Genomic DNA, 56749 nt, shown 5'->3' on the forward strand with positions numbered 1-56749 from the left:
AACGATCCGGCACGCGAAGCGATCCATACGGTATTCCTGTATCACGCGATCAAGGCCGGCATGACGATGGGTATCGTCAACGCAGGTATGGTCGGCGTCTACGACAATCTGCCGGCCGAGTTGAAGGAACGCGTCGAAGACGTGGTGCTGAATCGTCGCGAAGATGCAACCGAGCGCATGATTGAAATCGCATCGACGCTAAAGGCTGACGACAAGAAGGAAGAAGCCACGCTGGAATGGCGCAGCGGTACTGTGCAGCAGCGCCTGGCGCATGCGCTGGTGCAAGGCATCACGCAATGGATCGTTGAAGATACGGAAGAAGCACGTCAGGAATTGCTGAAAAATGGCGGCCGGCCTATCCATGTGATCGAAGGCCCGCTGATGGATGGCATGAACATCGTCGGTGATCTGTTCGGCCAGGGCAAAATGTTCTTGCCGCAAGTCGTGAAGTCGGCGCGTGTGATGAAGCAGGCAGTCGCGCATCTGATTCCATTCATCGAAGAAGAAAAACGTTTGCTGCAGGAGCAGACCGGCGTGGTCAGCAAGCCGAAAGGAAAGATCGTCATTGCTACGGTCAAGGGCGACGTGCATGACATCGGCAAGAACATCGTGTCGGTCGTGCTGCAATGTAATAACTTCGAAGTCGTCAACATGGGCGTGATGGTGCCATGCTCGGAAATCCTCGCGAAGGCGAAGGAAGAAAACGCCGACATCATCGGCTTGTCGGGTTTGATTACGCCGTCACTGGAAGAAATGGCTTACGTTGCGAAAGAAATGCAGCGCGACGAATACTTCCGTGGCTTGAAAACACCGCTGCTGATCGGCGGTGCGACCACCAGCCGTGCGCATACCGCAGTCAAGATCGCGCACAACTACGATGGCCCGGTCGTGTATGTGCCGGATGCCTCGCGTTCGGTATCAGTCGCACAATCCTTGCTGACGCCGGAAAGTCGCGATCAGTACATCGCTGACATTGCGACCGATTACGAACGTATACGCGTACAGCATGCAAACAAGAAGGCCGTGCCCATGCTGAGCCTGACGGAGGCGCGCGCCAACAAGATGCAAGTGGAATTCACCGGAAAATATGCGCCGGTCAAACCAAAGTTCATCGGCCGTCGCGTATTCAAGAATGTCGATCTGGCGACGATTGCGCAATACATTGATTGGGGTCCGTTCTTCCAGACCTGGGATCTGGCCGGCCCCTACCCGGCGATTCTGAAGGATGAAGTGGTTGGCGATGCCGCGACCAAGGTGTTTGCCGAAGGTCAGGCCTTGCTGAAGAAAATCATCGAAGGTCGCTGGCTGACCGCCAACGGCGTGATTGCATTGCTGCCGGCAAATACCGTCAATGATGACGACATCGAGGTCTACACCGATGAAACGCGCACCCAGGTTGCGTTCACCTATTACGGTGTGCGCCAGCAAACGGTTAAGCCGATCATCGATGGCGTGCAGCGGCCGAATCAATGTCTGGCTGATTTCATTGCACCGAAATCATCCGGCATTGCTGATTACATCGGCCTGTTTGCAGTGACGGCAGGACTCGGCATCGAAAAATACGAGAAGCGTTTTGAAGAGGCCTACGACGATTATTCTTCCATCATGCTGAAGTCGCTGGCGGATCGTCTGGCCGAAGCATTTGCCGAACACTTGCATGAGCGCGTGCGTACCGATTTGTGGGGTTATGTGCCGGATGAAGCCTTGAGCAATGAAGCGATGATCAAGGAAGAATATCGCGGCATACGCCCTGCTCCCGGCTATCCGGCGTGTCCGGAACATACGGTCAAGGCCGAGATGTTCAAGACCTTGCAGGCGGAAGAAATTGGCATGATGCTGACCGATTCGTTTGCGATGTTCCCGGGTGCGGCGGTATCGGGTTTTTACTTTGCCCATCCGGAAGCAAAATACTTCGTGGTCGGCAAGATCGGCGACGATCAGGTCAAGGATATGGCGGTGCGACGCGGCGTGTCGCAGGAAGATATTGAACGCTGGCTGGCGCCTAACCTGTCTTGATCCAGTAATGAGCGGCGATGCAATATCGCCGCATCAATAAAAAAGCTGCAGGGAATTTCCTGCAGCTTTTTTTATGTGCATCGAATGAACAGATTCAAGGCAAGGGCATGCCGTCGATGAATACTTTCAATTCACCGAGTTTGAATTGCGTCCACGTTTCATTCGTGGTCAGCGGTTCGGTGACGATGATCGCGACGCGATCGCTCGGCGTCGTCACTTCGGAAAAATCCACTTTCATGTCTTCGTCGCACAGCACTGCCTCGGCAAACGGATATTGCCGCACGATGTAATGCAGATTGGTTGAGCAATGCGCGAACAGTGCCGAGCCATCCGACAGCATCATGTTGAAAGTGCCATGCGTTGCGATCTCGGCGCACAGTTTTTCAATCGCCGCGCGTAGTTGCGGCAGCGCCGGCGGGGCATCGTCAAACTGGCGACGCAATTCCTGCAGGATGTAACAGAATGCGGTTTCGCTATCGGTATTGCCGACTGGCCGATATGAGCCGTTCAATTCCGGATTGAAATCTTTCAGATCGCCGTTATGCGCGAAGACGAAATAGCGGCCCCATAGTTCACGCACGAAGGGATGGCAGTTTTCCAGTGCGACGCGGCCTTGCGTGGCCTTGCGGATGTGGGCGATGACATTCTTGGACTTGATGGGGAAGCGCCGTATCAGTTCGGCAACGGGCGATTCGATTGCGGCCTGATAATCGACAAAATGGCGCACACCCGCACCTTCAAAAAATGCGATGCCCCAGCCGTCATTGTGGGCGTCAGTGCCGCGGCTGCGTGTTGCAAAGCCGGTAAAGCTGAACACGATATCGGTGGGAACATTGCAATTCATTCCGAGAAGCTGGCACATGTGTTTCCGTTGAGGCTGTGGTTATTCTGTTAAAGCAGGATTATCGTTACAGTAGCACGACTGCGCGCCTGTCTTTACCCAGGCTGTACGCATGTCATGACGTTTTTGTCGTGTTTTACGCATAAAGATGTGAAATATTGATGACATTCCCTGTGCAATTTGCAATGTCAAAGTCCGGTCATAATCGCCAACTAGCATGAACCCAATCAAATCAACTATCGGGCGATCTATGAGCATGCGCAATTTACTGATTCAGGGCGGCACCAGTCTTGTGCAGAATACAGCAGGCGCAACCAACTGGAGTACGCAGTCGATCACGACATCGGGGACCTGCATAGATAATATCGCTGCATTGCAAAACGATGCGCTGCGCCCGCACACCGTATTTGATGCGAGCGGCTTGCTGGTGTTGCCCGGTATGGTGGATATTCATGGCGATGCGTTCGAGCGCCAGGTGCAGCCGCGGCCGGATACCGTTTTTTCCTACGAAATTGCCCTGGCCGATACCGACCGGCAACTGGTTGCCAACGGCATCACGACGGCTTGTCATGGCTTGACCTACTCATGGGAAGGTGGTTTGCGCGGACGCGAATCGGCTATCGCCCTGCTGGAACAAGTCGCGCGACAGCGCAAGACGGCGCATGCCGATCACCGTATTCATCTGCGTTTTGAGAATCACCATGTTGATGGCCTGGCCGATGCCTTGCAATGGATACAGCAGGGGCGGATCGACATTCTCGCTTTCAATGAACATCTGCCGGCGATTGCAAAAAAGGTCGCGCTGCCGGAGAAGCTGGCGGCCTATAGTGAGCGGGCGCGTTGCGATGCCGGCGCCTATCTGCGCCGTTTGCAAAAAGCGCAAGCGCGTTCGGAGCAGGTGCCGCACGTTATCGCCACGCTGGCGCAAGCCTGCCGTACACATGGCGTGCCTATGGCTTCGCACGACGATGAAACCTTCCTGCAGCGCGAGCGTTATCAGGAACTTGGCGTGATGATCAGCGAATTTCCGCGTACTGAAGAAGCATTGCTGACAGCGATGGGCCTGGACAATCAGGTTGTGATGGGGGCGCCGAATGTCCTGCTTGGGGGCAGTCATTGCGGCGGACTGGCGACCGAATATGCAGTCAGAAGCGGCATGTGCGACATGCTGGCATCCGACTATTACTATCCATCCATGTTGCATGCGGCATTCAAACTGGCACATCTGGGTTTGTGCACGCTGGCGCAGGCGTGGTGCCTGGTGGCGCAAAATCCTGCCCGTGCATTGGGGCTGGAAGATCGCGGCCATATCCGCAATGGCGGGCGTGCCGACATGGTGCTGGTTGAAGTCTCGGCGGCCGGAACGGCGCGTCTGGTGGCGACCATTGCAGCCGGCAAGCTTGTGTACTGCGCCGACCCTGCGCGCATGCATATGCCGCAGGCATATCAACTGGCTGCATGACACGACGTATGGCGCGCTATGCACTTTATTTCACGCCATCTGCCGATTCGGCATGGGGGCAGGCAGGTAGCTGCTGGCTGGGACGCGATACACGGCGGCCCGATACTGCCGAGCAGGTATCGATTCCCGGCTTGCCGAAATTATTGCTGGCCAGTCTGACGTCGGAGGCGCGGCGTTATGGTTTTCATGCCACGCTGAAAGCGCCCTTCCGTTTGCTTGATGGTTTTGACGAAACGCATGTACTTGAGATGGCGCATGCATTTTGCGCAGAGCAGAATGCCATCGTGCTGGAGCAACCGTGCGTACGCCCGCTCGACGATTTTCTAACCTTGCAGGTCAGCGGCCCGCTGGATGAAATAGGCGGCCTGGCGATGCGTTGCGTGACTTATTTCGATTTGTTGCGGGCGCCGCTGAGCAGTGTCGAACTGGCGCGACGTCGCTGTACCGGCCTGACTGCACGGCAGGAAGCCTTGCTGCAACGCTGGGGTTACGCACAGACGGAAGAATTATTCCGCTTCCACATGACATTGAGCGATGCGCTCACACAGGTGGATGCCGATGTCGTCTACGCCCTACGCAAGGCTGCCGAGCAGCATTTTGCACAGACGGCCGCAATGGCGCCGCTGGTGCTCGACGGTTTGACGATTGCGCGTGAAGAATTTCCCGGTGCGCCCTTTATTGAATGGCAGCGCATTGCGTTTTCTGCGCAGGACAAGCGCGCAACATTGCCGTCCAGCGGGCGCGTGTTCTTTTGTGTCGGCCCTTCCGGCGTCGGCAAGGATGCCTTGCTGGAATGGGTGCAGCAACATTCTTCCGCAAGCGATCGGGCGGTATTTGCGCGACGCGTGATTACCCGCCCTGCGCATTCGAATGAAATGCATGAAGTCGTCGATGTGGCGACATTCTGGCAACTGGCCGCCGGTGGCCAGTTTGCAATGGTCTGGCAAGCCAATGATTTCTGTTACGGCATCCGGCGCGGTGTTGAGGCCGACCTGAAAGCGGGACGCGATGTAATCATCAATGGTTCGCGTGCGTATATTCCGCAGTTGCGGCAGGCATTTCCCGATGCAACCGTGATCTGGATAGAAGCGAATGAAAATCTGCTGCGCGAGCGGCTGGAAGCGCGGCGCCGTGAAACGGGGCCGGCTTTGCTGAAACGTCTGAAGCGCGGCAGTGAATTCATTGCGCCCGATGAGCCGCAAGTCATACGCGTGGATAACAGTGGCCCGCTGGAAGTGGCAGGACAGCATCTGCTGAAAATATTGCGCAGTTAACTTTCTGATAGCGCGATTTTTCCGGCGTCACGAGTCGATGCAAGCGCAATCTGGCAGCGCCATAGTGCATGTCCCGAAGCCTGATATTTTTGTTCAAACGGCGTGATGGTTTGCGCAGGCGCATAGCCTTCGCAGGCAACCGTTTGCTGCGTCAACTGCTGCAGGCCGGCAGCAAATTCTTCCACGTAAATACGCCAGTTGCTGCGACATTCCAGTACGCCACCCAGTGCAACGATGGTGGGAAATACCGGATGGCCATGCCAGCGGCGCGCCAGATGCCCGATCTTCGGCCACGGATTCGGATAGAGAATGTAATGCCGGGCCAGCGCTACCCCGCTTTGCAGAAGCAGTCGCCAGTAATCCACCAGATCGGCACGCAGGCGCAGAACATTCGACGGCATTGCATGCGGCCAGTGCGTGTTGCGTGCAATGCGATCTGCCGATTGATCGACGCCGATGACAAAGTGATCCGGAAATTGCGCAGCCAGATGCAGGGTGGACAATCCGACGCCGCACGCAGCATCGAGGATCAATGGTTTTGCACCGGCCTGTTGCCATACCGTCATGCTGTGCTGAAAGGCAGCGCGATTGTAGTCAGTGATCGGTTTTTGGAATGCGTGCGCCGCATGCTTTGCCACGCGTGCATTCAATTGCTGGTGGGCTTCGTGCTGGCGGCTGATGATGAGATGAGAATTCGCGTGCATCGCGATTGAGTGAGCCGAAATGAGTGGTGAATAAATGCAAAAATGCGCTTGCAATCATTGAGCATGATAATGCAAGCGCACAAGAATGCGATCTCTTCCGCAGAAGAGAGATATGTTTAGTGGAAGATGACCGGCTGGCTCATGAATGAGCCATAGTTGTCGAGAAAATCATCGATTTCCTCCACGCTGGGTTCGGTCACTATCAAATCCTTTACGTCCCGGCGGAATAACTCTGCCTGTGCACCGGCAATGAATATTTCGCGTTTTGCCGGCTTGTCCATGATTTCATAACCGCCGAAGCGCAGGGCATCGCAATCGTCATCGACGCCGAATTCCACTACGCTGTACTGCTCGCTGTTGTAGATCACGTTCATATACTCTCCTGTTGCCTATGCAATGAAAATCATCGCGCTGATAGAGACATGGCGCAGATCGGGATAATTTCAAGACCGGAACCGAATGATCGGCCCATAACTTGGTAACGGCTTGTTACGGAGAATATTGAGTTGCACTGACGAAGATTAACAATATGATCGAAATGTCATTGTTGTTTTGTTATGCAGTGCAGGCAATGTCGCCTGTGAGTGTCAGCAGCGTGTCGTACGGTGTTTGCGTGAGGAAGAGACGCAATTGTTCGAGGTGTTCGCTGTTGGCGACGCTGATATACAAGCGTGCAGGTTTGCTGCGCAGGATGCGATTCAGGTGTACGCGCATGATCATATTGCCGGTGCAGCACATGCAGCCGGGAGCAATACGCACGATGGTCAGGAGGGAGTTGTCTGTCAGAGCATCCAGTTCGCTGCTGCCGTCGGGCAGGCCTTCCAGGATGATCGCAGTTTGCTGGTTTGCAGTGAGGTGGCCAAATATGAGAGCTTCGCGCTTGCGGGCTCCGCCGCCCGTTACCAGCGACGTCAGAGTCATAAGCCTTTTTTTGCGATCTTGCCTGGTTCAACACCGAGTTGCTTGAGTTTGCGATACAGGTGCGTGCGTTCAAGGCCGGTTTTTTCCGCCACGCGCGTCATGCTGCCGCCTTCCTGTCCCAGATGATGCTCGAAGTAGGCGCGCTCGAAAGCATCGCGCGCTTCGCGCAACGGCAGTTCAAACGAAGTGGTAAAAAATTGCGTATCGGCAGACATCAGCGATACCGGTGCGCTGGTCGGGTAGCTGATGCCGGCCAGGGGCTGGTGACTCCTGTCTGCAGATGAATGCGTATCGTTGTGGGCGATAGGCGCGCGTACCGGAATGGATGCCACGCGGGTTACTTCCTGTCCACGCGAGATGCCTTGTTGCACGGCTTTCAGGAGTTTTTGCAGCGAGATCGGCTTTTCCAGGAAATTGAGCGCACCGATGCGGGTGGCTTCAACTGCGGTGTCTATCGTTGCGTGGCCGGACATCATGATGACAGGCATGGTCAGCAAGCCATCGCGTTGCCATTCCTTGAGCAGTGTTACGCCATCGGTGTCGGGCATCCAGATATCCAGCAATACCAGATCCGGTTTTGCCGCTGCGCGCAGTTCTCTTGCCTGCTGCGCATTTTCCGCTGTTGCCACGACATGTCCTTCATCTCCCAGGATTTCCGACAGCAACTCCCGTATTCCCATTTCGTCATCAACAACTAGAATATTGGCCATCTGTTCAACTCCCTCATCATGATCGTCATCCTCTTTTGCAAGTCCTGTAGTCCAGACTTTGTCAGGAGGATAACTTTAACAGCAAAATTGCCACTTTTGCACCATTTGTACTGGTCCGGTTTTTGATGTCGATGCGCCCACCGTGCTCTTCAATGATTTTTTTCACCATTGCAAGGCCCAGTCCGGTGCCGCGCGGTTTGGATGTGATGTAGGGTTCAAACGCATGCGCGAGGATTTTCGGCGAGAAGCCGGGGCCGTTATCGGTAATCGACAGTTGTACCGCATTGTTCACGGCACCATCCGAACTTCTATAATGGATTTCTTCCGTAATAATATCAATACGCGCAGTCGATTCCTGCTTGACGTGATCGGCTACTGCATCCTGCGCATTTTGCAATAGATTGTGTATGACCTGACGCAGTTGCGTTGCATCGCCCATGACCAGCGGCAATCCTTCCGCCAGACTGGCGTGAATGATGTCGCGTTCGTCGCCGGCCAGATAGAGATGCAGAATTTCTTCAATCAGGGCATTCAGATCCAGTGGCGACAATACGGCGGGCGGCGTCTTTGCGTAGTCGCGGAAATCGTCGACCATGCGCTTCATCGCCGATACCTGGTTGACAATGGTGGCGGTGCTGCGTTCCAGTATTTGCGCATCCTGCTCGTTCAGCTTGCCTTCCAGTTTCATATGCAGGCGTTCGGCCGATAGCTGGATAGGCGTCAGCGGATTCTTGATTTCATGCGCCAGACGCCGCGCGACCTCGCCCCAGGCGATCGAGCGCTGCGCTGAAATGACATCGGAAATATCATCGAACACCACTACATAGCCGCTATCCCTGGCAGCCGGCAGGCGCGAACCGCGCGCCAGCAATGAGATATCGTTTTCCGCTTCGGCGCCGCCCATGCGGCGTGGCACATCGATCTGATGCTGCCAATGCAAGTTGTCGGGATCGGCGCCGCCGGCGGCAGATTGCGCACTTTGTTCCGAGAAGGATTGCGTGATTACTTGCGCAAATGCACTCAGGCCATCGATCTCCTGCAAGGGCTTGCCGATATGCTGGGCAAAGTCGTGCTGCAGAATACGTTCGACCGATTCATTGCAGGTCACCAGCCTGAAATGGCGATCCAGCACCATCACACCTGCCGACATATTGGCCAGCACCGATTCCAGATAGCCTTTGGCGTTTTCCAGTTCGGCGCGATTTTTTTCTACCGAGGCGCGCGCATCGGACAGTTGGCGCGTCATCGTATTGAAGGATTGCGTCAGGGTGCCGAGCTCGTCCGAGGTGGCGACGATAGGACGCGGAGAGAGATTGCCTTCTGCCACTGCCTTGGTTCCCTCGGCCAGCAGCAACAGCGGTTTGGCGAGGTCGCTGGCAATCAGGAAGGCGCCGGCAATGGCGCCGAAAATTGCCAGCAGCAATGTCAGCGTCAGCGTCACGATATAGATTTTGCGCAAGCCGGTGCGTGCGAGATAACGTTCCTGGTATTCGCTATAAGCCACGCGCAATGCTTCTGCATTGGCGGCGAGTTGCTCCGGCACCGGCTGCAGCAATTGCAGATAACGCGATTCGGATTGCAGCGACAATTCCTTGCTGGAATTCGGAATCGCAATGACTACGCGCAGCAGCAGGCTGTTCGCCGGATTGGCGGCGGAGGCGGTAATCGTATTGGTTTTGGCGTTGCTGGCGGAAGGACTGTTGTCCTGAAAATCGGTATTGCCTTCGATGACGGCGTAGGCGCGCGTCATGCGTGCCTGACGCAACATTGCAGCGGTTGGAAGATCGGGCAGCAGCGCACTGAGTCGCGACCCCGAACTGGCAATCATCTGGCCGTTGCCGCTGACAATGACTGCTTCCAGCGTCGAATTCTGGTCGCGCAGACGCGATAGCTGCGTGATCTGGGTCGCTTCCGATACGTCGGATAATTCCAGCGCCATGCTGCGTGCCTTGATCCGTAACTCATCGAGCGATGAATCGAGTGCGGAGCGGCCGAGGTTGAGACCGGATTCCAGTGCAGATTCGACACGTACGTCAAACCACGATTCGATCGAGCGCGAAACGAATTGCACGGATACCGTATAAATTACTGCACCCGGCAGGATGCCTATCATGGCGAATAACAGCACCAGCCGCGCCATCAGTTTGGAGCCGAACTTGCCGCGCTTGTAGCGTTTGTACAGGCGTATCAGCAACAGGGTAACCAGGCCCAGCAATGCGGCGGCGACGACTGCATTGAGAATCAGCAGCCACGGATAATTCCGTTCAAACAGATTGGAGTTTTCAGATGCGGAAGCGAGCAGGAACAACAGGATACTGATGACGGCACCGCCAACAACCAGTAAATAGCGAAGCAGCCGTGTCACTATCGTTCCGCCGTATAGATGAAGTGTTTCCAGTTCGAGGACAGGCGCCAATCACTGCTATTGAGCGCGTGTACCTGGAACGGCTTCGGCAACTGGGCGACGTCGAGTTGCATGCGTACTGCAACGGCATAGGACTGCCCTGCCTTTAATGCATCTTTGTCGGCCACTACCCAGCGATTGGGGCGGCGCACCAGCGATAGCGCATCGTCCAGCGTTTGAAAGCTTTGCTGCAGGCGGCCGGTAATGGCTGCGTGATACTGGCGCGTCAATACGTTGTACGAAATGCGGATGGTTTGCGAGCCGACAATTTCCTTTGCGTCAAACCAGTACCAGCGCGGCCTGGTGATTTCGATTTCCGTCGTGAAGTACAGCGGAATGCCGCGCGTCAGTGCATCTTCCAGCCCGCGGTTCAAGTCGAAGGCGAAGGTGGCGGATAAGCGGTAACCTTCGGCGCTGTCTTCCAGATGTGCCTGTTCGATTTCAATGCCATCGGCTGCACGTGCATAGCCCAGCTGCAGCGAGAACGCCAGCAGCAAGATAGTGCACAACCAGTAGAAGGGAGGAAAAAGTTTTTGTTTCACGCGTGAGAGCAGAACAATCGCCTGGCAGGTTGAAAAAGTTAAGTGAAAAGGTCAAGCTCCGGATTTTTGAAACAGGGCGTAAAACAGGCCGTCATGATCGTTTTCCGCATTTGCCGTCGGCAGCAACTGACCGGGCGCCGGCAAGCGGGTGGCACGATTACGTACCGCGAACGCTGCTGCCTGTGCTTCCGATTCCTGCGGCCATAGCGAACAAGTCACAAACAGCAATTTACCATCGGCTTGCAGCATCTGCCAAAGGTTGTCGAGAATTTGTGCTGAAATCGCTGCCAGTTGTACTGCATCGCTTTTGCGTCGCAGCCAGCGAATATCCGGATGCCGCCGCACGATGCCGGATGCGGTACATGGTACGTCGGCCAGAATGCGCTCGAAGGGTTTGCCATCCCACCAGCTGCTACTGCTGGCATCGCCGGCCAGTAAAGAGGCGTTCAATTGCAGGCGCTGCAAATTTTCGGTGATGCGCGGCAGACGGCGCTCATCGCTATCGAGTGCGGTAAGTTCAACTGCGGCAGTTTCCAGGATGTGACCGCTTTTGCCGCCCGGCGCGGCACATGCATCCAGCACGCGCATGCCGTCGCGCAGATCGAGCAGGGGCGCGGCAAGTTGAGCCGCCGCATCCTGTACCGATACCAGGCCGTCGTTGAAACCGGGAATTTGATTCACCGGCGTGGGCTGCGCCAGCCGCACGGCGACCGGGCCGATAAGGGAGGCGGCAATGCCTTGCTGTGCCAGCAGGGCGAGATAATCATTCACGCTTATCTTGCGTTGATTGACGCGCAGGGTCAGCGGCGGCGCGGCATTGCCGGCTTCGAGTATTGCCTGCCAATCACGCGGATATGCAGAACGCATGCGATCTATCCACCAGTCCGGATAATTCCAGCGCGCGAATTGCGTGCCGGCAGCACTTTTCATCAGCGCATCCCGTTCGCGCAAAAAGCGGCGCAGGATCGCGTTGACCATGCCTTTGGCATGCGCCATGTCGGTATCGGCGGCAGCTGCCGTGACGGCTTGATCGACGACTGTAAATGCGTTGTAGCGTGCGCCCGAGACTGCTTCTTCAGGATCGGAAATCAGGGCCAGCGCACAACATAGCAAACCATGCAGGATAGGCGGTTCGGTTTGCTTGGTCGTCATCGCGTTGAGCAGGGCTTCGGCACGGCCGATGTGACGCATGCAGTGATAGGAAATATCCTGAATTGCGCCGCGCGCCTGCGGCGTTGCATTGGTTTGCGCAAAAATCCTGGCCAGGGCTTGCGGCAGTGCGATGCCGCGACCGACATCGGCTACTGCCTGGGCTGCACCGTGCAAGGTAAAGGAAAGCGAATCCGGTTTTAAATGTATGGTTGTCACGTTGGATGTTGGTTGGAGCCGGTGTGTACCATGCAAGACTGCAGCCACGTTGCCGCAGCGCATGGTTTCTGGATTTTCAATGATGTGATTGTAACGGGGCCAGCCGGTGCGCGCGCATCGCGCGCGGGATAAATTGCAGAAGTTTCTTGTTTTATGTGTGAAGAGTGAATGCCGGCGCTATTCGGTCTCGGCGGAAGCGGGTTTTTTGCTGAGGGAGTGAGCGGAGTCAGTTCTGAAATGGCAACTGCTCCGCTCGTTTCATACGGGCCTTATCTCAGGACGCGCGTGGCGCCATTTAAACGCCCCACATTACATCCCGGTTTTCCGCCCGTGCGGCACGCAGCATTTCCAGCAACGGATAGGCGCGCGTTGAAAAGTGCACCGGTTCCGGTTGTTCGTGCTCGTTATCGTCACCGTCTTCGCCATGATGGGCGACGACATCACGCTTCACCGCTTCGGACGCAAAATGCGCCTTGCTTTCGATTATTTCGCCTTCCAGCAATTTGATGGCATTGTCCGTTTCTGCTGCGGTGATGACGCCGCGTTTATGATCTTTATGCAGAAGATCGAGAATGCGCTTGGCATGTTCTTCGTACATCATGACCTCGGCGGCAGCTTTGGATTTGAACGTGATCAACATGGGCAGTCTCCTTCAAGTGGACTATGACAAAACGATAGCACGATTTCAGTATGTGCTCTAGCCTTGTTATGCATGCGCTGTTTTAAATTGATGACGCAAATCGGAGCAGCGATAAATCGCTGCTAGTTCAATTTGAATGACTGGAAAAATGTGTCGACAATATCGCGTCCGACGGCTTTTTCCGGGCCGGTCACGACGAGTTGATAGACGCGTTTTTCCTTGGCAATGAAACGTGCAAACAGAATGCGCGTTTGACCGTTCGCAGTGGGCCCGGTTGCTTCTATTTCAGTGACTGCCACGGTGCCTGGCACCAGCATGGATTGCGGCATCGTCAATACTTTTTCCAGTCTGATCTTGCCGCTGATGTTGTTGACCAGTGCGGTTTTCATCGCGGTAGCGGAAACCTGTGCCTGCATGGCATCGTTCAACTCAGCAGTGCCGACGGCAAATGTCACGCCATCGACTTCCGATGCGACCATCGTCATCGAGGCGGGGATGCCGTTCAAATCGATCTTGCGTGAAAAGGTGGTCGGCTTGGTCGGCAGCGCGACGACATAGCTTGCGTTGTCGCTGTGCACTTCGCGCCAGTCGTATTTCGGCGAGCAGGCAGACAGGAAAAGAACCGTTGCAACAAGGACGGTATGACGGAACAGTGCGATGGGAAGTTTCATGTGGATGTAAGTCAAATGCAATGTGAATATGGTACCGCGCCTGCCGCTATTTTTTGCATCGATTTAAAATTGCAGGCGCGTGGAATGCTTGCTGCGTTGCCAAGCGCGTAGAATCCTTCCGGATTCTGAAGACGAACAATTCATTTTGCAACGTGTCATAAGGCGCACATCAATGGGAAAATTGCTGGCGATCGACGGTTTGAATATCGTACGGCGCGTGTACGAAGCCAATGTGGAGCCGGATACGGCGGCCAAGGCGGACGCTGCCTTGCGCCATTCGCTGGCCTCGTTCAGGAAATTGCTGGCGACGCATCAGCCCACGCATGTACTGCCGGCCTTCGATTTTGGCGGCCATACATGGCGTCATGATCTGTATCCGCAATATCGCGAAAAGCGCGAGCCGATGCCGGAAGTTTTAAAGGAACGCCTGCCGGATTTTTATATGCAACTGTCCGCGCTCGGACTCAAGGTGGTCTCCGTGCCGGAAGTGGAAGCCGACGATGTGATTGCAACAGGCGTCATGCGCTGGCTGGGCGAAGGCCGTGGCGAAACTGTCATTGCCTCCACCGACAAGGATTTGCATGTACTGATTGCGCACGGTGCGGTGATCTGGGATCACTTTAAAAGCGAATGGCACGACAGCAAATGGGTAGAGCAAAAATTCGGCGTGCCGCCGGAAATGCTGGCCGATTTGCTGGCCTTGATGGGTGATGTATCGGACAGTATTCCCGGTGTTTCCAAAGTGGGCGTCAAGACCGCTGCCAAACTGCTGCAAAGTTACGGCAATATCGAACGCATCATGACGGGTGCGGGCATACTCAAGGATAGTCTGGGCGAGAGACTGCGCAGGGATAGTGTGCAACTCGATCTTTCGCGCAAACTGGTCGAATTGAAAACCGATGTGCGCATGGGCGTGAGCTGGAATATGCTGGCATACGATGCTGCGCAGGCAGACTGAGCGCGCAAACCTTTCCCTGTTTTTAAGGCCGAATTTCTATGACTGATGTTGAGCAACTTTATATTATCCAGCAACGCAAAATGAACGCCGGCGAGAAAGATCTGCCGGTCTACGCGAAGGCGATGAGAAGCAAGGAAGGCGTCTTTGAGGGCGTCTCTTTCATACGCAATCGGGACAAGGCGACACTGATGACGCTGGCCGAGGCACAGCAAGCGGTTGCCTGGGCCAGGAAGAAAAAACCGTTGGCCGGCCTGTACGAGACCAGCATTCTTCCGGCAGCATCCTGATGCAATGTTCGGCCGGAGACGCGAGCGGCTCTGAAGGGAGAAATATGCGCAGTATTTTTTTATTGAGTCTTTTTTCTGCGACGGCGTGCATGCCAGCGACATCCGCTTTGGCTTCTTCTCCCGATGCATGGCAAGCTCTGTACAAGCAAACTGCCGATGCCTGCCTGAAAAAAAGCGCCTTGAAAAAACCGAAAATCGTGGAAGGGCCGGTGCTGTTTTCCAGTGCCATCCTGTACCGGATCAAAGGTACCTGGCCGCAGCCGCACATGAAGGGCCAGACCGGCAAAGTCTATTGCCTGCATCCGTATCCGAATGGCGCAGCTGAAATCGTTGATGCGCCTTAGTTTTGCCGGACATGTTCGTGATGTAATCATAGAACATCCTGCACTATTGTTCGCGCAAGGCCCGTCTGTATTGAATCGCTTCTGCTACATGCGCCTGCTTGATGACAGGCGAGTCAGCGAGATCGGCGATCGTGCGTGCGACTTTCAGTACGCGATGATAGGCGCGTGCCGACCAGTTCAGACGGGTCATTGCGGTGCGCAGCATCTGTTCGCCTGCTTCGTCGGGCTTGCAATGATTTTCCATCTCGCTGCCGGACAATAAATTATTGTGTTTACCCTGTCGTGCCAACTGCCGAGCGGAGGCGTGTGCCACGCGAGCGGCGACATGCGCCGACGGTTCGCCGTCGGACCGCTGGAGCAAATCATCATGCGCCACTGCACCGACTTGAATTTGCATATCGATGCGATCCAGCAAGGGACCGGAAATTTTTCCCTGGTAGCGTGTGATTACATCCGGCGTGCAACGGCATTTGTTCGACGGATGTCCGAGGTAACCACACGGACAAGGATTCATGGCGGCGATCAATTGAAATTTTGCGGGGAAATCTGCCTGTCGCGCGGCGCGTGAAATGGTGATCTGTCCCGACTCCAGCGGTTCGCGCAATACTTCCAGCACGGCGCGGCTGAATTCCGGCAATTCGTCTAAAAACAAAACGCCGCGATGTGCGAGCGAGATTTCTCCAGGTCGCGGCGTGCCCCCACCGCCAACCAGCGCCACTCCGGACGCTGTGTGATGCGGGGCCCTGTATGGGCGGATTTTCCAGCGCGCAGTGGTAAAGCCGCTGGTCAGCGAGAGGACGGCGGCCGATTCCAGTGCTTCCTCATCCGTCATTGGTGGCAGGATGCCTGCAAAGCGTGCCGCCAGCATTGACTTGCCGGTGCCTGGCGGCCCGACCATCAACATGCTGTGTCCGCCGGCCGCCGCAACTTCCAGTGCGCGTTTTGCCTGCGCCTGCCCTTTTACATCGGCCAGGTCCGGGTAACTTGGACGTGCGCTGATCGTTGTGGCAATGTGGCGTGTCAGACGCGCATCTGCATCCAATGCGGCAAAGTGGGCGCAAACCTGCAGCAGGGAATCTGCGGGCAGTATCGTAACGTCGCGCACCAGCGCGGCTTCGTCGGCATTCATGCGCGGCAAAATGAATGCGCGTGGCGGGCCGTTTTTATCGCTGTTGCGATGGATTGCAAAGGTCATCGCCAGCGCTCCGCGTATCGGACGCAGTTCGCCTGACAGCGACAACTCGCCGGCAAATTCATATTGCGCCAGTGCCTCGCCTGGTATCTGACCCGATGCGGCAAGTATGCCGAGTGCGATCGGCAGATCGAAGCGGCCGGACTCCTTGGGCAGGTCGGCTGGGGCCAGGTTGACGGTGATTCTGCGGGCGGGAAACTCAAAGCCGGCGTTCTGCAAGGCGGCGCGCACGCGATCCTTGGATTCCTTGACTTCGGTTTCCGGTAAACCAACGATGGTGAATTGCGGCAATCCATTTGCCAGGTGGACTTCTACCGTCACTTCCGGCGCGAGCATGCCCGCCAGTGCACGACTCTTCAGGACAGCCAGGCTCATGAAATTCCTTTTTAGGATTCAGTGCAATCGTTGCTGCAATCAGTGTTTGTCGTGCCTGTGGTGTTCAAGAAGGGTAATGGCCGCTTTCACGATCGCGAACATCAGTGCCCGCTCCTTGCTTGGATGATCCGAAATATGCACCACTGTTGTGCCGATATGGATAGCTTTGCCATGCGGATCGTCAGGCAGGTGCTGGTAGGCAATGTTCAGTTCGTATTCTGCAATCAGGGGGCCGCAGGCTTGCCAGTCGCGCGTCCATTTGGGTAAAACGGTGGTGTTTTCCCACAGGGAGCCTGCGCTTTCACAAAATTCTTCGACATTATGATGACCCAGCAACTGCGCCAGATGACGCTCCCTGGATACGCAACTGCGGAAATATTCTTCATCGCTCATACGCATGGCGTCACCTGTCCCCGAAATATCTCTGCTGAGCAGTCTTGTTGGCTGTAGCCGTATGCTTATTTTTTCAGTTGCGCTTCCAGTGCCGCGACCTGTGCTTCCAGTGCTTCCAGTTTGGCGCGGGTAGTGGCGAGCACTTGTGCCTGGGTATCAAACTCTTCACGCGTGACCAGATCCAGTTTGGAAAAACCCTGACTCATCATCGCCTTCACATTTTTTTCGATGTCCTTGACAGGTGAGTTTTCCAAAACCTGATTGACCTTCTCTTGCATATCGTTAAAAAAATTGAACTTGTCCATACAAAAACCTCTTTAAAAAACGGATTATTTCGGATTATTGGGCACCAATAAAGTGCAATTCATGCGAATGCGCGCTAGGAAAGTGCATATTCAAAGGTGGGAATGCGCCCAAATAGTATTGGACAACGATTAATAGTAAAAATGATAATACATCCTGTCTAAAAAAGCTGGCATGAGTCCTGCTAAATGTAGATCGAGGACAACCAATTTCGGGTTCTACATTTAACTTTAAAGGGAATATCATGAAAAAACTAATTCTTGCCGCAGCGGTAATGAGTGCGTTTGCTGGTAGTCTGGCTCACGCAGAAGAAGCCATTCCGGAACATACTTTTACCGGCAATGTTACCTTGGCGACCGATTATCGTTTTCGCGGCCTTTCCCAAACATTTAAAGAGCCTACCATCCAGGGCGGTTTCGATTACGCACATTCGAGCGGCTTCTATGTCGGCAACTGGAACTCGAATGTAGATACCAGCGCGATCAATAACGGCAACATTGAAATGGATCTGTACGGCGGCTACAAATTCGCCATCGCGCCTGACCTGACCGGTGATGTCGGTGTACTGCATTATTACTACCCGGGCGCAGAAACTGCCGCCGGCAAAAGCATCAACACCACCGAAGTCTATGTCGGTGCAACGTACAAATGGTTCTCGGCAAAATACAGTCATGCCGTTTCCGATTTCTTCGGCGTAGATAACAGCAAGGGTTCGGGCTACCTCGATCTTGGCGCTGCTTTCGAAGTTGCTGAAAAAACGACTTTGAGCTTCCACGTCGGTCGTCAAAAAGTGCGTCATAACAGCGCTTCTGATTACACCGATTACAAAGTTGGCATCGCACGCGACTTTGGTTTTGCAACGATCAGCCTGGCCGCAATCGGCACCAATGCCAAGGATGACTTGCCATTGACAAAAGGTGCAAAAACCAAAAAAACCGGCGATACCACCGCTGTATTATCCATCTCCAAAGCGTTTTAATTCAACTACGTAAGAGGTTCACATGAAACTGATTACTGCCATTATCAAGCCCTTCAAGCTGGATGAAGTGCGGGAAGCCTTGTCCGCGATCGGCGTGCAAGGGATCACCGTGACGGAAGTCAAAGGCTTTGGCCGCCAAAAAGGTCATACCGAGCTGTATCGCGGTGCGGAATATGTGGTGGATTTCCTGCCTAAAACGAAGATCGAAGCAGCGGTCGATGACGCGATTGTCGATCGCGCCATTGAGGCAATCGAAACGGCGGCCAGAACCGGCAAAATCGGCGACGGCAAGATTTTCGTCTACGACCTGCAGCAAGTCGTTCGCATCCGCACCGGCGAAACCGGTAAAGAAGCACTTTAAGGGGAATGAGATGAGTATCAAGAAAATATTCGCAAGCGCCCTGGCGACAGGTGCTTTGTTGCTTGCCGTGGGTTTTGCGGCACCGGCCATTGCAGAAGAAGCGACTGCGCCGGCTGCAAGCGCAACGGTGGCGGCTCCTGCCCCTGCAGCGGCTGAAGCTCCGGCTCCTGCGGCAGCCGCAGAAGCGCCAGCCGCTGCGCCTGCGCCAGTGTTGAACACGGGCGATACGGCGTGGATGCTGACGTCGACCATGCTCGTCATCCTGATGACGATCCCTGGTCTGGCATTGTTTTACGGCGGCCTCGGGCGGTCGAAAAACATGTTGTCGGTATTGATGCAGGTGTTCGTTCTGTTCGCGCTGATTACCGTTTTATGGGCTATCTATGGTTACAGCATGGTCTTCGCGGGTGGCGGTTCGTTCTACGGCTCGTTCGAGAAGCTGTTCCTCAGCGGGATCAAGCCTGACACGCTTTCGGGCACCATTCCTGAATATGTATTCGTTGCCTTCCAGTCGACTTTTGCGGCCATTACCTGCGCGCTGGTTGTCGGTGCGTTTGCAGAGCGCATGAAATTTGCTGCGGTGGTTGCCTTCTCGGTGCTGTGGTTCACCTTCAGCTACATCCCGGTTGCGCATATGGTCTGGGCTGCAGGCGGCTTGCTGTTTGTGGAAGGCGCCCTCGACTTTGCCGGCGGTACGGTGGTGCATATCAATGCAGGTATTGCAGGTCTGGTTGGTGCCTATATGGTGGGCAAGCGTGTCGGTTTCGGCAAGGAAGCGATGCCTCCGCATTCGCTGACCCTGACGATGGTTGGCGCTTCCCTGCTGTGGGTGGGCTGGTTCGGTTTCAACGCCGGTTCTGCTCTGGGCGCAAACGGCATTGCCGGTCTGGCCTTCATCAATACCATCCTGGCAACAGGTGCAGCGACCTTGTCATGGATAGGCGCTGAGGCCGTGCTCAAAGGCAAGGCCTCCATGCTGGGCGCAGCTTCCGGTGCGGTTGCCGGTCTGGTTGCGGTCACACCTGCGGCCGGTTTCGTCGGTCCTATGGGCGCCATCGTGCTCGGTTTGCTGGCTGGCGTAATCTGCCTGTGGGGTGTAAGCGGTCTGAAACGCATGCTGGGTGCAGATGATGCATTCGACGTGTTCGGCGTCCATGGTGTAGGCGGTATCTTCGGTGCCATCATGACCGGCGTGCTGGCAGCGCCTTCGCTGGGTGGCACGGGTGCAGCTGACTATGCAATGGCGCATCAGTTGATGGTGCAGGTCAAGGGCGTGCTGATTACGATCGTCTGGTCCGGTATCGTTGCCTTTGTTGCCTACAAACTGGTCGACATGGTCATCGGTCTGCGTGTGGCTGATGAAGCAGAACGCGAAGGCCTGGATATCAGCAGCCACGGCGAGTCCGCTTATCACTCGTAATTGCTTCCCTGTCCCGTACGCGGGTTTGCAAAAGCGCCTCCTTGTGGGGCGCTTTTTTTATTTGGGGCTTTTAAATTACTGTTTTGCCCTCATCTGAACATGCCAAATTGAATGAATATGATGGACGGATCAAGCACGTATTTGTTGTTTCCCGTTTAAAATCAGTCTCAATTAACGATAAGTTCAGCAAAAAGGTTTATATGGTTCCGCATCTCGTCACGGCCTTGAACGGTCCGTTGCTCGACCTTGAGAAAAAGATTCTTACCGCTACGCCAGCCATCGAGCGCTGGTTCCGGCTGGAGTGGCAGGAACATACGCCGCCTTTTTATTGTTCAGTCGATCTGCGCAATGCCGGCTTCAAGCTGGCGCCGGTGGATACCAATTTGTTCCCCGGCGGCTTCAATAATCTGTCGCCCGAGATGCTGCCGCTGGCGGTGCAGGCTGCCATGGCGGCCATCGAGAAGTACTGCCCGGATGCCAAGAATCTGCTGCTGATTCCGGAAGGCCACACGCGCAATACCTTCTATCTGCAAAACGTCGCACGCCTGATACAGATTTTCCGTCAAACCGGTTTGAATGTGCGCCTTGGTTCGCTGTCGCCTGATATAACGGCGCCGACGCCTATCGAGCTGCCGGATGGCACCACGCTGACGCTGGAGCCACTGGAGCGTTCGCATAACGGCCGTCGCCTCGGCCTGAAGAATTTCGATCCGTGCACGATCCTGTTGAATAATGATTTGTCGTCCGGTCTGCCGGCCATTCTGGAAAATCTGAATGAACAGAATCTGTTGCCGCCTTTACATGCAGGTTGGGCGGTGCGTCGCAAGACCAATCACTTTGCCGCCTACGATGAAGTGGTCAAGAAATTTGCCAAGATGATCGATGTCGATCCCTGGATGCTGAATCCGTATTTCATGAAATGCGACAACGTCAATTTCAATGAAAACACTGGTGAAGACTGCCTGGCATCGAATGTCGATACGCTGCTGGCGAAGATGCGCAAGAAGTACAAGGAATACGGCATCAAGGAAAAACCCTTCGTGATCGTCAAGGCCGATGCCGGCACTTACGGCATGGGCATCATGACCGTGCACGATGCCAGCGAAGTCAAGGATTTGAACCGCAAGCAACGCAACAAGATGGCGGTCATCAAGGATGGCCTGGAAGTGACCGATGTGATCATCCAGGAAGGCGTGCCTACCTTCGAGCATATCAATGAGTCGGTAGCCGAACCGGTCGTGTACATGATCGATCGCTACGTGGTCGGCGGTTTTTATCGTGTACATGCCGATCGCGGCAACGATGAAAATCTGAATGCGCCGGGCGCGCACTTCGTGCCGCTGGCGTTTGCCCATCAGCATGCGCTGCCTGATTATCAGGCCAAGCCGGGAACGGCTGCACCGAACCGTTTTTATATCTACGGCGTGGTGGCACGACTGGCCTTGCTGGCAGCCTCGCTGGAAATGGAAAAAACCGATCCGAATCCGGAAGTGTACTGAGGCAGTTGCCGGCTGCCACGCCTGTCTGTTCGAGCAGATGGTTCGCATGGCGCCACAATGATGGAATGCAAATACGGATGCAGTCGCTAAACAAAAACCTGTCGGGCAAGTTTTGCCGACCCTATGATTTTTCAGGATGTGCCGGATGAAAATAGCTTTCGCATGCGATCCGCTGGATGGCTTCAAGATTTACAAGGACACCACCTACGCGATGATGAGCGAAGCCGCGCGCCGCGGCCATGCGATTCACGTGTTTCAGCACAAGGACATGGCCTTCGAGGCGGGCAAGGTCATCGCCAATGTGGCGCGCGTCACATTGACCGGAGATGACAAGGACTGGTACCGGATGGAAGCACCGGTGGCGCAGGAATTGACAGCCTTCGATGCGATTCTGGAGCGCACCGATCCGCCCTTCAACATGGAATATATCTACGCGACCTATCTGCTGGAGCTGGCAGAAAAACAGGGCGCGCGTATTTTCAACAAGCCGGAAGCGATCCGCAGCTTCAATGAAAAGCTGGCCATTGCGCAATTCCCGCAGTACATCGCACCGACGCTGGTGACCAGCGATGCAGCGCGCATACGCGCCTTCCATCAAGTGCATGGCGACATCATCCTCAAGCCGCTGGACGGCATGGGCGGCGCAGGCATTTTCCGCGTCATGAACGATGCACTCAATCTCGGCTCCATCATCGAAACGCTGACTGAAAACGGCCGTCAAACCATCATGGTGCAGCGTTATATTCCGGAGATCACGCAAGGCGACAAACGCATTTTGTTGATAGGCGGCGAAGTCGTGCCGTATTGCCTGGCGCGGATACCGCAAGGAACTGAAATACGCGGCAATCTGGCGGTAGGCGGGGTCGGCGTGGCGCGCGAAATATCGGCGCGCGATCGCGAAATCGCTGTAGCGCTGGGGCCAATTCTTTTAAAAAGAGGCTTGTTGCTGGTAGGATTGGATGCAATTGGCGACTACATGACCGAATTGAATGTGACCAGCCCGACCTGCTTCCAGGAAATCAGGCAGCAAACCGGTTTCGATGTTGCAGCGATGTTTGTCGATGCGCTGGAAAAGCATGCAGAAACATGGAATTAATGAGGAAGTGACAGACATTGTCGGAAGTTTTGAAAATGCTGTTGTGAAAAATTTGCGAATCGAATAAATCTGATGGTCGGTATTCTGTTGATGACACATGCACCTTTGGGACAAGCCTTTATTGCAGCGGCTACCCATGTGTTTCGCGCGCGCCCGGAAAAGCTGGATGCGATTGATGTCAATGCCGATCAGGATACGCATGAAGTCGAGCAACTGGCCAAGCAGGCCATTGCCGGCCTGAATGACGGTTCCGGCGTGCTGGTCATTACCGATGTCATGGGCGGTACGCCGTCGAATTGCACACTGGGTTTGTGCAATGTAGAGAATGTGGCAGTGATCGCCGGCATCAGTTTGCCGATGTTGTTGCGCGCGATTACTTATCGGCAGGATACGCTGGACGTCGTGGTGGAAATGGCGCTGGCCGGTGGGCAGGGAGGCGCGGTCAGGGTAGACAACCGCGTGCGGCTGGCACCAAATTGATTTTAAATAATTCTTATAAGAAAAATGATTGAACAAGAAATCGAAATTATCAACAAGCTCGGCCTGCATGCGCGGGCTTCTGCCAAACTGACGCAACTCGCTGCCAGGTATAAAAGTGAAGTCTGGATGACGCGCAACAAGCGTCGCGTGAATGCCAAATCCATCATGGGCGTGATGATGCTGGCAGCCGGCAAGGGTTCCAAGGTAATGCTGGAAACCAACGGCCCGGATGAAAGAGAGTGTTTCGATGCTCTCGAATGCCTGATTCAAGACAAGTTCGGCGAAGGCGAGTAAGTCGGCATGCGCGGCAGGTCTTGTATTTGCTCGCTGCCGCCCACATCGCTCTGTTTTGATATTGCCTTCCGCTGCCACTGATACGGACTGACTTCGATGACTTCTTTCACGCTACACGGCATTCCGGTCTCGCGCGGCATCGCGATCGGCCGCGCGCATATACTCGCTCCCGCTGCACTCGATGTACAACATTACCTGATCGCTGATGATCAGGTGGAAGCTGAAGTCGCGCGTTTGAAATGTGCGATTACCTCGGTGCATGCCGAACTGCAAAACATCTGGAATGAATTGCCGGCCGATGCGCCGTCCGAGTTGGGTGCATTCATTGACGTGCATGCGTTGATTTTGTCCGACCCGATGATTTCCGAAATGCCGCTCGATATCATTCGTTCGCGTTACTACAATGCCGAATGGGCGCTGGTCACGCAGATTGAGGAATTGTCGGCACAGTTTGAAGAGATAGAAGATACCTACCTGCGTGAACGCAAGTCGGATATTCAGCAGGTTGGCGAACGTGTTTTGAAAGCGCTGACCGGCAGCGCCAGCCTCCTGCCCAAGGGCGACGGCGCGGAAGGCGGCGCCAGCATGATCGTCGTGGCGCGCGACATTTCACCGGCCGATATGCTGCAATTTCGCCATAGCGCATTCAGCGGCTTCATTACCGATCTCGGCGGTCAGAACTCGCACACCGCCATCGTTGCACGCAGTCTTGATATTCCCGCCACGGTTGGTGTGTCGAATGCGTCGACGCTGATCGACCAGGGTGACTGGCTGATCATTGACGGCGACGCCGGCGTGGTGGTGGTGGCACCCAACTCGGTCGTGCTCGACCAGTATCGCGAGAAGCAGGCGCGCCAGGTGCGCGAACGCAAGAAACTCGGCAGGCTGAAAAAGATGCCGTCGGTGACGCTGGACGGCACGCCGATTACCTTGTTGGCGAATATCGAATTCCCTGACGATTGCGGTCACGCGATGGATGCGGGCGCGCACGGCGTAGGTTTGTTCCGCTCTGAATTTTTATTCATGGGACGCACCGGCCATGCCCATCAGTTGCCGTCTGAAGACGAGCAATTCGAATCGTATAAAAAAGCCGTGGTTGCAATGAAGGGCCGGCCGGTCACGATACGCACGCTGGATATCGGTGCCGACAAGCCTATGGATTTTTCCGAGCAGACGGCGTTGAATCCGGCGCTGGGTTTGCGCGCGATTCGATTCTGCCTGTCCGAACCGCAGATGTTTCTGACGCAATTGCGCGCGATTCTGCGCGCTTCCGCTTTCGGTCCGATCAAGCTGCTGGTGCCAATGCTGGCGCATGCGTTTGAAATCGATCAAACGCTGCTGATGATAGAGCAGGCAAAAGCGCAGTTGCGGGAACAGAAAATCAAGTTCGACGCAGACCTGCCGGTAGGCGCGATGATAGAAATTCCTGCCGCTGCGCTGTCGCTGCCGATGTTCATCAAGCGCCTGGATTTTCTGTCGCTGGGCACCAACGATTTGATTCAATATGCGCTGGCGATCGATCGCGTCGATCATGAAGTGGCGCATCTGTACAACCCGCTGCATCCGGCCGTGCTGTACCTGATCTCGACGACCATCGCGATGGCTGCGAAAGCAGGCGTGCCGATTTCGGTATGCGGTGAAATGGCCGGCGATATACAGATGACGCGTTTGCTGCTGGGGATGGGTTTGCGGGAGTTTTCCATGCATCCGTCGCAACTGCTGGCGGTGAAGAATGAAGTTCTCAACAGCGATCTGAACGCGCTGGCGCCGCTGATGCGCAAGATCGTGCGCAGCTTCGAGCAGGAAGAAATTATTGCGGCGGTCGAACGTTTGCGTGTGGTGTAAAGGCGGCGCGCATAGCAATCCTGCTTGCACAAGGCGCCGTTACACCACCCCCAGCCATCCCAGAATCGCACCGCCGGCCAGCAGCCATAGAATCCCGATGCGGGTTTTCAGTATCAGGATGACGGTGATGAAGGTGAGCAGCCAGAGCGGCCAGTCTTCGCGGAATGTATTTTGCGTACTGGCCATGATCCAGCCGGTAGCCAGCACCAAGCCGACCACCACCGGCCCCATACCCAGCTTGAATGCACGCACCGCACGCAGTTGACGATTGCGATGTACCCAGCGCGTTGCCATATAGGTGAACGCCGTGCTGGGCAGCAGCAGGCCGACCATGCATAGCGCCATGCCGAGAAAACCGTTGGCCATGCCGCCGGCGTTCAAGCCTATGTTCCATCCCATCAATGCAACGAACAGAATATTGGGCCCGGGCGCAGCCTGTGCGATCGTGATCGAGTTGCTGAATTGCGGATCGGTCAGCCAGTGCTGCTCGGCGACCAGATAGCGGTGCATTTCCGGCGCCGATGCCAGCGCGCCGCCCAGCGACAGCAGCGACAGGGACATGAAGTGCAGGAACAGATGCACCCAATCGGTGGTTTGCAATGAAAGCTGCAGGGTCTGGCTCATGACGCCAGCTTTCGGTAAGCCAGTATGCAACCGAGAATGCCGAGGCCGAACAGCGGGTAGGCCAGCGGCAGCCGAAGCAAGGCAACGGCGGTAAAACACGCCAGGCTCAAGACACCGCAGACGTACGGCCCCAATGGATTGTTTTTCAAGCCGCGTATCAGTCTGATGCCAGTTGCCAGGATCAATCCTGCCGCGACGGCGCCCATCGCGCGCAGTGCGTGCGCCACTTGCGGATGATTGGAGTAAGGTGCATACACGATGGCGATGATCATGATCAGCATCAGCGGCAGCGTCAGCATGCCAGCAAATGCGGCGAGCGCGCCCGGCAGGCCGAAATAGCGGCCACCGATGATGAGCGACATGTTGACGACATTCGGGCCCGGCATGATTTGCGCGACCGCCCAGTCTTCAACAAATTCTTCCTGCGTCATCCATTTCTTTTTTTCCACCAGCTCGCGCTGCACAACCGCCAGCACGCCGCCGAATCCCTGCAGTGCGAGTATGGTGAAGGAAAAAAACAGGTCGGCCAGGGATTGCGGGCGCGGCCCTTCGTGTAGCGGACGTTCGTCGGTTTGCAGGATATCCATTCAATCCGGAAAGAAGGGCAACTGAATCACGCGGTCGCGATGACTATCGCTTCCGGCCAGCTGGCAGTTTAGCATCCTGTGCACTTGCGCTGAATGGCGGCTGCTGCAACACGACAGATTTCTATTGTGCGCATGGCTGAAATTATCATTTTTATACGCCGCCAGCCGACTGCAGCGACGTGCAACAATGACAAAACCCTATGACCTGCGTTTGACGGCACGGGGCGACTTGTTTATTCTTACGTCATGGCGCCGATTTGACATCAGCTTGCGGGCGCATAATAAATACGGCTAAAGCGTGCTCATTGTTTGAGTCTCGAATTTAGCCCGGTAAGCTGCTGCTTTCGGGCTTTTTTGTTTTTTGTAATGCCAGAGAATGCCGGTGTCCCTGACTGCCTTCTTCTCCTGAATAGATAACATGACCTCTCTCGGAATCGTTGCGCCGCAATCCATGTTTTTTTCCACGCCGCTGCCTTTGCAGAGCGGCGCGGAAATTACCGACTACACGCTGGTCTATGAAACCTATGGCACGCTGAATGCCGATCATTCCAATGCCGTGCTGGTGTGCCATGCGCTGAATGCCTCGCACCATGTGGCCGGCAGCTACAGCGAAGACGCCAGCACCAAGGGCTGGTGGGACAATATGGTGGGTCCGGGCAAGCCGCTCGATACCGATAGATTTTTTGTCATCGGCGTCAACAATCTGGGCTCCTGCTTCGGTTCTACCGGCCCCATGCATGCGAATCCGGCTACCGGCAAACCGTATGGCGCGCACTTCCCCGTAGTGACGGTGGAAGATTGGGTGCAGTCGCAGGCGCGACTGGCCGATGCGCTGGGCATTCAGCAGTTCGCCGCGGTGATGGGCGGTTCTCTCGGCGGCATGCAGGCGCTGGCATGGAGCATCCTGTTCCCGGAACGCTTGCGTCATTGCGTGGTGGTTGCCTCGACCCCCAAGCTGACGGCGCAGAACATTGCCTTCGACGATGTGGCGCGGCAGGCGATTCTGACCGATCCCGATTATCACGGTGGCGATTATTACGCGCATGGCGTGGTGCCGAAAAACGGCTTGCGCGTGGCGCGCATGCTGGGCCACATCACCTATCTGTCGGACGACGACATGGCGGTGAAATTCGGCCGCGACCTGCGCTCCGGCAGTTACCAATTCGGCTTCGGCATCGATTTTGAAATTGAATCGTATCTGCGCTACCAGGGCGACAAGTTTTCCGAATACTTTGATGCCAATACTTATCTGCTGATCACCAAGGCGCTCGATTATTTCGATCCGGCCAAGGATTTCGGCGGCGATCTGACCAGGACTTTATCGAACACGCGCGCGCAGTTTTTGCTGGTATCGTTTTCGACCGACTGGCGCTTCGCGCCCGAGCGCAGCCATGAAATGGTGCAGGCGCTGGTCAATAACAAGCGTACGGTTACCTATGCGGAAATCGATGCGCCGCACGGCCACGATGCCTTCCTGCTCGACGATGCGCGCTACATGAGCGTGGTGCGGGCGTACTTTGAACGTGCGTACAAGGAAATCGACGGCGGCAGTCTGAAAGCGGGAGCGCAGGTATGAATTTTGAACAATTAAGCGCACTGCGTCCCGATCTGGCCTTCATTGCGCACTGGGTCGGTAACGGCAAGCAGGTGCTCGATCTGGGTTGCGGCGATGGCGTGATGCTGGACTATCTGCAAACCGACAAGCAATGCAGCGGTTACGGGATTGAAATCGATGACGACAAAATTCCGGAATGCGTGCAGCGCGGCGTTTCGGTGATTCAACGCGATCTGGAAGCGGGCCTGGCGATTTTTGCCGACGATGCCTTCGATGCCGTGCTGTGTTTGTCTGCGCTGCAAATGATGAAGGATGTCGAAGGCGTGCTGCGCGATATTTCGCGTGTCGGTCGCGAAGCGATTGTTTCCTTCCCTAATTTTGCCTACTGGCCGCACCGGATTGCGCTGTTGCGCGGTCGTATGCCGGTATCAAAAAGCCTGCCGTATGAATGGTACGACACGCCTAATCTGCGTTGCGCAACGATCAAGGATTTTGAAGAGCTGGCGAATGAGGTCGGGCTGGAAGTGATCGAATGCGTGGCTTTGCAGGATGGGCAGCCGGTTTCCTTCCTGCCGAACTGGCGCGGCAGCCTGGCGGTATTCCGCCTGCGCAAGAAGTAGCCGCTGCTTTTTACTGCTCGCTACGCGCGGTACTGGTTTGCGTTCTGGCGGCCAGCCATAACAGGATGATCACCGGCACACCGAGCAAGGCGGTAGCGATGAAAAAATTGCTGTAGCCGTAAGCATCGACATAGGTGCCGGAATAGCCGGCGAGGAATTTCGGCAGCAGCAGCATCATCGAACTCAACAGCGCATATTGCGTGGCCGAGTAATCGACATTGGTCAGGCTGGACAGATAGGCGATGAACGCCGCGCTGGCAATGCCGCCGGCCAGGTTGTCGGCAGAAATCACCAGCACCAGCATGCTGACATCGTGGCCATGACCTGCCAGCCAGGCAAACAGCAGATTGCTGGCAGAGCTCAATACCGCACCCAGCGTCAGAATACGCATCATGCCGAAGCGCATCGACAGCGCGCCGCCTATGAAGGCGCCGAGCAGCGTCATCACGATGCCAAAGATCTTGGTCACCGCCGCCACTTCATCCTTGCTGTAACCCATATCGACATAAAACGGATTCGCCATGATGCCCATCACCACATCGCTGATGCGGTAAATGGCAATCAGTGCCAGGATCAGCACCGCCTGCCAGCGATAGCGCAGGATGAAATCGCGAAACGGGCCGATCACCACATCGTTCAGCCAGGCCGCAGCATTGCGTGCCGGCGGCAAGATGCGTCGCACCGGTTCGGTGGAGAACAGCACGGTCAGCACGCCGACCGCCATCGAGGCGGCCATCGCCAGATAAGCGACGTGCCAGGCGCCGGCCTGATAAGTGCCGCCATCGATGACTTCAGCGCGCGCCGCAATCCACAGTACGCCGGCACCCGCCCAGATCATCGCCAGCCGGTAACCGGTTTGATAGCCAGCCGCCAGCGCGGCCTGGCGATCGGTATCGGCTGATTCGATGCGAAAGGCATCCAGCGCGATATCCTGGGTGGCAGAGCCGAAGGCAACCATCAGCGCGCACCAGACCACGGGTTGCAGGTCCAGACGCGGATCGTTGAAGGCCATGCCGATCAAACCGGCGATGATGGCGCCCTGCGACAGCAGCAGCCAGCTGCGGCGGCGTCCCAGCCAGCGCGTCAGGAATGGAATCGGCATGCGATCGACCAGCGGCGCCCACGCCCATTTGAATGCATACGCCAGGCCGACCCAGCTCAGGTAGCCGATGGTGCTGCGATCTATGCCGGCTTCGCGCAGCCAGAAGCTGAGCGTGCCCAACACCAGCATCAGCGGCAGGCCGGCGGAAAAACCCAGCAGCAACATGCGTACGGTGGCCGGTTCGCGGTAGACCTTGAGTGTGTCTGCCCATGAGTGCCCTTGCGTACCGCTGTTGCGAAAAATCATGCTGCCTGCCTAGTTTGAGTGGAGTGTCGGGCTGTCGCCGACAGGAACAGATGCTGACACAAGAGCCGGCATGCGACAAGAGCGGAGATGTACGAATGGAAGGTGCAGCTGAAATGCAGCCCGGCACATGCCGGGCTGCTTCAAGCCGTTGTCAGGGTGATGGAAAAGTGCGGCGGGATGGGAAAGTTTATCCGCGCACCTTTGCCAGCACGTCGCGCAAGGTGACCGCCAGTTCCTCGGCCTTGAACTTGGCGGCGTAGGCATCGGCTCCCGCACCGTGCACGTGCACTTCGTTGCTGGTGCCGGACAGCGAGGAGTGAATCACGACCGGGATTTTTTTGAAGCGTGCATCGCCCTTGATTTTCTTGGTCAGGGTAAAGCCGTCCATCTCCGGCATTTCAAGATCGGTCAGTACCAGCGCCACTTTATCGCTGATGTCTTTGCCTTCTTTTTTTGCCGCATCACTCAACTCGTTCAGCTTCTGCCACGCTTCCAGCCCGGTTTTTGTCATGACATAGGGAAGGCTCATGGCGTCCAGGCAACCGCCGATCAGCATCCTTGCCGAGGAGGAATCATCGGCCGCGAGGATCATCGTTCCCGGCGGCAGGATAGTCGAATTGTCTATGGCATCCGGATCGATATCTGTCATGCCGGATGGCATCACGGTGCGCAAAATCTGTTCGACATCCAGTACCTGTGCCAGTCGCGTATTGTTCAGGTCGGCATCGAGTTGTGCAATGCTGGTGATGGTGCCGCGACCGGCTGCGGCGCCTTCGGCTGCCCGCACCTGACTCCAGTTCAGGCGTACGATTTCATCGACTTCTTCCACCGCAAAACCCTGTACCGTGCGGCCGAATTCGGTCACCATCAGGATGTTCAGCCCGGTGGCCGGTTTGCATCCGAGCGCGGCCGGCAAATCGATGACGGGAATCAGCTGGCCGCGAATATTTGCCATGCCCAGCATGTGCGGTGGTGAATTGGCGATCGAATTTACCGCCGGCATGGCCATCAATTCGCGCAGCTTGAAGACGTTGATGCCGTAAATTTCACTCTGTTCGGAATGCGGAGAGACACCCAGGCGAAACAGCATCAGCTCGAATTTGTTATTTGAGGTCAGGGCCGAGCGTTCGTCGATTTCATTTTGTGTTGCGTCCATCGTGTCTCCATTATTTTTATCGGCGGCGATTTTTTGCTTTCGCCTGTCGTCGTTTTGCACTTCATTTTGCGCCAAAATGCGTGAGATGAAGGTTAAATCTTATGTCATGTGCATTGCGGTTTATCATGAGCCCTTCCTTTCTGTCTTTTTCAAACAACTTATTGCATGTTGATCATCACTATTAAACAGGGCAAGGAAAAAAGCCTGCTCGAACGCCAACCCTGGATCTATGCCTCGGCAGTCGAACGGGTGGACGGCAAGCCGGCCGAACGGTTTAAATCCGGTGCCACCGCACTGGTTCATTCTTCTTCGGGAAAATTCCTCGCACGCGCCGCCCATGCGCCGAAATCGCAGATACGCGCCCGGGTCTGGAGCTTCGATCAAAACGAACCTATCGATCATGCGCTGATCAAGCGGCGCGTCAAAACCGCCGTGCACAAACGGATAGATGCTGCCAAGGGAAAAAGAATAGGCGCGGCCAAACGACTGCCCTTGATCATAGGTGACGAAGACGGATTGTCGGGCCTGGTGGTTGATTGGTATGGCGATCAAAACGGTTTCCTGATTTGCGAGTTTCAGTCGGCCGGTGTGGATGCGTGGAAGGTCGCGATCGTGCAATCGCTGATGGCGGAAACCGGTTGTGTGAATGTCTATGAACGTGCCGACGAACTGATACGCAAAGGCGAGGGTTTGCCGGTGACGTACGGTGTGCTGGCCGGCGATGAGCCGCCGGACGATATGCTGCTGACGGAAAACGGCGTGCGCTATGCGCTCGATCTTAAAACCGGCGAGAAAAAGTTTTTTAAATAAAGGTTTTTCAAAAAATGCGCAATCAAGAATTCTGGTCCGGTTCCGGTTTTGCCCTGACACAGTGCGACGAAGATGGCCGCCTGCTGTTGAGCGACGCTTTGCTCAGTGCCTGGTGGCACAGACCGGAAGTCGCACCGATCGCAGAATCCTGCGAGCATGAACGCAGCCTGCATGCAGCCTTGCTGGCCGCGCCGCGCCGTGCGGTCACGGAAGCCGAGCTGGCCGCGTTGCAGGACGAGGATGCGCGCGACAATTACCGCGTGTTGCTGGCGTGGCGCGATCGCCTGCTGGCCGCGCCTACGCTGGAAGCCGCCTATCTCGATATATTCCGCGCCGGCACGGTGACGGCGCCGCCGGTTTTTATCGACCAGCTGGCGCAGATGATCGTGCATGGCATGCTGGCAGACAGCGAAGACGCCTTGCAGGTGCGCGCTGCTGAATTGTTTTTTCGCCCGCAAAAAGTGGCGCTTGAAGATGGTGCCGTCATGCTGGCCGATGCGGCGACGGTGGATCTGCATGCCAGCGGCGGCAACTATGGCGATATTGGTCGTCTGCTGATTGAAGCCAAGACCAAGCCGCGGCGCGTCGAGCTGGATGTCATCGATCAGGAGAATGCCGCTACCTATTGGGCGCGCAACGAACGTCACGATACGGTGATCAGCTTTGCCTACGGTCGTGCCGCGCTGACCGCGTTTTGCCGCGTGATTGAAAAATGGATAGATCATTTCTATGGCGTTGCAGTGGTGGTGCGCCCCCTGCGTTCCATCGAAGCCAAACACTGGGCCTGGCATATCGGGCTGGATGCGGAAGCGACCGGCATCCTGAATGATCTGTATGCGGGCGTGGAGCTGGACGAAGCGCGCAACCGGCGCATCCTGTCCCTGTTCCAGCTGGATTTCGTCGATCCGTCGGTAGTGCGCCCCGATGTGGCCGGCCGCCCGGTTTACATGGCGTGCGCAATGAATGATGCCGATATCTTGCGCATCAAGCCGCAAAACCTGTTGCTGAATTTGCCGCTGGCATCTATTTCCTGAGTTTTGTGTAAGGCCGCCGAATAGTGAGCGAACCAACGATTACGTCTGCAGCAGATGCGCCCAGCGGCAATCGCTATGACCGCATGGAGTGGGCCGGCGCGTTCGGTGATCTGGGAACATTGATCCCCTTCGTCGCCGCGTATATCGGCGTGCTGAAGATGGATCCGTTTGGCGTGCTGTTCGCCTTCGGTGCGGCGATGCTGGTGTCGGGTTTGTATTACAGGACGCCGTTCCCGGTGCAGCCTATGAAAGCCATCGGCGCCGTCGCTGCATTGCAGGCGGTGCAAACCGCGATCGTCACGCCCGCTGCGGTGTACAGTGCGGCGCTGGTGACCGGCATTGCGTGGCTGTTCCTCGGACTCACCGGCCTGGCTTCCCGTCTGGCGAAAATGGTGCCGCCTGCAGTTGTGATCGGCATCGTATTCGGCCTTGGTTTCGGCTTCATGCTGCAGGGTATCAGGATGATGCAGAGCGACTGGCTGATTGCCGTCATCGGTGGCAGCGGCACCCTGCTGTTGATGGGCAATCGCAAGATACCGGCGATGTTTGTCTTGCTGGCATTTGGCGCTGCAGTGGGCATGGTGCAAAATCCCGCGCTGCTGGATGCGCTGGCACAAACCGGCATCGCTTTTCATACGCCGACGTTTGCATTGAGCGAGCTGTCGTGGAATCAGTTCTTTGTCGGCGCCGTATTGCTGGCCTTGCCGCAATTGCCGCTGACTCTGGGTAATGCGGTGATTGCGATCAAGGAAGAAAACAACCGGCTGTTTCCGCAGCGCTGCGTCAGCGAAGGCGGTGTGTCGATTTCAACCGGCATCATGAATCTGTTCAGTGCAACGGTCGGCGGTGTGCCTATGTGTCATGGCGCCGGCGGCATGGCCGGACATATCGCATTTGGCGCACGCACCGGCGGCTCGGTGGTGATTCTCGGCGGCGTGCTGCTGGTGCTGGCATTTTTCTTCAGCGATTCGGTCGACCTGCTGTTCAAGCTGTTTCCGCTTGCCATACTGGGCGTGATCCTGTTCCTGACCGGTGCGCAACTGGCCCTAGGCAGCAGCACCTTCCCGGCCGAACGCGGTGCGCGGGCGGTGGTATTACTGACGGCCGCGCTCTGTATGTGGAACGTCGGAGCGGGATTTGTGGTCGGTATCGTCTTGCATCAACTGTTGCAACGCGGCTGGTTGCGACTATAGCTTCGGCGCTTGCCGATGCAAGCCGGTGTATTGCTTATTCGAGCCAGCGGGCGCGACTGGCCGCCACGGCGATCGCCAGCGCCATCACGCCTATCAGGCCGAGTGCGATTTGCATACCCCACCCCTGCGCTAAAAATCCGATGACCGGCGGCCCGATCAAACCGCCGCTGTAACTGAAGGTGGCGACTGCTGCCAGCGCAGTCGAGCCATGCCTTCCCGCCGCGCTGAATACAAATGGGAATACCGCCGCAAAACCGGCGCCTGCCAGCGCGAAGCCGATAATCGTCAGCGGGATGCTGAACGCCGCAATCGCAATAAAAATGCCGCAGGCGGCAAACACGGCGCCGCTGGCAACGATGCGGCGGGCGCCGAAGCGATCTTTCAGGCGATCGCATACCAGTCGCGCCAACAGCATCAAGGCGGCAAAACCCGCATACGCCAACGGCACTACGCCATCGTGCGCAGCCATCCGGTCTTTCATGAAGATACCGCTCCAGTCGGCAATCGAACCTTCGGCGACGGCGCCGCAAAAACCGATGATGCCGAGCGCAACCAGCGGGCCGTGTGCGACGGCAAACAAGGCCTTGCTTTCAGCATGTGCAATCCGGTCGGGCGGCAATGCCTGATAAGCGATATAGAGTGGCGGCAGCAACAGCATCGAGGCGACACTGAAGTGCATTAAGGGCGTGATTGCCAGTCCAGCCATTACGCTGCCCAACAGCGCGCCGCTGACTGCACCCAGGCTGAACCATGCATGCAGCAAAGACATGGTTGAGCGGCCGGCCGCTTTTTCATGTGCCGCGCCGATTGCATTGATGGCAACGTCAAAGCAGCCGGATGCGGCACCCAGGGCGATGGCGACTATGCTCAGGCACAGCATGTTGGGTGCGATGGCGAGGCTGGGCAAGACTGCCAGCAGAGCCAGGCCAGAATACCAGGCAGCGCGCCGTCCGCCGCACTTCCCTACCAGCCATGCCGCCAGCGGAAACGAAGCCACGGCGCCGAAGCCGCCACCCAGCAACACGAGTCCCAGTTGTGAAGGACTCAACTGCAGTGCATCGCGTATGGCTGGAATGCGTGCTGCCCACGATGCATAGATCACACCCAGCAAAATGAAAAGAAAAGGTGCGGCGATGGAATGAAAGCGCGTGAGGCGTGATGTTGCGGGCAAGGGAAAGTCGGTAGACATGGAAAGTGGCGATGGATGCGGCGAACTGATGCAATGCCGAATTGTAGAGTGTTCAAGCGCTTCGCGCGCAACCAGCCGTCAGGGCGGGCAATTTGGCCAGCTCTGACGGCAGTGTTCGGGCCCCTGCCGCCAGATTCTTGTGCGGCGGATCCGGCTTATTTTCCTGATAAAGAAAATTGCGCCGGTTCTGCAGTCAGATAGCCGACGGCGGCACCAAAGCGATCGCGATAGTTCGCCTTGATCAGGGGATCGAGCGTGGTTTTTACCTTGCCATGCAACTTAGCGCTCCAGTCGCCGGCATGCTGAAAGTTGCTGAGGATGTAAGTCCAGCCGTTGATGTCATCGGCCACATGCAGGCCGGTTGCTTCGGCGCCTGCAGGCATGGCCATGATGCGTGACAGTTTTTTCGTATCGACGTTGTACGCCCACAGGAAATTGTTGACGTGCATGCTGCTGTCTTCACCGATGAAGAGCGTGCGCATTTTTTCCGAGAATTTCAGATTGTCGGGATTGGCGATCTTGTCCGGATTCGCCAGATTGCCCAATGCATCGGCCGGAATGTCTTCACCGATCAGCAAGGCGCGCGTGCTGACCGGCACCCATGCACTTTTAATTGTTATTCCTGCCGTGTCGTTCTGATTGCCGCCCAGCTTGTGCGCGAATATGCCGCCGGCCACAATGGCCTTGTTGACGGTGATGCCGGCTGCTGCACGCCATGCAGGATCGTTCTTTACCATCGAGTGTTGAATATTTTGCAGTGCAGAATACGCGATCTTGTCCTTGATGTTGACGGTCGTGCCTTCCATCTTGGTAAAGCCCATGCTGGCGCCAAGCAGGTTGGCGTAGCGATGTGTTTCGAGAAAGGCAGCGGCTTTCTCCATGCCGGGTTTGAGCTTGATCCAGTTGGCGATGCCGTCGGCAAATATCTTGGTATAGCTTGCGTCGAGCGGATCGACTTTCGTGCTGAGCATGATGTCGGATGGCTTCAGGGTCTCGGCCATGCGCTCGACTTCTGCACTGCTCGCATGACCGAGACTGATCCAGCTCAGGCTGGCGCCGGCCGCATCGGGGTCGACGGAAAAACCTGCGCCCACTTTCGCCACATACAGTGTGCCGGCAGACAAATCCTTTTCGCGATCTGCGACGAACATGAACAAGCCGCCATTGGTGTAATCATCACCCATCAACACGGTGCGATTGTCCGGCATCACCTGTATCAGTTCATGCGAGATGCGACCCATGCAATAGTGTTTCCTGATGGTGCCGCTGCCATCCGGATTGACCGTGATTTCCGGCAGGTGGCCGTAATGATACGGATTGGCCTTGTTCTCGTCGCCAAACAGATTCTTGCTGAATTTTTTGAAGAGGGCGTTGTGTTCAATGAACTGTGCATCCGGTTCGTATTCTTCACTCGACAGATGCGTATTCCATGGCGACAGGCTGGCGCCGCAGGTGATCCACAAGCCGTGCACATGCGAGGTATCGACATTGTGATATTTGACCAGGTCCAGCTTGCCGGTACTCTGATCCTGATCCAGCGTAAGAACGGCAATCGGTGATGGCAGCGTACCGTAGGCATTGTTCTTTTCAGTAGCGGCGCCCAGTTGATCGCGCGTCAGGTATTCGAACTGGACGACGGCGAAAACCGCCTTGCCCTTGATGCCGGCTACAGCTGGATTCGGCAGTGACAGCAGGGAGCTGCCGTCCGGCGCATCGGAAAAGAATTGCCGCTCCTTGCCGGCAATGGAGCGGTCGATGATGGGCCGGTTATGAATATCGACATAGCCTCCGCTGACAAGCGTTCCGCCTTTGCCATCCGGCACCTGTTCGCCGGTGATGAAAAAAGGCTGATACGCGAGCTTGTAGTGTTGCGTCGATTGATCGCTGTAATGCACATTCAACATGGCGTTGACAGTCGTCGTCGCCATGGCGGCAGCGTCGGCCAGTGTTGGCGCTGCCATTGGCGTGAAGGTGGTCGATACGTACTGCGCAGGATGCGCGTTCCTTGCCGTTACGCTGCAGGCAGAGAGCAGAGCGGACGATGCGGCCAGCGGCAGTAAAGGCGCGCCGGCGAAAAATTTGAGCACGTCACGGCGAGACAGGGGGGAATGATCGGACATAGGTTTTCCAGAGTTGGACAAGTTGCGATGCGCCGGTGGCCGCAAGCCGAATCATGGAATTATCTCGTGCGATCCCCGCGTTGGAGCGATTATAAAAATGCTTTGTGACGGCTTCGTGAAAAACAGCGATGTTGCAGGAAGACCGGCAATGATATGCGGCCGGGCAGCAGGCCCGTCCGCAGGGATGAGATGCTTACTTCCAGTCGTAGCTAATGGTCAGTGGCGCATGATCGCTGAAGCGCTCATCCTTGTAGATGGCAGCGCTGCGCGCAGTGGCAGCCAGCGCAGGCGTCGCCACCTGATAGTCGATGCGCCAGCCTACGTTCTTCGCCCATGCCTGACCGCGATTGCTCCACCATGTGTAACACTCGTCGGTGGTTTCCGGATGCAGCCGGCGGTATACATCGACCAGTGCAACTTCATCGAATACGCGTGTCAGCCACGCGCGTTCTTCCGGCAGGAAGCCGGAATTTTTCTTGTTGCCCTTGAAGTTTTTCAGGTCGATTTCATTGTGCGCAATATTCCAGTCGCCGCAGATGACAAATTCGCGCCCGAGGTTTTTCAACTCCAGCAGATGCGGCAGGAACACGTCCATGAAACGGAACTTCGCCAATTGCCGTTCTTCGCTCGATGAGCCGGATGGGCAATATACCGAGATCACACTCAGATTGCCGAAATCGCATTGCACATAGCGGCCTTCGGCATCGAATTCGCTGCAGCCAAAGCCGATCTGCACATTGTCCGGTTTGGTCTTGCAATACACGCCGGCGCCGGAATAGCCTTTTTTCTCGGCGTAATGGAAATAGCCGAGGTAGCCTTCCGGCGTCAGGAATTCCGGTGTCATGTCAGCGGCCTGCGCCTTCAGCTCCTGCACGCAGACAAAATCAGGTGACTGTTTTGCCATCCACGGAAAGAACCCTTTTTTTGCGGCGGAGCGGATGCCATTCAAGTTGGCGGAAATAATTTTTAGCATGGCAGTCGTGTAAAAAATAAGGCGCTCAGGATAACCGATTCGATGCACTTGGTCTTCCGCAGGCTGATTGCTGGCAGGCATGCCCTTTGCATTTAAAGGTATGTGCATCCGATAACGATTTAAAATGTGGCCTTGGTCGCGCAAATAGCGACAATTTTCGTCACTTTTACCCGTTATGGAGTTGTTTTGAACAATTTACGGCAAGAATTCATCAAGTTTTCGGTTGATACCGGCGTATTGCGTTTCGGCGAATTTGTGACCAAGGCCGGTCGCACCTCGCCTTATTTCTTCAACGCCGGCTTGTTCAACCAGGGCGGGACGCTGGCGCGCCTGGCAGAGTTTTATGCGCAGACGCTGATCGATTCGGGAGTCGAATTCGACATGCTGTTTGGCCCGGCGTACAAAGGCATCACGCTCGCTTCGGCGACGGCGGTGGCGCTGGCGAACAAGGGGCGTGATGTGCCGTTTGCATTCAACCGCAAGGAAGCCAAGGATCACGGCGAAGGCGGCACGATGGTGGGCGCCAAGCTGCAGGGACGCGTGGTGATCATCGATGACGTGATTTCTGCCGGTACCTCGGTGCGCGAATCGGTAGACATGATACGAGCCGCAGGTGCAACGCCATGTGCAGTGCTGATTGCGCTGGATCGCATGGAGCGTTCGGGTGCCGATGATGCATTGTCGGCGTATTCGGCGGTGCAGGAAGTGAGTAACACCTACGGTATGCCGGTGGTATCGATAGGCAATCTGTCGGATTTGTTTGAGTACCTGTCGAATGCGGGGAGCGATTCCGAACAGGCGCAGTACAAGGATGCAGTATCGGCCTACCGTAAAAGGTATGGCGTGACCTGATAACAGTTTTTTATTCCTGGGGAGTGAAATGAAAGGTGCGGCCAAGACACTGTTTTTTCTCTCGATATTCATCGCGTCGGGTGCACATGCAAAGATTTTCATGTGCAAGGATGCCTCTGGCCGTACGCTTACCTCCGACCGCCCCATCCCTGAATGCGCCGATCGCGCCGTGCGCGAGTACGGCAATAACGGCGTTGTAAAAAGAGACATCGCCGCCCCGCTCACCGCCGAGCAAAAACGTGAAAAGCAGGCGCAGGAAGACAGGAAAAAAGCTGAACTTGCCGCGGCCGAAGAACAGAAGAAAGCCGACCGCGCGCTTTCAGCCCGCTACCGCAGCGAGGAAGATATCGCTGCTGCGCGCAAGCGCGATAGCGGCATCGTGAGCGAACACATTGCGCAACAGAAAAAATCCCTGGCGATCGCCGACAAGGACTGGAAAGACGCGCAAGCTGCAGTCGAAGCGCAAAAGAAAAAAGGCGTGGTGGCGGCTGGTTTGCAATACAAACTCGATCGATCGGAACAAAGTGTGCGTGATCTCAAGGCGAGACTGCAAGAAAGCGAGCTCGAGCTGGCGCAAGTCCATGCAAAATACGATCTGACCTTGCAGCGTTTTCGCGAGATAACAAAAACCGCTTCAGCGCGCTGATTCTCGCTTGCAATCAATTTCAGCGCATCTAATCGGTCGTGCGTGAAATGATCCTGGTGTAAAAATTACCTAGCTCGACACCCTCTCCGCTGTTAAAAAAAACAGTGGCGCGACGGGCGATTTCATCCAGGGTTTCGGGAGTGTTCAGATATTGCTCCCACTGACTCTTGTGCATGTGCGCCGCCATCTGTGAGGCGCTGGCAGGAATCGTGTCCTTGAACAGAAGCTCAAGAAACGATGCTGCAACATCATGTGAAACCGCTTGCTTCATTTGCAGAGCATCGATGAATACCTGCACCTGTTGGCTGTGTTGCGTATGCAGGATGCGGGACGCTTCATCGTCGGATAAATGCGCGACCATATCGAGTGGATAGCCCAAATCTTCAGGGCGGGCAGCGTCGGGATCGGTGGGACCTGATGGTGTGCGCAGCATATTCATTTGGCGCTCCATGGACAAGTGGAAGTGCTGGTTGGACAAGCGGCGGCAAGAATAGTTTGCAGGAAAATCGGCATGCATAGATATGTTGCACATGTGCAGCAATTTGATGACGATGCCATGCGGCAAGCTGAGGGTACGCTCTGCAAAGGACTGTCTGCAGCAGATGCCATTCGGAAAAGGATGGCATTGATGTTTGGCAGTCGGCCAGTAATAAAAAACGCGCTCGTTTTAAGGAGCGCGTTTTTTTCGGGACTTGCAAATCAAGCCGTCAGTTTTTTCTTCAACAACTCGGTAAGTTGCGCAGGATTGGCTTTCCCTTTGCTGGCCTTCATCGCCTGCCCCATCAGGGCATTGATGGCTTGCTCCTTGCCGGCACGGAATTCCTCGACAGATTTCGCATTGGCGGCCAGCACGTCGTCGACGATCTTCTCTAGCGCCCCACTATCGGAGATCTGCTTCAAGCCTTTCGATTCGATCAATTCATCGGCGATGGTCGGGCTGTCCGATTTGGCTTCCCACATCGCACTGAATACTTCCTTGGCGATCTTGTTGGAAATCGTGCCGTCGGCAATGCGGTGCAAGAGCACGGCCAGTTGCGCTGCGGATACCGGCGCGGCGTCGAGCTCTATGCCGTCGCGATTGACTGCCGAGGCGACATCGCCCATCAGCAGGTTGGCGGCCGGTTTGGCTTGCTCGTGGCCGGCGATCGAGCAGATCAGTTCGAAATAATTCGCCATGGCCTTCGACTGCGTCAACACGGTCGCATCGTAATCGGACAAGCCGTATTCCTGGGTAAAGCGCTCGCGCATGGCGCCCGGCAGTTCCGGCATCTCGGCTTGCACGCGCGCGATCCATTCTGCACTGACGACCAGCGGCGGCAAATCCGGATCGGGGAAGTAGCGATAGTCGTGCGCGTTTTCCTTGCTGCGCATTTCGCGCGTTTCCTTTTTGTCCGGATCGTACAGGCGCGTGGCTTGTACAACGCGGCCGCCGTCTTCGATCAACTCAATCTGGCGGCGTACTTCGTAATTGATGGCGTCTTCCATGAAGCGGAACGAATTCAGGTTCTTGATTTCGCAGCGTGTGCCGTATTCTTTTTGTCCGACCGGGCGCACCGATACGTTGGCGTCGCAGCGGAACGAACCTTCCTGCATGTTGCCGTCGCAGATGCCGATCCAGGTCACCAGCGTGTGCAGTGCCTTGGCGTAGGCCACTGCTTCGGCGGCGCTGCGCATATCCGGTTCTGTCACGATTTCAAGCAAGGGTGTACCGGCGCGATTCAGGTCGATGCCGGTCATGCCGTGGTAATCCTCATGCAGCGATTTGCCGGCGTCTTCTTCCAGATGCGCGCGTGTCAATTGCACCGAACGGATTTCTGTTTTTCCGTCGACTTCCATCGCGAACGAGATGCGGCCGCCCTGCACGATAGGCAAATCCATCTGGCTGATCTGGTAACCCTTGGGCAGATCGGGATAAAAGTAATTTTTGCGGGCAAATACCGAATACGGCGCGATCGTGGCGCCGATTGCCAGGCCGAACTGGATTGCGCGTTCGACTGCGCTGCGATTCATCACCGGCAAGGCGCCCGGCAAGGCCAGATCGACGGGCGATGTCTGCGTGTTCGGCGCGGCGCCAAACTGGGTTGGTGAACCGCTGAAAATTTTTGTCTTGGTCGTCAACTGCGTATGCGTTTCCAGACCGATTACGACTTCCCACTGCATGATGTTTCCTTACTCGCCTGTTGGCGTATTTGACTGCGTATATTTTTGTTTTGCGCTGATCGTTATTCTGCAGGTTGACGCAGATGCCAGTCGGTCGCTTGCTGATACTGATGCGCGACGTTCAGTAGCTTGGCTTCGGCAAAATAATTGCCGATGATTTGCAGCCCGACCGGACGCTTCGCATTTTTTTCGCCCTGGCCGAAACCGCAAGGAATCGACATGCCGGGCAAACCTGCGAGACTGGTCGACAGCGTAAAAATATCGGCCAGATAATTTGCTACCGGATCGTCCGCCTTGTCGCCCAGATCCCACGCGACCGTCGGTGCAACTGGTCCCATGATGACGTCGCATTGTGTGAACGCTTGCTGGAAATCCTGCGCGATCAGGCGACGGATTTTTTGCGCCTGCAGATAGTAGGCGTCGTAATAACCGTGCGACAGCACATAGGCGCCGACCAGGATGCGGCGTTTGACTTCTTCGCCGAATCCTTCGGCGCGCGTCTTGCAATACATGTCGGACAAATCCGTGTAGTCCTTGGCGCGGAAGCCGTAGCGTACGCCGTCGAAACGGCTCAGATTGGATGAGGCTTCGGCCGGTGCGATGACGTAATAGGTAGGGATCGACAGCTCGGTTTTCGGCAATGAAATATCGACCAGCGTGGCGCCGAGTTTTTCATATTCGCCGAGTGCCGCGCGTACCGCCTGTTCGACATCGGCGGACAGGCCGGCGCCGAAATACTCGCGCGGGATACCGATTTTCAAGCCTTGCAGCGGCGCATTCAAGTCGCGGGTGAAATCTTCCTTGGCGCGTTCGACGCTGGTGGAATCTCGCTCATCGAAACTGACCATCGCGTTGAGCAGGAGGCCGCAATCTTCGGCGGTTTTTGCAATCGGGCCACCCTGATCCAGCGATGAGGCAAAGGCGATCATGCCGAAACGAGAAACGCGACCGTAGGTCGGCTTGATGCCGGTGACGCCGCACAAGGCAGCAGGCTGGCGGATCGAGCCGCCGGTGTCGGTTGCAGTAGAAGCCGGCGTCAGGCGCGCGGCAATCGCAGCTGCAGAGCCGCCGGATGAGCCGCCCGGAATGGCCGTCTTGTCCCACGGATTTTTCACCGCACCAAAGTAGGAATTTTCATTCGACGAACCCATCGCGAATTCATCGCAATTCAGTTTTCCCAGCGTCACCATGCCGGCCTGATTGAAGTTTTCCACTACGGTGGCGTCGAAAGGGCTGACGTAGTTTTCCAGCATCTTCGAGCCGGCGGTCGAACGCCAGTCGCGTGTGACGAAAATATCCTTGTGCGCAATCGGGATGCCGGTCAATGCGCCGGCATTGCCGCTGGCGATGCGTTGGTCGGCAGCAGCAGCCTGTTGCAGCGTCAGGGCTTCATCCACGTGCAGGAAGGCATTCAGGTCGCTGGCGCCTATGCGCTTCAGATAGAGCTGCGCCAGTTCGGTGGCGGAGATTTTTTTTGCCTGCAGCAATGCGGATAATTCTTTGATGGTTTTGGTATGCATGATCGATATCGGTATTCGGTTGTGGAGCCTGGCGAGACTCCGATTGCGCGGTGCTGTAAAAAGCGCGCGGCGACTTATTCGATGACTTTGGGTACCAGATACAAGCCGTCCTGCGTTGCCGGTGCGACTTGCTGGTAATCGTCGCGGCGATTCGGCTCGCTCACGGTGTCATCACGCAGACGCAGCGACAGATCCGGCAGCAGTGCGGCGATAGGATGATTCAACGGTTCGACGCCTGTCGTATCGACGGCGCTCAATTGTTCAACCAGTGCAAAGATGCCATTTAATTTATCCAGCGTTTGTGCGGATTGCGCATCGGTCAGGTCGATTTGCGCGAGCATGGCTAAACGTTTGACATCGGAAAGTGCTAGAGACATGGTGGGATCGCGGCCGGGCCGCTGTTCAGTGTTAAGGAAATCAAAAGATGCAAAAGTCTTCTAGTGGCAGCAAAAGCTTGGCAAAATGAACCATTCCGCTTACATTTTTGCCGTTTTAGACGACTAATTTAATGTAAATTATAAGGTAGAATATCGGGTTATTGCCTTGCTGGCGCCGATATTGGGCTGCCGCCGGCAATAATTCTGGATTATTTAATCAGTTGTTCACGCCTTTACTCTCTTAATTTACTTTATTGAGCGCATCAATTTTGCGCACTGGAACAATTCATGTTTGGATTTCTACGCAGTTATTTTTCAAATGATCTGGCAATCGATCTGGGTACCGCAAATACCCTGATTTATGTCCGCAGCCTGGGCATCGTGCTGGATGAGCCATCGGTAGTAGCGATCCGCCAGCAAGGCGGCCCGAACGGCAAGAAAACCATCATGGCCGTCGGCAAGGAAGCCAAGCAGATGCTGGGCAAAGTGCCAGGCAACATCGAGGCGATCCGACCGATGAAGGATGGTGTGATTGCCGACTTCACCGTTACCGAGCAAATGCTCAAGCAGTTCATCCGCATGGTGCACGACACCAAACTCTTCAAACCTTCCCCTCGCATCATCATCTGTGTTCCTTGTGGCTCGACCCAGGTGGAACGTCGCGCGATTCGCGAATCCGCTCTGGGCGCAGGCGCTGCGCAGGTCTATCTGATTGAAGAGCCAATGGCTGCTGCCATCGGCGCCGGTTTGCCGGTGTCGGATGCAACCGGTTCGATGGTGGTCGATATCGGCGGTGGCACGACAGAAGTCGGCATCATCTCGCTGGGCGGCATGGTCTACAAAGGCTCGATCCGCGTCGGCGGCGATCGCTTCGACGAAGCCATCGTCAACTATATTCGCCGCAACTACGGCATGCTGATCGGCGAACAAACTGCTGAAGCAATCAAGAAGGAAATCGGTTCGGCTTTCCCGGGTTCCGAAGTGCGCGAGATGGAAGTCAAGGGCCGCAATCTGTCCGAAGGCATCCCGCGCTCGTTCACGATTTCCAGCAACGAGATTCTTGAAGCGCTGACCGAACCGTTGAACGGCATCGTTTCCGCCGTGAAAAACGCGCTGGAACAGACGCCGCCGGAACTGGGTGCCGACATTGCCGAAAAAGGCATGATGCTGACTGGCGGTGGCGCCTTGCTGCGCGACCTGGATCGTCTGTTGATGGAAGAAACCGGCTTGCCGGTGATCGTCGCGGAAGACCCGCTGACTTGCGTGGTGCGCGGTTCGGGCATGGCGCTGGAACGCATGGATAAACTGGGTTCGATTTTCTCTTACGAATAATCGATCACAACCGTCTACTCCTCTATTGGCTGACATGAACAGTGTCATGAAAGCACATCACATCGAAACACAAGCTGCAGCTGCCGGACTTCATGTTCCGGCAGCCCGTCTTGTCGCGACGATCTTCGGCAGGTTCGCCAACAAGTATTAAATGGAATACAGCCCACCACCACTCTTCAAACAAGGTGCGTCGGCACGTGCAAAGATGGTGTTCTTCGCCTTGATCGCCCTGATTCTGCTGGGCGTCGATTCGCACATGCGTTCGCTTGCCATGGTACGCCAGGTCATTTCAACTGCGCTGTATCCGCTACAGGTTGTGGCGCTGGCGCCGCGCGATGCCTTGTATTACGTCGGCGATTACTTCAGTTCTCTTGCCGATATCAAAGCGGAAAACGAAAAACTGAAATTGCAGCAAACCGTCAATGCACGCACTTTGCAGCAAGGGCAGCAATTGCTGGCCGAAAACATACAGTTGCGTCATTTGCTCGGGACTGCCGAACGTTTGCCGGTGAAGTCTGTACTGGGTGAGATTTTGTACGATACGCGCGATGCATTTACGCGCAAGATCGTGCTGGATCGCGGGCTCCAGCATGGCGTTGCGCTCGGGCAGCCGGTGATTGATCATATCGGCGTGGTTGGACAGGTGACGCGCGTGTTCCCGTTCACTTCTGAAGTGACCTTGCTGACCGACAAGAATCAGGCGATACCGGTGCAAGTCGTACGCAATGGCTTGCGCAGCGTCGCTTATGGTCGCGGGCAATCCAATGTGCTGGATCTGCGCTTCATGCCGACCAATGCCGATATTCAAAAAGGCGATACCCTCGTGACGTCCGGCATAGACGGTGTTTATCCGCCCGGCCTGGCCGTTGCCACCGTCTCGCAGGTGGAAAATAAATCAGCCGATTCGTTTGCCCGCATCATGTGTCAACCAACCGCCGGGATAGATCGCAATCGACAGTTATTGATTCTGCTGACGGAAAACAAACTGGCCCCGCGTCCGGTCGATGATGCGAAAGAAAAGAATTCAAAAGCGGCGGGTATTCTGCGTCATGCCGCCAGCAGGACCAACGGCACTTCCGGCAGGGGCATTGTGGAAGCCGCGCCGGCCCCGACACCACAACCTGCTACCTCGTCGCGATGAATCATCAGCCACATTACATTCTTTTGCCGGCCAGCCCGCTGTTTATCGCGGTCAGCCTGATTGCCGCTTTTCTGCTGAACCTGCTGCCGTGGGGGCAATGGATAGGCATTCCCGATTTTGTCGCGCTGATCCTGGTGTTCTGGAGCATGCATCAACCGCGCCGGGTCGGCATCGGCGTCGCCTTTTTCATGGGCTTGCTGATGGATGTGCACGATGCGGCGGTACTGGGTGAAAACGCGCTGGCCTATACCTTCCTGTCCTACTTCGCCATCATGATTCATCGTCGCGTGTTGTGGTTTCCGCTTGGGACGCAGGCCTTGCATGTGTTCGTGCTGTTATTGGTGGCGCAGCTGGTGGGGCTGATCGTGCGGCTGATGGTGGGCGGCAGATTTCCCGGCTGGCTGTATTTCACCGAGAGTGCGATAGCCGCCCTGCTATGGCCGCTCGTAACCTGGATCCTGCTCGCGCCGCAACGTCGGGCGATCAATCGCGACGATACGCGACCGATTTGATTGCCGACCATGACCAAGCCGGTATTGATGCCGAATGACTGAATTAAAAAATACCGAACGCGAATTACAGCTTTTCCGCCTGCGCCTGTCCGTGGCGGGTGCGCTCGTATTCATTCTGTTCGCGTGCCTGCTCGCGCGTTTCATCTGGCTGCAGGTCTACAAGCATAACGATTATGTTGCGCAGGCAGAGGACAACCGGATTTCGATTGTCCCGGTGGTGCCCAATCGCGGCCTGATTCTGGATCGCAACGGCGTGGTGCTGGCGCGTAATTATTCTGCCTATACGCTGGAAATCACGCCATCGAAAATCGACGGCGATCTTGAAACGCTGATCGATGAGCTGGCGACGCTGGTCGATATCCAGCCCAGGGATCGCAAACGCTTCAAAAAGCTGCAGGAAGAATCGCGCAATCTGGCCAGTTCGCCGATACGGGTGCGGCTGACGGATGAGGAAGTGGCACGTTTTTCTGCGCAGCGCTATCGCTTTCCCGGTGTGGAAATTCAGGCACGCCTGTTCCGCCAGTATCCGCTCGGCGCGGTGGCATCGCATGTGATTGGCTATATCGGCCGCATCAATACGCGCGAGGCGAAGGAAATCGATGACAGTGACGACGCGACCAACTATCGCGGTACCGAACACATCGGCAAGGAAGGGCTGGAGAAAAACTACGAAGACAAATTGCATGGCAGAACAGGCTATGAAGAAGTCGAAGTCTCTGCGGGAGGACGTCCGATCCGTACGCTGTCGCGTACTGCAGCGTCACCCGGCGACAATCTGATTCTGTCTATCGATATCGAATTGCAGAAAGTAGTGGAGCAGGCGTTCGGCGATAGACGTGGTGCGCTGATTGCGATTGAACCGTCGACCGGCGATGTGCTGGCTTATGTCTCCATGCCTACTTTCGATCCGAATCTGTTTGTCGAAGGTATTGATCAGCAAAACTGGGATGCCCTGAATAATTCGCCCGACCATCCGCTATTGAATCGTCCGCTGTCCGGCGCCTATCCGCCGGGTTCGACCTACAAGCCTTTCATGGCGCTGGCAGCACTGGAACTGGGCAAGCGCAAAGCCTCGGATGCGATTGCCGATCCCGGATTCTTCTGGTTTGGCAATCACAAATTCCGCGACGATAAAGAAGGCGGACATGGCATGGTCGATATGTACAAATCGATCGTGCAGTCCTGCGATACCTATTACTACATGCTGGCCAACGATCTTGGCGTCGATGCGATTCACGATTTCATGAAGCCGTTCGGCTTTGGCCAAAAGACCGGCATCGATCTGAGGTTTGAACGCACCGGGGTGTTGCCGTCTACTGCCTGGAAGGCCGCGGCCTACAAAAAACCGGAGCAAAAGAAATGGTATGCAGGCGAAACGATTTCCATCGGCATTGGCCAGGGCTACAACACGTTCACGCCCTTGCAACTGGCGCATGCCACTGCAACGCTGGCCAATAATGGCGTGGTGATGAAGCCGCATCTGGTACGAGAAATCGAGAATGGCGTGACGCGCCAGCGTACATTGACGGTACCGAAAGAGAGTTACCGGATACCGCTGAAACAGGAAAACATCGACATCATCAAGCACGCCATGGTCGGCGTGAACAAGGAAGGTACCGGTGCACGCGTGTTTGCCCGGGCAGAATATGTTTCTGGCGGCAAGACAGGCACCTCGCAAGTGATTGCAATCAAAAAAGGTGAGAAGTACGATGCGAGCAAAATTTCGGATCGGCATCACGATCATGCCTTGTACACGGCATTTGCGCCGGCCGATAACCCGCGCATAGCGCTCGCGCTCATCGTTGAGAACGGCGGTTTCGGCGGAGCTGCTGCTGCACCGATTGCGAAGGTCGCAATGGATTTCTATTTGCTGGGCAAGCGGCCGGAAGCCAAAACGCCGGTCAAGCCGGCAGTTATTCCCGCAGATGAACTCACAGATTAAATCCATGACGACATCGATACGGCATTCAATCATATTTCTGCTGATGCAATCTGCTGCATTGCGGATAGGCAGCAAGCACATCGGGAGCGCAGATGAATAAGCGTTCGCCATGGCAGATCCTGCAACCTTACGTTCAGGTATTCGACGGTCCGTTGATGCTGATCGTCTGCCTGATTCTGGCGCTAGGCACGGTGACGCTTTATTCCGCCGGTATCGATTTCCCCGGTCGCGTGGAAGACCATATACGCAACATCATGATCTCCTTTCTGGTGATGTGGATTGCGGCGATGATTCCGCCGCAGACGCTGATGCGCTTTGCGGTGCCACTGTATATTCTTGGCATTAGCCTGCTGATCGGTGTGGCGATGTTCGGCTTGATCCGCAACGGTGCAAGACGCTGGATCAATGTCGGCATGATCATTCAGCCGTCCGAGATCATGAAGATCGCCATGCCGATGATGCTGGCGTGGTTTTTCCAGAAGCGCGAAGGCATGACGCGCTGGCGTGAATTTCTGGTTGCAGGCCTGTTATTGGTTGTGCCGGTAGGTTTGATCATGCGGCAACCGGATCTGGGCACTTCTCTGCTGGTGATGGCAGCTGGACTGTATGTGATCTTCTTTGCCGGCCTGTCGTGGAAAGTCATCGTCGCCGCTGTGTTGGCCGGGCTCGCCAGTCTGCCTATCGTTTGGTCGATGCTGCATGACTATCAAAGGGGCCGCGTGCTGACTCTGATCGATCCTACTACCGATCCACTCGGCAAGGGTTTTCACATCATTCAATCGACGATCGCTATTGGCTCCGGCGGCATCACCGGCAAGGGCTGGCTGAATGGTACGCAAGCGCATCTGGAATTCATTCCAGAACGTACGACCGATTTCATCTTTGCAGTTTTTTCGGAAGAATTCGGCCTGATCGGCAATGGCATCCTGTTGACCCTGTATCTGTTCCTGATCGGACGCAGCATGCTTATCGCGGCCAATGCACCAACGCTGTTCAGCCGTTTGCTGGCCGGTGCGATCACGATGATTTTCTTCACTTATGCATTCGTCAACATGGGGATGGTCAGTGGTATTCTGCCGGTGGTTGGCGTGCCGCTGCCTTTTGTCAGTTACGGCGGCACCGCATTTGTCACGCTTGGCCTCGGCGTCGGCATTTTGATGAGCATACAGCGGCATAGGAAACTGATGCAAAGCTGATGCCTGCCTTTCTGCCGCCGGTTTGCCCGGCGCTGCAACCTTCATCAGGAGCAAGCAATGCAATTTAATCTTACTCATAAATCAGGCCTGCTGACCTTGCTGTGCGCGCTGGCGCTGGCTGGCTGCAGCAGCGTGCCGCTGGATTCGACACCGACCGGCAAAACAGCCGGCAAATCGAAGGCCGGCGCGCATCCTGTGCTGCCGCCCGCCGGTTCGGGGCGCGGCGGCTATTACAAGGATGACGGCCCTGGCGATGTGACGCCGGAAGGTTTGCTGGATACGCCGGATGCCGAACCGCGCGTGGAACCCTATTCGACGCGTGGCAATAAACCGTATGTTGTCTTCGGCAAGCGCTATGTGCCGATGACCGATGAGCGGCCTTTCAAGCAGAAGGGGCGAGGCAGCTGGTACGGCAAGAAATTCCATGGTCAGAAAACATCGTCCGGCGAACCGTACGATATGTATCAAATGTCCGCCGCCCATCCGACGCTGCCGATTCCATCGTATGCACGCGTAACCAATCTGAGCAATGGCAAACAGGTGATCGTGCGCGTCAACGATCGCGGTCCTTTCCATTCAAGTCGCGTGATCGATCTGTCGTACACGGCCGCCTTGAAGCTGGGTTACATCGGGCATGGCAGTGCCGATCTGGAAGTCGAACGCCTGCTGCCGGCAGATATCGAGCAGATTCTTGCGAACAAGGGCAGCGCATCTTCACCTGCAGTGGCGACCGAAGCAGTATCCGCGCCGGCGGTAGAAACAAATTCCCTGGCAGCGCCGGTCATGCCGGCTGCGGTGACAATGGAAGGGAATGCAGGCAGAACTTCTGCGGTGCCGGCCAGCGGGTTTTATCTGCAGTTCGGCGCGTATTCGCAAGCCGCCAATGCGGAAGTGGTGCGTGCCAGGCTGGCGCAGGATGCGGGCCATCTGTTGCCGCAGTTGAAGGTTGAACCGTCGAATAATTTGTACCGGCTGTATAGCGGCCCGTTTGCCAGCCGGAACGAAGCGGCTGCTGCGGCTGTACAGGTGCAGGAGTCTGTCGCCAAGCCGTTTATCGTGCAGCGTTAAGACTCTGTACTGTCCGCTTCACTCTTTAGCTGCAAGGCACGATCGTACAAGGCATTTTTCTTCTGGCCGGTGATGTGTGCCGCCAGTGTCGCAGCCTGTTTCACTGAACATTCCTGCAGCAGGATTTTCAGGATGCGTTCGGTTTCCAGTTGATCCTGATCGCCGGCGACGGGTGCGCCTTCCAGCAACACGACAAACTCGCCTTTTTGCCGGTGTGCATCGGCATTGATCCAGGCGCTGGCTTCGGCCAGTGTGCAACGATGGATTTCTTCAAACAGCTTCGTCAATTCGCGTGCAAACACGATATGTCGTGTCGGCTCGAACGCTGCGACCAGCGCTGTCACGGTTTCATCGATGCGATGCGGTGCTTCATAAAATACCATCGTCGCGGCGACGCTTTTCAAACTGAATAGAAAAGTCTCGCGCTGCTTTGCCTTGGCTGGCAAAAAACCGACGAAATAGAATTGATCGTTGAGCAGGCCGCTGGCCGATAGTGCTGCGACTGCCGCCGATGCACCTGGCAATGGCACTACGCGCAAGCCGGCGTTGCGTACCGCATCGACGATGCGCGCGCCGGGGTCGGATACGGCCGGTGTGCCGGCATCGGATACCAGCGCAATCCGCTCGCCTGCATGCAGGCGGCTGATCAGTTTCTCCGCGACTTCGCGCTCGTTGTGCTGATGGGCGGCGATCAGGTTTTTCGACAGGCCGTAACGCGTCAAAAGATGGCCGGTATTTCTCGTATCTTCGCAAGCGATTGCATCGACTATCGATAAAGTGTGCAAAGCGCGCAACGATATATCGCCCGCATTCCCGATCGGTGTAGCCACCACATATAATGTCGCCGAAGGATAAGTCTGCTGCGCAATATCGTCCTGTAATACCTTGTGCAAGGTGTCTTGCATAAGCGGCAAGATGGTGGCGATATTGTCGGTTGGTTCAGTCATGGGGAGAATCGGATGTTGGGAAATTTAGCGAGAATGTTTGTGCTGGCTGCGGCCATCAGCGGATTGTGCGCGCCTGTACAGGCAAATACAACTGCTGTTGTGAGCGGTGCTGTCAGCGCTGCTAACAGTTTACTCGGCATTCAGACCCAGCGCTCGGCGCTCGACCAGTTACAACTTGCACAAAGCGATCTGGCACTGCCGCATCCGGACGACGACATGAGCGATGGTCCCATCGTTGAAGCGGTCGAAATGCCGGTTGTGGCAGTGCGTACGCCACCGGTGCGCATCGCGCTGCTGCTGCCGCGTCGTTCCGAATCGCTGGCGCAGGTATCGGATGCGGTACGCGCCGGTTTCATGGCGGCGTATCAGTATGAGCCGGCCAATATTGTCGTCAATCTGGTGGAGACCGGCGATGCTGTGCAAGACGTGCTGTCCGGTTATCTGGAGGCCAGCATGCGCAACGATATTGTCGTCGGCCCGTTGACGCGCAGCGGCGCCACGGCGATTGCACAAAACGGCAACGTGAATAAACCGACGATTGCCCTGACCCAGTTGAATGCCGCCGACGAAGTGGAAATGCGCGTGCCGGCTAACATGCTGGTGATGGGTTTGTCGATCGAAGATGAAGCGCGCCAGGTTGCGAATTGGGCCGGCAAGGGCAAGGCAAAGAGCAAGGCATTCGCGATTTCAACCAATGCATCGTGGCAGCGCCGGGCGGTGAAGGCATTTGCGGCCGAATGGAGTCATCTCGGCATGACGCCCGAAGCGATGGAGCTGAGCATGACAGGCAGTTTCATCAATGCCGCTGCGCTGGTGCAATTGAAAAAACGCATACAGACGGAAAAGCCGGCGCTGATTTTTGTCGCGCTCGATGCTGCGCAGACCATACAGCTGCGCCTCGCCATCGGCAGCGAAGTCCCCATGATAGGTACTTCGCAATTGAACCCGCTGGCGCTGGCCGATTGGGCGAACAGCGAACCCCTGCGCGATCTGGAGGGCGTGCGCCTGCTCGACATGCCGTGGCAGTTGCAGACCGACCATGCCGCCGTGATGGCCTATCCGCATCTGGCAAAGAATAGCGAGCAGCGTATCAGCCCCGATATCGAACGTTTGTATGCGCTGGGCATCGATGCATATCGGGTTGCGCACAATATCGCGATCAAGAAAAACGAATTCAATCTGGATGGTGTGACAGGCAAGCTGGCCATTCGTTTCGGTCAGGGTGCATCGCATTTTGAACGTGTCATGCAACCGGCGATTTATCGTGACGGCATGGTGCAAGCGCTGGAAACACCTTGATCCGCTCATGCGTGTACCTGCCTTTCTCAGCCGTTCCCGCACTGCTCGGCAGATCAGCGGACAAATCGGCGAGGACGAGGCGCTTGCTTATTTGCAGCAACATGGCCTGACGCTGATCGAACGCAATTTTCGCTGCAAGGGCGGTGAAATCGATCTGGTGATGCAGGATGGCGTTGCGCTGGTGTTCGTCGAAGTACGCAAGCGTGCCGACAAAAATCACGGTGGCGCCGCTGCCAGCGTCACGCCTGCCAAACAAAAACGCCTGATCGTCGCGGCGCATATTTTTTTGCAGCGTTACAAGATGCCGCCAGCCTGCCGCTTCGACGTGATTGCAATCGATGCGACAGAAATGAGCTGGCTGAAAAACGCGATCGAATCCTGAATCTTCTTTTGAACCCCGCTCCGCGCGATTCATCGCGATGGACTGCTCTATAATCACGACACCATGATCAATCAACGCATAATCAGCCACTTCCATGAAAGTGCAGAGCTGAAAATCCAGGCCGCCTCGCTGCTGGCACGTCCAATCGAGCAGGCAGTGGAACTAATGTTCAGCGCCCTGTCTAACGGGAACAAGATTCTGGCATGCGGCAATGGCGGTTCGGCTGCCGACTGCCAGCATTTTTCGGCGCAACTGGTTGGACGTTTTGAAAGAGAGCGCCTGCCGCTGCCGGTGATGGCGCTGACTACCGACACCTCCATCCTGACTGCGATTGGCAACGATTACAGCTATCAGGAAATTTTCAGCAAACAGGTACAGGCTTTCGGACAGGCCGGCGATGTCTTGCTGGCCCTGTCGACATCCGGCAATTCAGCCAATGTCATTGCCGCCATTGAAGCTGCACTGGAACGCGACATGCGCGTCGTGGTGCTGACCGGCAAAGGCGGCGGTGCGATGGCCAAACTGATTACCGATGCAGATGTGCATATCTGCGTCCCGCACGACCGTACGGCACGCATACAGGAAATACATTTATTAACGATACATTGTTTGTGCGACGGCATTGACGTCGCATTATTTGGAGGAGATGAAAATGATTGATTTGAATCGCTATATGCGGCTTGCAAAACGTCCGTTGGCATTGGCATTGGTATGCGGCGCAGTTGCAGTGAGCTTGCAGGGGTGTGTCGCAATGGTGGCCGGTGGTGCGGTAGTCGGTACGCTGGCGGCAACTGACAGGCGTACGCTCGGAGCGCAGACCGAAGACAAGACAATTATGATCAAGGGTGAAACGCGCATTCCGAAAGTGGTGGGCGAAAGCGGTCACATCAATGTAACGAGTTTCAATCGCAAGATTTTGCTGACCGGCGAAGTACCGAATGAAGCAGCCAAGGCTGCGGCCGAGCGGGAAGCGGCAGCGATTGAGGGTGTGCAATCGGTGGTCAATGAACTGGCCATCGCCGGTGCGTCCAGCTTTACCTCGCGTTCCAGCGATACGCTGATCACCGGCAAGGTGAAGGCGTCGTTTGTCGATGAAAAAAACCTGTCGGCCAATGCAATCAAGGTTGTCACCGAACGTGGCGTGGTTTACCTGATGGGGCGCGTGACGCAGAACGAAGGCAATCTGGCAGCCGAAATTGCACGTGGCGTCAGTGGTGTCGCCAAGGTCGTCAAGGTGTTTGAATACATCACTGACGAGGAATATCGTATGTTGAGTACAACACCGGATACCGTACAGACAAAATAGTTTTTGAATAATGATTGCCGGTGAACAAGCGGCGGTTTTGGAATGATATATTGGCCGCGCGACAGCTTGTCGCGCGGCTTTTTCATTGGGAGAAACCATGACAGCAGTACTCGTTCTACTGGCAATCATCGCGATCCTTGTGTTCTGGGGCGTGGGTGTGTACAACCGCATCGTCGCCTTGCGCAACTATTTCAAGAATGCGTTTTCCCAAATCGACGTGCAACTCAAACGTCGTTACGACCTGATACCGAATCTGGTTGAAACCGCCAAAGCCTATATGGCGCATGAACGCGAAACGCTGGAAGCGGTAATCGGTGCGCGTAATCAGGCGGTGGACGCCAACAAAAAAGCGGCCGGCGATCCGGCTGATGCCGTCGCATTCAGGCAAATGGTCGCTGCTGATGGTGTGCTGAGCACATCGCTGGGAAAATTTTTCGCCCTGTCTGAAGCCTACCCCGATCTGAAAGCCAATCAAACCATGATGCAGCTGAGTGAAGAACTCACCAGCACCGAGAACCGGATTGCCTTTGCACGCCAGGGATATAACGACAGCGTGATGTCGTACAACACGGTAATCGAACAATTTCCCGGTTCGCTGATTGCCAACAGCTGCGGTTTCAAAACAGCCGAACTGCTGGAGTCAACGGAAACACCGGAAGAGCGCAAAGCCATCAAAGTGACATTCTGATTGCGGCGATGCCAGTCACTATTCCGCACGTTCCGGCGTGCATGCGTGCAGCACGCACATGCTCGCCTCATCCCCACGCATGAATTTCTTTGAGCAGCAGGATCACGCGCGACGCCAGAGCCGTACGCTGGTGATCCTGTTTGCGCTGGCGGTCCTGGCGATCGTCCTTGCGGTCAATCTCGCGCTGGCCCTGCTCTTCATCCTGGTGCAAGGCCAGCCTTTGAGCGGAGTGCATTCCTATCCGAAGGGTTTTTTCGCCACCAATACTTTGGTGACTCTGGGTTTGATCGCCGGCGGGACCCTGATCGAGCTGTTCAACCTGCGCGACGGCGGCGATGCGGTGGCGCGCATGGCGGGCGGTACGGTTGTGGAACTGAAGACGGTAGATGCGCGTGAACGCCGTTTGCTCAATGTGGTGGAAGAAATGGCGCTGGCATCCGGCATTGCCTGCCCCAGGGTGTATGTACTGGTGCGTGAAAATGCGATCAATGCGTTTGCCGCCGGCTATAACGCGAACGAAGCAGTGGTAGCGGTAACGCATGGTGCGCTTACTCGCCTGACGCGCGATGAACTGCAAGGTGTGATCGGCCATGAATTCAGTCACATTCTGAATGGCGACATGCGCCTGAATGTGCGCCTGATCGGTGTGCTGTTCGGGATACAGATGGTTGCCGGCTTCGGCCGGCATTTGATGAGTTTCGGCTGGCAGACAGTAGATGCCGGCGAACGTAATGGCAAAGGTACGCCGTTGCATATAGCGGTGTGGGTCGTTGGCGGCACACTGTTTGTGATT

58 protein-coding genes (1 of these 58 cut by a window edge) are annotated in these 56749 nt (G+C 56.0%); 33 read left to right on the forward strand and 25 right to left on the reverse strand.

Annotated elements, in window-relative coordinates; genetic code table 11:
• Positions 1-2016 (forward strand): vitamin B12 dependent-methionine synthase activation domain-containing protein (locus ABWP27_RS01485; protein WP_353152687.1); only part of this gene is annotated, 2016 nt, incomplete at its 5' end.
• 94 nt (positions 2017-2110) lie between these two features.
• Here the strand turns inward: ABWP27_RS01485 and ABWP27_RS01490 are convergent.
• Positions 2111-2878 carry a class II glutamine amidotransferase gene (locus ABWP27_RS01490; RefSeq protein ID WP_353152689.1) on the reverse strand — a complete coding sequence of 256 codons (768 nt, stop codon included), beginning with the start codon at positions 2876-2878 and terminating at the stop codon, positions 2111-2113.
• Positions 2879-3113: 235 nt separating this feature from the next.
• Here ABWP27_RS01490 and ABWP27_RS01495 point away from each other — a divergent pair, with 235 nt between their 5' ends.
• Both ABWP27_RS01495 and phnN read left to right on the forward strand, forming a co-directional pair.
• Positions 3114-4319, forward strand: a complete 1206-nt coding sequence (locus tag ABWP27_RS01495) for an alpha-D-ribose 1-methylphosphonate 5-triphosphate diphosphatase (protein ID WP_353152691.1) — start codon at positions 3114-3116, stop codon at positions 4317-4319.
• Positions 4316-5593, forward strand: a complete 1278-nt coding sequence (gene phnN, locus ABWP27_RS01500; protein WP_353152693.1) for a phosphonate metabolism protein/1,5-bisphosphokinase (PRPP-forming) PhnN — start codon at positions 4316-4318, stop codon at positions 5591-5593. The genes ABWP27_RS01495 and phnN overlap by 4 nt, the downstream gene beginning before the upstream one ends.
• On the opposite strand, the gene trmB is transcribed toward phnN, so the two are convergent.
• From trmB to ABWP27_RS01545, 9 genes are all read right to left on the reverse strand, one after another.
• Entirely contained in the window at positions 5590-6297 is a 708-nt protein-coding gene (trmB, locus tag ABWP27_RS01505; protein WP_353152695.1) for a tRNA (guanine(46)-N(7))-methyltransferase TrmB, read from the reverse strand. The two genes, phnN and trmB, sit on opposite strands and share 4 nt — an antisense overlap.
• A 116-nt stretch (positions 6298-6413) precedes the next feature.
• Positions 6414-6671: a BTH_I0359 family protein gene (locus tag ABWP27_RS01510; protein ID WP_353152697.1), complete on the reverse strand. Its 258-nt coding sequence runs from the start codon at positions 6669-6671 to the stop codon at positions 6414-6416.
• A gap of 181 nt (positions 6672-6852) precedes the next feature.
• Positions 6853-7218 (reverse strand): GTP-binding protein, encoded by a 366-nt coding sequence (locus ABWP27_RS01515; protein ID WP_353152699.1) that lies wholly within the window; start codon positions 7216-7218, stop codon positions 6853-6855.
• Positions 7215-7928, reverse strand: a complete 714-nt coding sequence (locus tag ABWP27_RS01520) for a response regulator (RefSeq protein ID WP_353152701.1) — start codon at positions 7926-7928, stop codon at positions 7215-7217. The genes ABWP27_RS01515 and ABWP27_RS01520 overlap by 4 nt, the downstream gene beginning before the upstream one ends.
• 61 nt (positions 7929-7989) lie before the next feature.
• On the reverse strand, positions 7990-10293 hold the full coding sequence (locus tag ABWP27_RS01525; RefSeq protein WP_353152703.1) for a sensor histidine kinase: 2304 nt from the start codon (positions 10291-10293) through the stop codon (positions 7990-7992).
• Complete coding sequence (locus ABWP27_RS01530; protein ID WP_353152705.1) at positions 10293-10874, reverse strand: DUF4390 domain-containing protein; 582 nt, start codon at positions 10872-10874, stop codon at positions 10293-10295. Before ABWP27_RS01530 ends, ABWP27_RS01525 begins: the two co-directional genes overlap by 1 nt.
• Positions 10875-10925: 51 nt before the next feature.
• Positions 10926-12242 (reverse strand): 16S rRNA (cytosine(967)-C(5))-methyltransferase RsmB, encoded by a 1317-nt coding sequence (rsmB, locus tag ABWP27_RS01535; protein ID WP_353152707.1) that lies wholly within the window; start codon positions 12240-12242, stop codon positions 10926-10928.
• Between the two features lie 295 nt (positions 12243-12537).
• Entirely contained in the window at positions 12538-12882 is a 345-nt protein-coding gene (locus ABWP27_RS01540; RefSeq protein ID WP_353152709.1) for a DUF1840 domain-containing protein, read from the reverse strand.
• Between the two features lie 122 nt (positions 12883-13004).
• A complete protein-coding gene (locus ABWP27_RS01545) occupies positions 13005-13553 on the reverse strand; it encodes a hypothetical protein (RefSeq protein ID WP_353152711.1) in 549 nt (182 codons plus the stop codon).
• 172 nt (positions 13554-13725) lie between these two features.
• Between ABWP27_RS01545 and ABWP27_RS01550 the strand changes: the two genes are divergently transcribed.
• The 3 genes from ABWP27_RS01550 (at position 13726) to ABWP27_RS01560 (ending at position 15142) form a co-directional block, all read left to right on the forward strand.
• A complete protein-coding gene (locus ABWP27_RS01550; RefSeq protein ID WP_353152713.1) occupies positions 13726-14511 on the forward strand; it encodes a 5'-3' exonuclease in 786 nt (261 codons plus the stop codon).
• Between the two features lie 38 nt (positions 14512-14549).
• A complete protein-coding gene (locus ABWP27_RS01555; protein ID WP_353152715.1) occupies positions 14550-14798 on the forward strand; it encodes a hypothetical protein in 249 nt (82 codons plus the stop codon).
• A gap of 89 nt (positions 14799-14887) precedes the next feature.
• On the forward strand, positions 14888-15142 hold the full coding sequence (locus ABWP27_RS01560) for a hypothetical protein (protein ID WP_353152717.1): 255 nt from the start codon (positions 14888-14890) through the stop codon (positions 15140-15142).
• 43 nt (positions 15143-15185) lie between these two features.
• Here ABWP27_RS01560 and ABWP27_RS01565 read toward each other — a convergent pair whose 3' ends face one another.
• From ABWP27_RS01565 to ABWP27_RS01575, 3 genes are read right to left on the reverse strand one after another with little or no spacing between them, the layout of a single operon-like run.
• Positions 15186-16709, reverse strand: a complete 1524-nt coding sequence (locus ABWP27_RS01565; protein ID WP_353152719.1) for a YifB family Mg chelatase-like AAA ATPase — start codon at positions 16707-16709, stop codon at positions 15186-15188.
• A 39-nt stretch (positions 16710-16748) separates the two neighbouring features.
• Complete coding sequence (locus ABWP27_RS01570) at positions 16749-17108, reverse strand: aminoacyl-tRNA synthetase (protein WP_353152721.1); 360 nt, start codon at positions 17106-17108, stop codon at positions 16749-16751.
• A 59-nt stretch (positions 17109-17167) separates the two neighbouring features.
• Positions 17168-17407 carry an accessory factor UbiK family protein gene (locus ABWP27_RS01575; protein ID WP_353152723.1) on the reverse strand — a complete coding sequence of 80 codons (240 nt, stop codon included), beginning with the start codon at positions 17405-17407 and terminating at the stop codon, positions 17168-17170.
• Positions 17408-17649: 242 nt separating this feature from the next.
• Between ABWP27_RS01575 and ABWP27_RS01580 the strand changes: the two genes are divergently transcribed.
• From ABWP27_RS01580 to ptsP, 8 genes are all read left to right on the forward strand, one after another.
• The gene (locus ABWP27_RS01580; protein WP_353152725.1) at positions 17650-18384 is read left to right on the forward strand and encodes a TorF family putative porin; all 735 of its coding nucleotides are present in this window, start codon (positions 17650-17652) and stop codon (positions 18382-18384) included.
• Positions 18385-18406: 22 nt separating this feature from the next.
• On the forward strand, positions 18407-18745 hold the full coding sequence (locus ABWP27_RS01585) for a P-II family nitrogen regulator (protein ID WP_011869727.1): 339 nt from the start codon (positions 18407-18409) through the stop codon (positions 18743-18745).
• Between the two features lie 10 nt (positions 18746-18755).
• Positions 18756-20165 carry an ammonium transporter gene (locus tag ABWP27_RS01590; RefSeq protein WP_353152727.1) on the forward strand — a complete coding sequence of 470 codons (1410 nt, stop codon included), beginning with the start codon at positions 18756-18758 and terminating at the stop codon, positions 20163-20165.
• A 200-nt stretch (positions 20166-20365) separates the two neighbouring features.
• Positions 20366-21664 (forward strand): glutamate--cysteine ligase, encoded by a 1299-nt coding sequence (gene gshA, locus ABWP27_RS01595; protein ID WP_353152729.1) that lies wholly within the window; start codon positions 20366-20368, stop codon positions 21662-21664.
• 145 nt (positions 21665-21809) lie between these two features.
• On the forward strand, positions 21810-22760 hold the full coding sequence (gene gshB / locus ABWP27_RS01600; protein WP_353152731.1) for a glutathione synthase: 951 nt from the start codon (positions 21810-21812) through the stop codon (positions 22758-22760).
• A 72-nt stretch (positions 22761-22832) separates the two neighbouring features.
• Positions 22833-23240, forward strand: a complete 408-nt coding sequence (locus ABWP27_RS01605; RefSeq protein ID WP_353152733.1) for a PTS sugar transporter subunit IIA — start codon at positions 22833-22835, stop codon at positions 23238-23240.
• Positions 23241-23264: 24 nt separating this feature from the next.
• A complete protein-coding gene (locus tag ABWP27_RS01610; protein ID WP_353152735.1) occupies positions 23265-23534 on the forward strand; it encodes an HPr family phosphocarrier protein in 270 nt (89 codons plus the stop codon).
• A 96-nt stretch (positions 23535-23630) separates the two neighbouring features.
• On the forward strand, positions 23631-25379 hold the full coding sequence (gene ptsP / locus ABWP27_RS01615) for a phosphoenolpyruvate--protein phosphotransferase (RefSeq protein WP_353152737.1): 1749 nt from the start codon (positions 23631-23633) through the stop codon (positions 25377-25379).
• Between the two features lie 39 nt (positions 25380-25418).
• Here the strand turns inward: ptsP and ABWP27_RS01620 are convergent, their stop codons facing one another.
• Positions 25419-26003, reverse strand: coding sequence for a chromate transporter (locus ABWP27_RS01620; protein ID WP_353152739.1), 585 nt, complete (start codon positions 26001-26003; stop codon positions 25419-25421).
• Positions 26000-26590, reverse strand: a complete 591-nt coding sequence (locus ABWP27_RS01625; protein ID WP_353152741.1) for a chromate transporter — start codon at positions 26588-26590, stop codon at positions 26000-26002. Before ABWP27_RS01625 ends, ABWP27_RS01620 begins: the two co-directional genes overlap by 4 nt.
• A 418-nt stretch (positions 26591-27008) precedes the next feature.
• Between ABWP27_RS01625 and metX the strand changes: the two genes are divergently transcribed.
• The gene (metX, locus tag ABWP27_RS01630; RefSeq protein WP_353152743.1) at positions 27009-28166 is read left to right on the forward strand and encodes a homoserine O-succinyltransferase MetX; all 1158 of its coding nucleotides are present in this window, start codon (positions 27009-27011) and stop codon (positions 28164-28166) included.
• Positions 28163-28765 (forward strand): methionine biosynthesis protein MetW, encoded by a 603-nt coding sequence (gene metW / locus ABWP27_RS01635; RefSeq protein WP_353152745.1) that lies wholly within the window; start codon positions 28163-28165, stop codon positions 28763-28765. The genes metX and metW overlap by 4 nt, the downstream gene beginning before the upstream one ends.
• Positions 28766-28775: 10 nt before the next feature.
• Here metW and ABWP27_RS01640 read toward each other — a convergent pair whose 3' ends face one another.
• Positions 28776-30113: an AmpG family muropeptide MFS transporter gene (locus tag ABWP27_RS01640; RefSeq protein WP_353152747.1), complete on the reverse strand. Its 1338-nt coding sequence runs from the start codon at positions 30111-30113 to the stop codon at positions 28776-28778.
• Between the two features lie 187 nt (positions 30114-30300).
• Entirely contained in the window at positions 30301-31269 is a 969-nt protein-coding gene (locus ABWP27_RS01645; RefSeq protein ID WP_353152749.1) for a chemotaxis protein, read from the reverse strand.
• 165 nt (positions 31270-31434) lie between these two features.
• Here ABWP27_RS01645 and ABWP27_RS01650 point away from each other — a divergent pair, with 165 nt between their 5' ends.
• The 3 genes from ABWP27_RS01650 to ABWP27_RS01660 are packed head-to-tail and all read left to right on the forward strand — an operon-like array spanning position 31435 to position 34306.
• Positions 31435-32079, forward strand: coding sequence for a class I SAM-dependent rRNA methyltransferase (locus ABWP27_RS01650; RefSeq protein WP_353152751.1), 645 nt, complete (start codon positions 31435-31437; stop codon positions 32077-32079).
• A 14-nt stretch (positions 32080-32093) separates the two neighbouring features.
• Complete coding sequence (locus ABWP27_RS01655) at positions 32094-33113, forward strand: DUF6352 family protein (RefSeq protein ID WP_353152753.1); 1020 nt, start codon at positions 32094-32096, stop codon at positions 33111-33113.
• A gap of 23 nt (positions 33114-33136) precedes the next feature.
• Positions 33137-34306, forward strand: coding sequence for a putative sulfate/molybdate transporter (locus ABWP27_RS01660; protein ID WP_353152755.1), 1170 nt, complete (start codon positions 33137-33139; stop codon positions 34304-34306).
• Between the two features lie 34 nt (positions 34307-34340).
• On the opposite strand, the gene ABWP27_RS01665 is transcribed toward ABWP27_RS01660, so the two are convergent.
• The 3 genes from ABWP27_RS01665 to ABWP27_RS01675 all read right to left on the reverse strand — a co-directional run bounded on the left by ABWP27_RS01665 (position 34341) and on the right by ABWP27_RS01675 (position 38588).
• Positions 34341-35495 (reverse strand): MFS transporter, encoded by a 1155-nt coding sequence (locus ABWP27_RS01665; protein ID WP_353152757.1) that lies wholly within the window; start codon positions 35493-35495, stop codon positions 34341-34343.
• Positions 35496-35650: 155 nt separating this feature from the next.
• A complete protein-coding gene (locus ABWP27_RS01670) occupies positions 35651-37615 on the reverse strand; it encodes a PhoX family protein (protein WP_353152759.1) in 1965 nt (654 codons plus the stop codon).
• A 193-nt stretch (positions 37616-37808) separates the two neighbouring features.
• Complete coding sequence (locus ABWP27_RS01675) at positions 37809-38588, reverse strand: exodeoxyribonuclease III (RefSeq protein ID WP_353152761.1); 780 nt, start codon at positions 38586-38588, stop codon at positions 37809-37811.
• A 186-nt stretch (positions 38589-38774) separates the two neighbouring features.
• On the opposite strand from ABWP27_RS01675, the gene pyrE reads away from it, so the two are divergent.
• Positions 38775-39440, forward strand: coding sequence for an orotate phosphoribosyltransferase (gene pyrE, locus ABWP27_RS01680; RefSeq protein ID WP_353152763.1), 666 nt, complete (start codon positions 38775-38777; stop codon positions 39438-39440).
• Positions 39441-39468: 28 nt separating this feature from the next.
• Positions 39469-40086, forward strand: coding sequence for a DUF4124 domain-containing protein (locus tag ABWP27_RS01685; RefSeq protein WP_353152765.1), 618 nt, complete (start codon positions 39469-39471; stop codon positions 40084-40086).
• A gap of 28 nt (positions 40087-40114) precedes the next feature.
• Here ABWP27_RS01685 and ABWP27_RS01690 read toward each other — a convergent pair whose 3' ends face one another.
• The 4 genes from ABWP27_RS01690 to gatC form a co-directional block, all read right to left on the reverse strand.
• A complete protein-coding gene (locus ABWP27_RS01690; protein WP_353152767.1) occupies positions 40115-40525 on the reverse strand; it encodes a hypothetical protein in 411 nt (136 codons plus the stop codon).
• Positions 40526-40785: 260 nt separating this feature from the next.
• Complete coding sequence (gene gatB, locus ABWP27_RS01695; RefSeq protein ID WP_353152769.1) at positions 40786-42246, reverse strand: Asp-tRNA(Asn)/Glu-tRNA(Gln) amidotransferase subunit GatB; 1461 nt, start codon at positions 42244-42246, stop codon at positions 40786-40788.
• A gap of 62 nt (positions 42247-42308) precedes the next feature.
• Positions 42309-43766: an Asp-tRNA(Asn)/Glu-tRNA(Gln) amidotransferase subunit GatA gene (gene gatA / locus ABWP27_RS01700; RefSeq protein WP_353152771.1), complete on the reverse strand. Its 1458-nt coding sequence runs from the start codon at positions 43764-43766 to the stop codon at positions 42309-42311.
• Positions 43767-43840: 74 nt separating this feature from the next.
• Positions 43841-44143 carry an Asp-tRNA(Asn)/Glu-tRNA(Gln) amidotransferase subunit GatC gene (gene gatC / locus ABWP27_RS01705; RefSeq protein ID WP_353152773.1) on the reverse strand — a complete coding sequence of 101 codons (303 nt, stop codon included), beginning with the start codon at positions 44141-44143 and terminating at the stop codon, positions 43841-43843.
• A gap of 288 nt (positions 44144-44431) precedes the next feature.
• On the opposite strand from gatC, the gene ABWP27_RS01710 reads away from it, so the two are divergent.
• The 6 genes from ABWP27_RS01710 to ABWP27_RS01735 all read left to right on the forward strand — a co-directional run bounded on the left by ABWP27_RS01710 (position 44432) and on the right by ABWP27_RS01735 (position 51334).
• A complete protein-coding gene (locus ABWP27_RS01710) occupies positions 44432-45475 on the forward strand; it encodes a rod shape-determining protein (RefSeq protein ID WP_353152775.1) in 1044 nt (347 codons plus the stop codon).
• A 151-nt stretch (positions 45476-45626) separates the two neighbouring features.
• Positions 45627-46616 (forward strand): rod shape-determining protein MreC, encoded by a 990-nt coding sequence (mreC, locus tag ABWP27_RS01715; RefSeq protein ID WP_353152777.1) that lies wholly within the window; start codon positions 45627-45629, stop codon positions 46614-46616.
• The gene (gene mreD, locus ABWP27_RS01720; protein ID WP_353152779.1) at positions 46613-47128 is read left to right on the forward strand and encodes a rod shape-determining protein MreD; all 516 of its coding nucleotides are present in this window, start codon (positions 46613-46615) and stop codon (positions 47126-47128) included. Before mreC ends, mreD begins: the two co-directional genes overlap by 4 nt.
• Before the next feature lie 34 nt (positions 47129-47162).
• Complete coding sequence (mrdA, locus tag ABWP27_RS01725) at positions 47163-49070, forward strand: penicillin-binding protein 2 (protein ID WP_353152781.1); 1908 nt, start codon at positions 47163-47165, stop codon at positions 49068-49070.
• 92 nt (positions 49071-49162) lie between these two features.
• Complete coding sequence (rodA, locus tag ABWP27_RS01730) at positions 49163-50266, forward strand: rod shape-determining protein RodA (protein ID WP_353152783.1); 1104 nt, start codon at positions 49163-49165, stop codon at positions 50264-50266.
• Between the two features lie 57 nt (positions 50267-50323).
• Entirely contained in the window at positions 50324-51334 is a 1011-nt protein-coding gene (locus ABWP27_RS01735; RefSeq protein WP_353152785.1) for a septal ring lytic transglycosylase RlpA family protein, read from the forward strand.
• On the opposite strand, the gene rsmI is transcribed toward ABWP27_RS01735, so the two are convergent.
• A complete protein-coding gene (rsmI, locus tag ABWP27_RS01740) occupies positions 51331-52239 on the reverse strand; it encodes a 16S rRNA (cytidine(1402)-2'-O)-methyltransferase (RefSeq protein WP_353152801.1) in 909 nt (302 codons plus the stop codon). The two genes, ABWP27_RS01735 and rsmI, sit on opposite strands and share 4 nt — an antisense overlap.
• 54 nt (positions 52240-52293) lie before the next feature.
• Between rsmI and ABWP27_RS01745 the strand changes: the two genes are divergently transcribed.
• The 6 genes from ABWP27_RS01745 to ABWP27_RS01770 all read left to right on the forward strand — a co-directional run.
• A complete protein-coding gene (locus tag ABWP27_RS01745; protein WP_353152787.1) occupies positions 52294-53580 on the forward strand; it encodes a penicillin-binding protein activator in 1287 nt (428 codons plus the stop codon).
• Positions 53581-53587: 7 nt separating this feature from the next.
• The gene (locus tag ABWP27_RS01750) at positions 53588-53962 is read left to right on the forward strand and encodes a YraN family protein (RefSeq protein WP_353152789.1); all 375 of its coding nucleotides are present in this window, start codon (positions 53588-53590) and stop codon (positions 53960-53962) included.
• Positions 53963-54025: 63 nt separating this feature from the next.
• Positions 54026-54622, forward strand: coding sequence for a phosphoheptose isomerase (locus ABWP27_RS01755; RefSeq protein WP_353152791.1), 597 nt, complete (start codon positions 54026-54028; stop codon positions 54620-54622).
• Positions 54615-55268 carry a BON domain-containing protein gene (locus tag ABWP27_RS01760; RefSeq protein WP_353152793.1) on the forward strand — a complete coding sequence of 218 codons (654 nt, stop codon included), beginning with the start codon at positions 54615-54617 and terminating at the stop codon, positions 55266-55268. Before ABWP27_RS01755 ends, ABWP27_RS01760 begins: the two co-directional genes overlap by 8 nt.
• Before the next feature lie 97 nt (positions 55269-55365).
• Complete coding sequence (locus ABWP27_RS01765) at positions 55366-55956, forward strand: LemA family protein (RefSeq protein WP_353152795.1); 591 nt, start codon at positions 55366-55368, stop codon at positions 55954-55956.
• A gap of 58 nt (positions 55957-56014) precedes the next feature.
• Positions 56015-56749, forward strand: partial view of a M48 family metallopeptidase gene (locus tag ABWP27_RS01770; protein ID WP_353152797.1) — the beginning only. The gene runs 1266 nt beyond the window's last position; only the first 735 of its 2001 coding nucleotides appear in the window; the start codon lies at positions 56015-56017; its stop codon lies off the right edge, out of view.

It is taken from the genome of Herminiimonas fonticola (assembly GCF_040395855.1).
GTDB lineage: Bacteria > Pseudomonadota > Gammaproteobacteria > Burkholderiales > Burkholderiaceae_D > Oxalicibacterium > Oxalicibacterium fonticola_A.

Bases quoted from the DNA above. Each gene is read 5' to 3' on its own strand.
- ABWP27_RS01490 (WP_353152689.1), bottom strand. From the start codon at position 2,878: ATGTGCCAGCTTCTCGGAATGAATTGCAATGTTCCCACCGATATCGTG.
- ABWP27_RS01495 (WP_353152691.1), top strand. From the start codon at position 3,114: ATGCGCAATTTACTGATTCAGGGCGGCACCAGTCTTGTGCAGAATACA.
- phnN (WP_353152693.1), top strand. From the start codon at position 4,316: ATGACACGACGTATGGCGCGCTATGCACTTTATTTCACGCCATCTGCC.
- trmB (WP_353152695.1), bottom strand. From the start codon at position 6,297: ATGCACGCGAATTCTCATCTCATCATCAGCCGCCAGCACGAAGCCCAC.
- ABWP27_RS01510 (WP_353152697.1), bottom strand. From the start codon at position 6,671: ATGAACGTGATCTACAACAGCGAGCAGTACAGCGTAGTGGAATTCGGC.
- ABWP27_RS01515 (WP_353152699.1), bottom strand. From the start codon at position 7,218: ATGACTCTGACGTCGCTGGTAACGGGCGGCGGAGCCCGCAAGCGCGAA.
- ABWP27_RS01520 (WP_353152701.1), bottom strand. From the start codon at position 7,928: ATGGCCAATATTCTAGTTGTTGATGACGAAATGGGAATACGGGAGTTG.
- ABWP27_RS01540 (WP_353152709.1), bottom strand. From the start codon at position 12,882: ATGTTGATCACGTTCAAATCCAAAGCTGCCGCCGAGGTCATGATGTAC.
- ABWP27_RS01545 (WP_353152711.1), bottom strand. From the start codon at position 13,553: ATGAAACTTCCCATCGCACTGTTCCGTCATACCGTCCTTGTTGCAACG.
- ABWP27_RS01550 (WP_353152713.1), top strand. From the start codon at position 13,726: ATGGGAAAATTGCTGGCGATCGACGGTTTGAATATCGTACGGCGCGTG.
- ABWP27_RS01555 (WP_353152715.1), top strand. From the start codon at position 14,550: ATGACTGATGTTGAGCAACTTTATATTATCCAGCAACGCAAAATGAAC.
- ABWP27_RS01560 (WP_353152717.1), top strand. From the start codon at position 14,888: ATGCCAGCGACATCCGCTTTGGCTTCTTCTCCCGATGCATGGCAAGCT.
- ABWP27_RS01565 (WP_353152719.1), bottom strand. From the start codon at position 16,709: ATGAGCCTGGCTGTCCTGAAGAGTCGTGCACTGGCGGGCATGCTCGCG.
- ABWP27_RS01570 (WP_353152721.1), bottom strand. From the start codon at position 17,108: ATGCGTATGAGCGATGAAGAATATTTCCGCAGTTGCGTATCCAGGGAG.
- ABWP27_RS01575 (WP_353152723.1), bottom strand. From the start codon at position 17,407: ATGGACAAGTTCAATTTTTTTAACGATATGCAAGAGAAGGTCAATCAG.
- ABWP27_RS01580 (WP_353152725.1), top strand. From the start codon at position 17,650: ATGAAAAAACTAATTCTTGCCGCAGCGGTAATGAGTGCGTTTGCTGGT.
- ABWP27_RS01585 (WP_011869727.1), top strand. From the start codon at position 18,407: ATGAAACTGATTACTGCCATTATCAAGCCCTTCAAGCTGGATGAAGTG.
- ABWP27_RS01590 (WP_353152727.1), top strand. From the start codon at position 18,756: ATGAGTATCAAGAAAATATTCGCAAGCGCCCTGGCGACAGGTGCTTTG.
- gshA (WP_353152729.1), top strand. From the start codon at position 20,366: ATGGTTCCGCATCTCGTCACGGCCTTGAACGGTCCGTTGCTCGACCTT.
- gshB (WP_353152731.1), top strand. From the start codon at position 21,810: ATGAAAATAGCTTTCGCATGCGATCCGCTGGATGGCTTCAAGATTTAC.
- ABWP27_RS01605 (WP_353152733.1), top strand. From the start codon at position 22,833: ATGGTCGGTATTCTGTTGATGACACATGCACCTTTGGGACAAGCCTTT.
- ABWP27_RS01610 (WP_353152735.1), top strand. From the start codon at position 23,265: ATGATTGAACAAGAAATCGAAATTATCAACAAGCTCGGCCTGCATGCG.
- ptsP (WP_353152737.1), top strand. From the start codon at position 23,631: ATGACTTCTTTCACGCTACACGGCATTCCGGTCTCGCGCGGCATCGCG.
- ABWP27_RS01620 (WP_353152739.1), bottom strand. From the start codon at position 26,003: ATGAGCCAGACCCTGCAGCTTTCATTGCAAACCACCGATTGGGTGCAT.
- ABWP27_RS01625 (WP_353152741.1), bottom strand. From the start codon at position 26,590: ATGGATATCCTGCAAACCGACGAACGTCCGCTACACGAAGGGCCGCGC.
- metX (WP_353152743.1), top strand. From the start codon at position 27,009: ATGACCTCTCTCGGAATCGTTGCGCCGCAATCCATGTTTTTTTCCACG.
- metW (WP_353152745.1), top strand. From the start codon at position 28,163: ATGAATTTTGAACAATTAAGCGCACTGCGTCCCGATCTGGCCTTCATT.
- ABWP27_RS01640 (WP_353152747.1), bottom strand. From the start codon at position 30,113: ATGATTTTTCGCAACAGCGGTACGCAAGGGCACTCATGGGCAGACACA.
- ABWP27_RS01645 (WP_353152749.1), bottom strand. From the start codon at position 31,269: ATGGACGCAACACAAAATGAAATCGACGAACGCTCGGCCCTGACCTCA.
- ABWP27_RS01650 (WP_353152751.1), top strand. From the start codon at position 31,435: ATGTTGATCATCACTATTAAACAGGGCAAGGAAAAAAGCCTGCTCGAA.
- ABWP27_RS01655 (WP_353152753.1), top strand. From the start codon at position 32,094: ATGCGCAATCAAGAATTCTGGTCCGGTTCCGGTTTTGCCCTGACACAG.
- ABWP27_RS01665 (WP_353152757.1), bottom strand. From the start codon at position 35,495: ATGTCTACCGACTTTCCCTTGCCCGCAACATCACGCCTCACGCGCTTT.
- ABWP27_RS01670 (WP_353152759.1), bottom strand. From the start codon at position 37,615: ATGTCCGATCATTCCCCCCTGTCTCGCCGTGACGTGCTCAAATTTTTC.
- ABWP27_RS01675 (WP_353152761.1), bottom strand. From the start codon at position 38,588: ATGCTAAAAATTATTTCCGCCAACTTGAATGGCATCCGCTCCGCCGCA.
- ABWP27_RS01685 (WP_353152765.1), top strand. From the start codon at position 39,469: ATGAAAGGTGCGGCCAAGACACTGTTTTTTCTCTCGATATTCATCGCG.
- ABWP27_RS01690 (WP_353152767.1), bottom strand. From the start codon at position 40,525: ATGAATATGCTGCGCACACCATCAGGTCCCACCGATCCCGACGCTGCC.
- gatB (WP_353152769.1), bottom strand. From the start codon at position 42,246: ATGCAGTGGGAAGTCGTAATCGGTCTGGAAACGCATACGCAGTTGACG.
- gatA (WP_353152771.1), bottom strand. From the start codon at position 43,766: ATGCATACCAAAACCATCAAAGAATTATCCGCATTGCTGCAGGCAAAA.
- gatC (WP_353152773.1), bottom strand. From the start codon at position 44,143: ATGTCTCTAGCACTTTCCGATGTCAAACGTTTAGCCATGCTCGCGCAA.
- ABWP27_RS01710 (WP_353152775.1), top strand. From the start codon at position 44,432: ATGTTTGGATTTCTACGCAGTTATTTTTCAAATGATCTGGCAATCGAT.
- mreC (WP_353152777.1), top strand. From the start codon at position 45,627: ATGGAATACAGCCCACCACCACTCTTCAAACAAGGTGCGTCGGCACGT.
- mreD (WP_353152779.1), top strand. From the start codon at position 46,613: ATGAATCATCAGCCACATTACATTCTTTTGCCGGCCAGCCCGCTGTTT.
- mrdA (WP_353152781.1), top strand. From the start codon at position 47,163: ATGACTGAATTAAAAAATACCGAACGCGAATTACAGCTTTTCCGCCTG.
- rodA (WP_353152783.1), top strand. From the start codon at position 49,163: ATGAATAAGCGTTCGCCATGGCAGATCCTGCAACCTTACGTTCAGGTA.
- ABWP27_RS01735 (WP_353152785.1), top strand. From the start codon at position 50,324: ATGCAATTTAATCTTACTCATAAATCAGGCCTGCTGACCTTGCTGTGC.
- rsmI (WP_353152801.1), bottom strand. From the start codon at position 52,239: ATGCAAGACACCTTGCACAAGGTATTACAGGACGATATTGCGCAGCAG.
- ABWP27_RS01745 (WP_353152787.1), top strand. From the start codon at position 52,294: ATGTTGGGAAATTTAGCGAGAATGTTTGTGCTGGCTGCGGCCATCAGC.
- ABWP27_RS01750 (WP_353152789.1), top strand. From the start codon at position 53,588: ATGCGTGTACCTGCCTTTCTCAGCCGTTCCCGCACTGCTCGGCAGATC.
- ABWP27_RS01755 (WP_353152791.1), top strand. From the start codon at position 54,026: ATGATCAATCAACGCATAATCAGCCACTTCCATGAAAGTGCAGAGCTG.
- ABWP27_RS01760 (WP_353152793.1), top strand. From the start codon at position 54,615: ATGATTGATTTGAATCGCTATATGCGGCTTGCAAAACGTCCGTTGGCA.
- ABWP27_RS01765 (WP_353152795.1), top strand. From the start codon at position 55,366: ATGACAGCAGTACTCGTTCTACTGGCAATCATCGCGATCCTTGTGTTC.